Here is a 57,230-nt window from a genome sequence, read left to right on the forward strand (position 1 = left end):
GCTTAAGACCATCGAGGCGCAAGGCTCGGTAGGCGTCGACATCTCTGGCTTCGAGGCGGCGGAGTTGAAAGGAAGACATTCAGCGGTTCCGAAATCCGGTTCTGGGCGCACGATACTCTCCGCGTCGACTCAGCCCTGTCAACGCCAATCCGCACTATCAGAGCCGCACGAAGAACATTAGATTATCCTTCTAAACACCTGAATCAATTTTTAAATGCCCTGCTCGTCACTCGACCGTCGAGACCCGTTGTGCGATCCGTTCCAGCGCCGCGCGCAACCCTGCCTCCGGGCTCGTCAAAGGGGGCGGTCCTCGATGCACAAAGTCCGCCGCTCCCGCCATGGAGGCTTGAGCAAGGGCTACGATCGAAGCGCCATCGGCATAGGCGACGTCGCAAGCGCCAGCGATCGCAGCAAGATAGCCGTCGCGGTCACCCGCCTTGAACGAACTCCAGGCGCCGGCGACGAGGCGCACCTCGAGCGCCACCCCCCTGCGCTTCGCCGCCTCGGAAAACAATGCGGTGGTCGGAGCCACCGTCGTCTCGACGGCGCAGAGCGCCACGACCTTGCCACCGACAGCCGTCGCCCCTTCGGCAAGCGCCGCATCGATCCGCAACACCGGCACCGGCGTCGGACCAACAATCGCCGTACTGGGCCCGAGTGTCGAGCAGGTGAGGAGCACGGCATCGGCCCGCGCTGCCAGCGCGCTCAGCGCTGCGGCCGTCTCGCGGGCGATTTCGTCTGTGAGACCCCCAGCCCGTTCCGCGGCCTCAAGCAGGTCCGGCCGCACCGTGTGATGAAGCACGTCGCTTGCAAGCCCGAGTTTGCGCGCGGCGGCTTCAAAAACGGCGCAGTTGCTGTCGGCCGTATGCAGGCAGGCGATGATCAAGGTGTTTCCCTTCGTCGTGAGTTTCAGGCCACGCGCACGCGCCGCCAGCGTATCGGGATACCTTGCACGTTCCGCTGCCGGGCGAAACCGCGTTCGGGCGAGCCCACAACGCAAACTCTTCGTCGCCCCCAGCGCGCAATCCACGAGTGAAGGCCGTCTTGGCCCGCAAATGGCCTCAAAATCGGCGCAGCAATCGTTGGTTAGAGACGATCATGGCGTTTTCGCACTTCTAGATACACCTAATTTACGATACCCTTAATTTCCTCTAGCCATACGCCGCAGGAGGGGCTCGCCCCCTTGGAACGGAAGCTCGCAGTCATCCTCGCTGCCGATGTCGCTGGCTATAGTCGCCTCGTCGCGACCGACGAGGAAGGTACGCTTGCGACGCTAGGCACCTATTGCGCCACGATCGGCGATCTCGTCGCCGAGCATGGCGGGCGAATTTTCAGCACTGCCGGCGACAGCGTCGTTGCCGAATTCCACAGCGCCGTCCAGGCCGTGCGCGCCGCCGTTGCCATCCAGCGCGCCCTGCAACGCCGCAATGCCGATCTGGCGCCGGAGAAACGCATGGAGTTCCGCATCGGTATCAATCTCGGTGATGTCGTGGTCGAGGGCGCCAATCTGCTCGGCGACGGCGTCAATGTCGCAGCACGGTTGCAGCAGGTGGCTCGCCCCGCGGGCGTGTGTATCTCGGGTACACTGCATGACCAGATCGAGGGCAAGCTCGACTTCCCGATGGTCAAGCTCGGCGAGCAGACGCTGAAGAACATGCCGCGGCCGGTGCTCGTGCACAGTGTCGACTGGCGCGAGGATCCGACGGGCCCCGATTTGCCCGGAATGCCGCTCCGGCTGCCGGACAAGCCGTCGATCGCCGTGCTTCCCTTCGTCAACATGTCAGACGATCCCGGCCAGGACTACTTTGCCGATGGGCTGACGGAAGACATCATTACCGGGCTCTCCCTCTGCCGCTGGTTCTTCGTCATCGCCCGCAACTCCTCCTTTGCCTACAAGGGGCGCGCGGTCGACGTGAAGCAGATCGGCCGTGATCTCGGCGTGCGCTATATCGTCGAGGGCAGCGTGCGCCGGTCGGGGAGCCGAGTTCGCGTCACCGGGCAGTTGATCGAGGCCGAGACCGGCGTGCATCTCTGGGCGCAGCGCTTCGATCGAGAGGTGGCCGACATCTTCGCCATCCAGGACGAACTGACACAGCATGTCGTCGCCGCGATCGAACCGGAAATCCTGATCGGCGAAAATCGCCGTGCGCTCCTGCGCGGCACCGAAAATCTCGATGCCTACGAATGCCACATGCGCGGCACGCTGCTGCACAACGCCCAGGACACGGCCGCGCATTTTGCCGAGGCGATCGACTGGCATCGCCGCGCGATCGCGCTCGACCCGGACTTCGGCCGCGCCCATATGATGCTGGCACGCTCGCTCTACGCCCGATGTTTCTTCGGCTTCAGCGACGATATCGATCGCGACAGAGCCGAACTGCTTGTCGCAGCCGAGCGGGCCATCGCGCTCGAAGACAGGGATTCCTATTCGCACTACGTCATGTGCCTTGCCAATTTCGCAGCCCGCCGCCCGCATGCGGCCGTTGCCGAGGCCCAGCAGGCTATCGATCTCAACCCCAATCTCGCGCTGGCCCATATGGCGCTCGGCTGGGCCCGCATTTTCGTCGGCCGTTTCGCCGACGCGCTCGATCCGCTGCACAAGGCACTGCGGCTGAGCCCGCACGATCCGCTGACCTACCTCTTCCTCAACCGGATCGCGCTTGCCCATTACCATCTCGGCAATTACGAGGAGGCGCAGCACCACGCCGAACGCGGGATTCTATTGCGGCGCACCTATTTCAACCTGGTCGTGCTGCTCGCCTGCCTCGGCCAGCTCGGACGCACCGAGGATGCCTGCAAGCTCGTCGACGAGGCCGTCGCCAACGCGCCCCTCGATCTTCCGGGCTACTGGCAGATCTTTACCGCCTATGTCGACCCCGCCGATTACGCGCATTTCACCGACGGGCTGCGCAAGGCGGGCCTGCCAGCCGTTCCGTGAGGCGCCATGACCCGTGCGCAACAGCTCGGCGTCGTGATCGGTCTGGCGGTCGTTGCAGTGCTGACATTGCTGCGCGCCAGCGACCCGCAGCTTCTGAAGCAAGGGCGCGACGTCACCTTCGATGAGTATCAACGGCTGTCCCCGCGCGCCTACGAGACCATGCCGGTCAAGGTCGTCGATATCGACGAAGCGTCGCTGCGCGCCTTTGGACAATGGCCCTGGCCGCGCGACAGGCTGGCGAAGCTGACCGACAGGCTGGTGGAGATGGGAGCGTCGGCGATTGCCTTCGACATCCTGTTTGCCGAACCGGACCGGCTGTCGCCGCGCAACGTGCTGCGCGACGTGCCCGAAATCGATCCATCGCTGCTTAAGCGCCTGCCCGACAATGACGAGGTCTTTGCCAGGTCGATCGCGGAAAGGCCTGTCGTCCTCGGCTTCGGGCTGACCAATGAAGGAAGCTACCTGCCGCCGGTCAAGGCCGGTTTCGCCTTTACCGGCGAAAGCCCCGTTGGTGCGCCGCCGCGCATCCGCGCCGCCACCCCGCTGCGGCCGCAACTGGAGAGCAACGCCGCCGGGCTCGGCCATATCAGCCTCAACCCCGGTGGCTCCTCGGCCGTCGTGCGTGCAGTGCCGTTGTTCCTGAGCGACGGCCAGCAACTCTACCCCAGTCTGGCACTGGAGGCGCTGCGCGTGGCACAAGGCGGCTCGACCTATGTGCTGGCCGGGGCGCCCGATGTGCCGGATACGCTGACGGCCGCCAAGATCGGGGATTTCGTCGTGCCGGTGACCGCTTCCGGCGAACTCTGGCTCTACGTCAGTCCTGATACGACCGAGCGCTATGTCTCCGCGCGGCGCGTTCTCGAGGATGCCGATGTATCCCCCGATATCGCTGCGGCGATCGAAGGCAGCATCGTCTTCATCGGCACCTCCGCCGCCGGGCTGCAGGACGTGCGCACGACGGCACTCGGCCAGAACGTTCCCGGCGTCTCGCTGCACGCCCAGATCGTCGAGCAGATCCTCTCCGGCCGCTATCTCTCGCGTCCGGACTGGGCCAACGGGCTGGAAATCCTGTCGATCGCGATTGCCGGCTGCCTTCTCGTGCTGCTGACGACCTTCGTCAGTCCCATCGTTGCGCTTGCCTGCGGCCTGGCAATCACGGCGCTGGCGCTCGTCACGTCCTGGGTTGCATTCTCCTATGCCGGCCTGCTGTTCGATCCGCTGGCGCCGATCCTGGCTGCATCCATCACCCATTTCTCGGCGACGGCATTCCGTTTCCTGGTCACTGATCGCGAGCGCCGCGAGGTCCGCCAAGCCTTCGGCCGCTATCTCTCTCCCTCGCTGCTCTATCGGATAGAACACAACCGCAACGCCCTCAGGCTCGGCGGTGACGATCGCGAGCTTACCGTCATGTTCGTCGATGTGCGCAGCTTCACCGAGATGAGCGAGCGCATGGCACCAACCGATGTCGTTGCCTTTCTCAACACGTTGCTCGACGCGCTCAGCCGACATGTGATTGCCAACGAGGGTACGCTCGACAAGTTCATCGGCGATTCGATCATGGCCTTCTGGAACGCGCCGGTCGATGTAACCAACCATCCACGCAAGGCGCTGCGCGCTGCACTCGGCATGCGCCAGACCTTGGCGCGGCTCAATGCGGACGACGCCTTCGGCTTCGGTGCGGCGCAGGAGGTCGGCATCGGCATCGGCATCCACACCGGGATTGCCTGCGTCGGCAACATGGGCGCCGAGACGCGTTTCAACTATTCGGCCGTCGGCGACACCGTCAACATCGCCGCCCGTATCGAGGCGGCGTGCAAGGATGTGAGCTTCGACATCCTGGTGTCGGAGGCGACAGCGCAGGCCCTGCCCGGCTGCGCATTGCTGGAAGCCGGCGCCCTGGGGCTGAAAGGAAAGACGACGCGGACCCGGCTGTTTGCCGTCGCCGGCGACGAAGACGTCGCCGCATCGCCCGATTTCGATGAACTGCAACGCCTGCATTCAAGACTGGTCGAAAACCTGCGTGTGCGCGCCTCGGCCAGCCGCAGCCTTGCCAACGCCGCCAAGCTCAAGGCAGCAGCCATCACGCCCGGCCTGGTGGCGTTCTACGGCAGGATCACCCGTCGCTCCGACCATTTCACAGAAACCCCAGCCGATCAGGCCAGCCGCATCGCCGAATAGCGATCAATCGTCGTCGTCGTTGTCGCTTCGATCGCGGTCGCGGTCGCGGCCACCATGGCGATCATTGTTGCCATTGCCATGATCGCGGTCGGCACGCTCGCCGCTGTCGCCATCGTCGCTGCCGCCAGCGTGGCCGTCGTTGTCGGAGCCAGACGAGCCATGGTCGTCTTGCTTGCCTCCGCCGCCACCCTGCCCGTGATCCCCGTGATCGTCGTCATGATCCTTGTCGTGATGGCCGTGATCCTTGTCCCGGTCCGGCTTGTCGCGATCCGGTTTCTCATGATGGGGCTTTTCGTGATGCGGCTTTTCAGGTCTGGGTTTCTCCGGCTTGGGCTCTTCGCGCTCGATCGGCGCCTGCTGTTGCTCGATCTGCGCCGGCGGACGGGCGACATCATCGCGACGCGCGGCCTGCAATCCGCAGCCGGCACCGACGGCGCCGATCGTGCCGGAAAGCCTCTGGCCGCCGGAAAGGAAAGGCAGGGCCTGCGCATTGCCGAGGCTGCGCAATGTGCGCTGGCTGACGCGCGCCGCCTGGCTGACCCCACCACCGGGTGTGGCAACCACACAATCGCAGCGCCGCGTCAGTTGCCGGCACCCACCGGCGCCGCAAAAGCTGGCCGCACCATTCAGCAGCACGACCGCAGTCGTGCCGTCGCGCCCCACATAGAAATCGAACGCCGTGCCACGCACGCCGATGGTGCCGGCCGGCGTGACGATCTCATAGGCGGAATGTTTGGATTTGCCGCTGACCCAGCGAAAGGTGCCTTTGGCGGCCGTGATCGTCAGCTTCTTCACCGACCTGGTGCCGTCGTAGACGAATTGGTCGATGACCACGGAAGACCCCCAGCCGACGGCGAGCTTGGTCCCGTCCTGGAAAACGAACTGGCCAAGACCGGACTTTGACGTCCGGATCCGTTCGTCCCGGTAGACCGGGTCCCTGACCGCCAGCGGACCGCTCGCGCCGGACACTTCGGTCCTGATCGATACCGCTTGACCGACGGGTTCGGCCGCAAAGCTCGTGGCAGGGCAAAGAAGCATTGCACGAAAAGCGATAAGGGCGGCACCACTCAAACGCGACATGGCCCCCTCCAAACCACAATTGATATCATGCGTCAGGCTTGGGTGTCTTCTCGCCCATTCGGGGTAAGCTTCCAGCAACCAGAACTCGTATGGGCTATCCAGCGCCACCCTGGGCATCGGCCATGGCAATGCAGCCGCTCAAACGTGCCACTCGCAGCGGGCCGTTGGCTCAGAAATCGAGCCAATGCGTGATCCCCGATTGCGCGGCCGGGAGAAGGCCCATCCTTTCCCAAAACGCCCCGGCTTCGGCCGTGCCGGCATTCACGGTGACACGTGGGGCATGGTTGCGGGCATGCCCGAGCAGCCTGATCGCCAGCTCACGCCCCAGACCGAGGCCGCGGAACTGCGGGCGGACATAGAAGCGGCGGAGCCGCAGAGCGTCTGGCGCGCAGGGATCGGCGGTCAGACCGCCCAGTCCCGCGCAGGTCCCGGCCACGGCTGCCATCAGCAGGACCTCGCCGCGCCCATCGAAGCGCATGGCGCCTGAACCCCAATCCTCATGCAGCCGCTCGACAAATCGGTATTGCTCGGAGACGGCGTCACGCCGCAGATCGTCGAAATCCTGAGGCAGGGACGATGTCGGCAAACAACGATCGATGACAAACATGCTTACCTCCTGCCATCCGCCGACAGACGAGTTCGACGGCAATGACCTCCTATTTGCAAAGCGAACGCATTGGTAGCCGCGATCATCTGTCCTGTGATCCACTGGCTCCCGAAACGCTGAAAACGAGCCTCGGAAAATCCGGAAATTTCGTTTCCCTTTTGTACTCATTCCCCCTTTATTTTCGGCATGACTCTGTCCATATTCCCGCCATGGCCCAGGATCCGAAGAAGTCTGCAAAAAATCCCCCGAAAAAATCGACAGTGCCCGGCGGCTTCGAGGAAGCCCCGCAGGCACCGCTGTCGGGAACCCCGCTCTCCGGCAATGTTTCCGATTGGGTGAAACAACTCGAGGCGGATGCCGAGGCCTCGGCCTTCGAGAGCCAGCGCGAGGTCGCCTCCATGGCCGGCAAGCACCGCAAGAAGGTGGAAATCGCCGCGAAATCGGCCGCAGGCCGCAAGCCCGAAGGGGCGTCCGAGCCGATGCGAGGCCCCCGCGGAGCGAAGGCGCAAGGCGCCGACAGCGTGAGCGGAAGGACGTCTCGGGGCACCTCGATGGGCGGGACAACCGACCCGAAGACGCGCGCCGCGGCGGGCCTCAATCCGGTCGCCGGCCTCGACGTGTCGCTTGAGGATGCCGACAAGCTGTCCAACTCGGGCGTCACCGCCACGGTGGAGGCGCTGTCGGCGCTGATCGAGAGCGGCAATCCGCTGTTCAAGGACGGCAAGCTGTGGACGCCGCACCGCCCTGCCCGGCCGCCGAAATCCGAAGGCGGCATCGAGATCCGCATGGTCTCCGATTACGAGCCGGCCGGCGACCAGCCGACGGCGATCGCCGATCTCGTCGAAGGCCTTGCCTCCGGCGAGCGCAGCCAGGTGCTGCTCGGCGTCACCGGTTCGGGCAAGACCTTCACCATGGCCAAGGTGATCGAGGCGACGCAGCGCCCCGCCGTCATTCTCGCGCCCAACAAGACACTGGCGGCCCAGCTCTATTCCGAGTTCAAGAACTTCTTCCCGGATAATGCGGTCGAGTATTTCGTTTCCTACTACGATTACTACCAGCCGGAAGCATACGTGCCGCGCTCGGATACCTTCATCGAGAAGGAATCCTCGATCAACGAGCAGATCGACCGCATGCGCCACTCCGCCACCCGCTCACTGCTGGAGCGCGACGACTGCATCATCGTCGCCTCGGTCTCCTGCATCTACGGTATCGGCTCGGTCGAAACCTATACCGCCATGACCTTCCAGATGAGCGTCGGCGACCGGCTCGACCAGCGCCAGCTGCTGGCCGACCTCGTGGCGCAGCAATACAAGCGCCGCGACATGGATTTCCAGCGCGGCTCTTTTCGCGTGCGCGGCGATACCATTGAAATCTTCCCGGCCCACTTGGAAGACGCGGCGTGGCGCATCTCCATGTTCGGCGACGAGATCGACGCCATCACCGAGTTCGACCCGCTGACCGGCCAGAAGACCGGCGACCTGAAATCGGTCAAAATCTACGCCAACTCGCACTATGTCACCCCGCGCCCGACGCTGAACGGAGCGATCAAGGCGATCAAGGAAGAGCTGAAGCACCGACTGGCCGAACTGGAAAAGGGCGGCCGCCTGCTGGAAGCCCAGCGGCTGGAGCAGCGCACCCGCTACGACATCGAGATGCTGGAGGCCACCGGCGCCTGTGCCGGCATCGAAAACTATTCGCGCTATCTCACCGGCCGCAATCCCGGCGAACCGCCGCCGACTCTGTTCGAATACATCCCCGACAACGCGCTGCTGTTCATCGACGAAAGCCACGTCTCCGTCAGCCAGATCGGCGGCATGTATCGCGGCGACTTCCGCCGCAAGGCGACGCTGGCCGAATACGGCTTCCGCCTGCCCTCGTGCATGGACAACCGTCCCTTGCGCTTCGAGGAATGGGACGCCATGCGCCCCGATACCATCGCGGTTTCGGCCACCCCCGCCGCCTGGGAACTGGAACAGTCCGGCGGCGTCTTTGCCGAACAGGTCATCCGCCCGACTGGCCTGATCGACCCGCCGGTGGAAGTGCGCTCGGCCAAAACCCAGGTCGATGACGTGCTTGGCGAAATCCGCGAAACGGCCGCTGCCGGCTATCGCACGCTCGTCACCGTGCTGACCAAGCGCATGGCCGAGGATCTCACCGAATATCTGCACGAACAGGGCATTCGCGTCCGCTACATGCACTCCGACATCGACACGCTGGAGCGCATCGAGATCATCCGCGACCTGCGCCTCGGCGCGTTCGACGTGCTCGTCGGCATCAACCTTTTGCGCGAAGGCCTCGACATTCCCGAATGCGGCTTCGTCGCCATCCTGGATGCCGACAAGGAAGGCTTTCTGCGCTCGGAAACCTCGTTGGTGCAGACCATCGGCCGCGCCGCGCGTAACGTCGACGGCAAGGTCATCCTCTATGCCGACCAGATCACCGGCTCAATGCAGCGCGCCATGGACGAAACCAGCCGCCGCCGCGAAAAACAGATGGCTTACAACCAGGCCAACGGCATCACGCCGGAATCGGTGAAGGCGAAGATTTCCGACATCCTCGACTCGGTCTACGAGAAGGACCACGTGCGCGCCGACATCTCCGGCGTCGCCGGCAAGGGTTTTGCGGACGGCGGCCATCTCGTCGGCAACAATTTGCAGGCGCACCTCAACGCGCTGGAAAAGCAGATGCGCGACGCCGCCGCCGACCTCGACTTCGAGAAGGCCGCCCGCCTGCGCGACGAGATCAAACGCCTCAAGGCCGCCGAACTCGCCGCCATGGACGACCCGATGGCACGGGAAGAGGCCAAAGCGATCGAGGGCCGCTCGAAGAGCAGCAAGTCTAGCGCGCGGTCACCGGCAGCCGACGTTGGCATCGGCGACGCCAGAGGCGACCGAAGCGGCGGCGTTGCTCGCCCTGCGCGCGACATCACCGCGATCAGCCGAACAACCGGCCCAACGGACGACGAAAAATCGCTGTTCCAGAAACCATCGCTCGACGACATGGGCCCGGGCACCGACACTGAACGCCCGCTGTTCCGCAAGCCCGACCTCGATGAAATGGGCCGCGACGTCGCGACGCCGGCCGGCCGGAAGGATGCCGAGGGCCAAAGCCTCTTTCGCAAGAACAGCCTCGACGAAATGACCGTCGGCCGCACCGAAAAGCCTGTGATCGGCAAGGTGCCGGACAAGCCGATCATCCGTGCCAAGCCGGGTGTCGGCTCCTATGAGGATCCCGTGGATGAGAAGCGGCAGAAGGGTCGGACGAAGGGGAAGACCGGGCGGCCGGGCAAATAAACCAGCGCTGCAATGTCAGCTGTGGGCAACCGCCGAGGCCCAAGCCTCTACACCTTCATCTCCGCCAGCGCCCGATGCAACGGCGCATCCGAAATCTGGATCGCACCGGTAAACGGGATGTCCATGTCGAGCACGATGAAGACCGAGCCGGCGATGAACAGGGCTGAGACCAGGAACATGGCGACAACCGCGGCATTTTGCGGGGCGCGGTAGCCGAAGCTCGCGAAGACCAGCGTCATCCATGCGATCAGCATGCCGATGACAGGCATCGGGATCGCGCCTTCCGATTGCTCGACGATCGTCCAGCGTTGATCGACGATGCGGTTATACTGCTCGCGTGCTTCTGCCAGCATGGATTCATGCAGGCTGTCGGCCGGCTGGATGGATGCAAGGCTGTTGCCGACCGTGTCCAGCCGCTGCTGGCCGGCATTGCGCGCTTCATGCAGCGCATCGTTAACGCGTTCGGGATTGGCGATCGCCGCCTCCACATAGGCGATCAGATATTGCCGGGCATCGTTGCCGGCGAGGCCATAGCTCCGGAGCGTGCGGTCGAGCAGGATCAGGTTGGTGGCAAAGGAGTGCACATTGTTGTCGATGCCCTCGAAGGTGTTCTTGGCCGAATTGATCATCAGGCCGAAAACCAGCGACGCCATGACGACAAAAATGTTGGCGACGAGCCGCACCACAGTATTCGTATCGTCGTCACGATGCCGCGCGTGCAGCTTGGGGTAGACATGCATCATGCCGAGCGCAGCGACACTCAGGCAGAGGAAGGCGGCAACGGCAATCAAGATCGCACTCATTCCAGCCCGGCTCCTGCTGCGCCGCCGCCCGCTGGGCCGGGGCAAATCAACGTCCCCTGCTGCATGTTTCTATCCCTAAATGCTATTCGATTTACGGATAGAAACATGCAGCAGTTCAAAGTGCTACAGCGTCTCGCGCGTCCAACAAGACGCGCGGCGCTGCAGGATAGGACCTTTCGCCATGCGCGCAACGCACTCGCGCGCCGAACCTTCGCAATGTCGGACCCAGCGGCCGCTCGACATTCAGGGCAAGACATTGCCGCCGGGGCAGGATCATCGCCTGGCGATCGCCGGCCTCACCTTAGTTGCCGCCGCTGGCCGTCGCCTGCCCCAGCACCCCTACCAACGTCTTGCCATCGGTGAAGTAGGGATCGCCGCCGCCGTTACGGCCGGTCTTGGTCGCACCGATGCCGGGGATCTCGTAGGTCGATGCGATCTGCCCGGCCTTCTGCAGGTCTGACATCACCAGGTTTCGCTCCGCGTCCAGATCCGGGCCGATATGGTGGGTGATCTGGCCCGTGTCGTGGCTTAAGCCGACGCCGCGGTCGAAGCTGGCCGAACCGAGCCAGAGCGACCCGCCGCCCTCGGCGGGCTGGTTGCTCAACCAGAAGCGCACATGGTTGCGCTCGTCGGCGCTTTTGCCGACCGGCTTTTCGAACGCCAGATCCTGTTTCCGCCCCTCGAAGAACAACGGGCTGACCGGCGCATCGAGGTCGGGCCGATCCAGCACCACGCTCAAGCCGATATCGACAGATGAGCGGAGCGTGACCTTGTCGGCCGGATCCCAACCCGCGGCCGCGAAGGCGCGGATCACCTGCTCCTTCGAACCGACGAGGCCGACATTGATGGGGTCGCCGGGGATATCCTGTTCCGTGGTGGTCACCATAGGGCTGAGACTGTCAATCCGGCTGCGGTCGCGGAAAAGCCAGAGGTCCGGCAGCAGGAAGTAGCTGATCAGCAGATAGGCTACGAGCCCGGCGGAAAGGGCGCTCAACACTGCACGAAGTTTGCTGTGGCGGGTCATCTGCGTTCACCTCGATCCCGGTGCGGCGATATCAGCTAAACCCGATACGGCCCGGAAAGCAACGGGGCGGCAACAGTGCAATCCGGCCCGCACGAAGCGGGAACGACGGGCTTTCAATCGCGGGGTCGATCGGCTGCAGCGCCGCGCATCAAGTGTGACATGCAGACGCCACCTTAACACTTTCTATTTACTGAATAATTCTTTCATTTAATCGATCAAGACCCAAGGAATTATGCAGGATCGGCAGATCGGCGACCGGTGTCAGGTCGCGAACGGCCGACAGCTCGATCAGGAACGCGCAGCGCATCTGCCGCAAGTTGCTGCCGCGCCGCTTGTCGCCAGGATGCGCGCTGCCTCTACTCCGCCGCGTGCGCCTTGGCCTCCAGCGCCTCCAGTTCGTAGGAGTAGCCTTCCAGCATTTCATAGGCCTGCTCGATGGTCTTGATCTGCTCCTCGGTGGTCTTGATCGCCTCGGCGATCGAGCGGGAGCGCGCGCGCAGCATCGAGCCGAGCACGTCTGTCTCCGGCCGTCGGCCGAGACGGTCGAGGTGTTTTCGCACCCGGGCGCGGTGACGCTCCAGTTCGAGGATATGGAAGCGGCTCTTGACGATATCGTCGGAGAGTTTGCGGCGCATGGCGGCAACGGGATCGAAGCTGCCGGGCTCGCGCTCGTCGAGGATGAAGTCGTTGACCAGCGTCTCAAGCATCATCAGGCCCTTGAGGTCGCGCGGCTCGGCGAGCTGCGGATCGTATCCTGTGTCGTCAAAGACCTTCCGGCGCACCGGGTCCTTCAGGAGTTCATAGACCGCCTGCAGCCGGGCAAATTGCTCCGCATCGCCGCCAGAGTCGGGATGGGCCGCCTTGGCCGCCTTGCGATAGGCCGTGCGGATGGTCTGGTCGTTCGCGTCGCGGTCTACGCCAAGCATCTCGTAGGGATCGATCACGCTGCCCCCTGTTCGTCTTGCATTCCGATTTCTCCGCTTGACCTAACGCACGTACCGGAAGACCGGAACCAATCACCGGTAAAGCCTGCGCGTTATCCCAAACATGTTCAAGTGCTGATGCGATGTGAAAGGGATCAGCGTCGCACACCGCCGCCGCTCATCGGGCAATGCCCGTCCGTCGCGGCGGCGCGCACGTTCGATCGTGGTCGGGACGAAATTGTGGTGAGAAACAGGCCTTCCCCGATTTTTACGCGCCACGCGCGCTCCGAGCGGGAGCCGAAGGGGCGCTCGGCCGCTCGCGGGATCGCAACCGGTGGCAGCCACCCGGGCGGCAATGATGGACTCTTCAGTCACATTCGGCATCGTCACTCGATATCCCCCGGACGTTGGACCATGTTGCCGACGCTCGAGAAGAAAGGATATTGCGTGGCGGATACCGCAGCTCGCCACGCCTGCTCAGGCCAGTGCTCGCGCCGCGTGCGCCCGTCCGTCCAAAACCCCTGAGAATGCTGTGGTTGACGGCTCATTTTCCCGAAATATGCCGCGCGAATGGCTCTTGCCTTTTTTTGCAAATACTGTCACTGCTGCTACCGTTCGGGCGTTTTCAATCCCGGAGACTGGACTTTCTCTTTTGTGCCCGGCTTGCCGGGCCGGCCGGAAGCGGCAAATGGACGTTCTTTCCCCGTTATCGTGACTACTCGACGCCTATCCGCTTGCATGCGGAAGACGACACACCCACATCCTCACGGGGGCGCGGGTATAGCTTTAAGACTGAAGGAAAAGGACTTCTTCCATGGCCACTAAGGGCACCGTAAAATTCTTCAACCAGGACAAGGGTTTTGGTTTCATCACGCCGGACGGCGGCGCTAAGGACGTATTCGTCCACATCTCCGCTGTACAGGCCGCTGGCCTTGCTACGCTGAAGGACGGCCAGGTTGTCACGTTCGACACCGAAGCTGACCGCATGGGCAAGGGCCCGAAGGCCGTGAACATCCAGGCTTCGTAAGCCGGATCGTCCGACTGGACTTTTGGAAGCGGCGCTCCCTCGGGGGCGCCGTTTTCGTTTTGGGCTGATCGTTTTCTGCTGCCGCTGCGCAGATATCACCGGCGACGCAAGCCTCGACGGCTCAACCGATGCGACGCTCACGCCTGCAGTCGATCAAGCTGCGTGCAGCCTCGATCAAAAGGCCTACTCCGCCGCCTGCTTGGTTGCGGCCGCTTCGAACACCGCGTCGAATGCCGCGTGAATGACTTCCGGTCCAGCGCCTTGCCGCGTCGCGTCGGACGACAGGATCTGGCGATAGCGCCGCGCGCCCGGCCAGCCCTGGAACAGCCCGACCATATGCCGGGTGACATGGGCGAGCCGCCCGCCATTGGCAATGTGGCCGCTCGCATAGTCGGCCATGACATCGCGTATCTCTGCCCAGAACGACAGGTCCAGCCGATGGCCGCGCTCGGAGAAGTCCACGCCCTTGTGGTCGAGCGCCGCCGCGCCGGTGAGCGGATGCGGGAAGAAACCATCGACCGCCGTCAGCATGGCGCTGTCGTGATAGGCGGCGCGGCCAAGCATCACGCCATCAAGCCCTTTCATTTCCCCAAGCGACTGACTCAAAGTCTGAAGTCCGCCGTTGAGACCAATGAAAAGATTAGGATTTTCGAGTTTCAATTGATGAACGAGAGCGTAGTCGAGCGGTGGGATGTCGCGGTTCTCCTTGGGCGACAGTCCCTGCAGCCACGCCTTGCGCGCATGCACCCAGACAGCGTCGGTTCCCGCGTCCGCGACACGCGACACCAGATCGCGAAGGGCCACTTCCGGATCCTGCTCGTCGACGCCGATGCGGCACTTCACCGTCACCGGGACGCGGACCACCGCCTTCATCGCCGCCACGCATTCCGCCACCATGCCGGGCTCCTGCATCAGACAGGCGCCAAAGGTCCCGGATTGCACGCGGTCGGAGGGGCAGCCGACATTCATGTTGATCTCGTCATAACCGAACTCTTCGGCAATGCGCGCAGCCTCGGCCATCTTGCGCGGATCGTTACCGCCAAGCTGCAGCACCAGCGGATGCTCCGAGGCATCGTAGCCGAGCAGCTTGTCGCGATCCCCCCGCAGAATCGCGTCCGCGACGATCATCTCGGTATAGAGCAGCGCATGTTGCGAAAGCCGGCGCGCGAAAAAGCGATAGTGCCGGTCGGTCCAATCCACCATGGGGGCCACGGCGAAGACCGGAGTGTTAAAATAGCGGCTGTTGCGCGACGTTTCGGCCATATCAGGCAAGTCTCTCATAAACGATCGGTGCGCGGCGAGCGCGCGACTTCGACCTTCGTGCGGCAGTCCCTGTCAAATAGGTGCAAGGCGGCCGGTTTTGTAGCAATCCAGGAGGACGACATTGAAACGAATGCGCCAAACTGGCGTCGGATCCGGCATCGCCCGGGAGCCCCATAGCACGAGATGTCCGCACTGGCCACCCGGAGCCGGCGGCCGACGGCATCCGGAACACCGGCAACCGCAAACGTCCTTGCGCTGATTGGAAATCACCCTTCGATCGCCACCGAGAAGCGACGTCATGCGAACGGTAACCGCGCTGCAACCATCTGCCCCTGCCCCAACCTTATCTTTCGATCACGGCAACACCAAAATTGGCGCAGTTGCGCAGCGCCATTCCTTGATAAGAAAGGCTCCTGGATTCGATGAAAGGCCTTTCCATGCCAAGATTCATAGTCGTTGCGGCACTCAGCCTTGCCGCCGTGAGCGCCTCAACTGCCGTCGCCCAGCCTTTTGAAACGCCGGCGGCGTTGATCGAGGCGCTCTATGCACCCTATCTCGGCAATGGCGACACATCCGAGCGCGACGCGTTTTTCTCCGACGGGCTAACCGGGCTTTATGCGGATGACGCACAGAAGAACCAGGGCGAGGTCGGTGCCATCGGCTTCGACCCCGTCATCAACGGTCAGGACTGGGACATCGCCGACCTGCATGTAGGCAAGGCAGAAATCAGCGGCCAGGCCGCTGTTGTCACCGTCCGCTTCGAAAACTTCTCCACCCCCATGACCCTGCGATACAGCCTGATCGATGAAGGCGGCAACTGGCAGGTCGACGACATCGAAAGCATCGAGGGCGACACCCGCTGGAGATTGAGCGAGATTTTCGCCAACGCGCAGGACTGAAACCACGCAGCGCGGAGGCGAATTCGCGCTCGGCCAGGTCGCGCAGAAAGATGGACGCAACTATCATCGGCTTGACAGGCAGTGTCACAGGCGATTAGGGCAGCGTCCCTGTATCGATACAGACGCCAGGAACAAGGGAAGACGGCATGAAACGTGCGATCGTGGCACTCCTCACTCTCCAGCTCGCAGCTTGCCAGTCGATGGCGCTTGAAGACCAGGAGATCGCAACGCCGAAGCCCCCATCCGTGCCGACGCTTTCCGGCGCCGATCTTCAGGCCCTCATCGTCGGCAAGTCGTTGCGCTACACGATCAACGGCGTTGTCTCTTCCTACTTTGCCGACGGCCGATATGGCTACCGCGACTACGAAGTACGCGACGGCGGAACCTACACGATCGCCGGCGACGAGGTCTGCATCACGTTCGAGGATGGCGGCCGACGCTGCGACCAGTTCGCCCGGATTGGTCCTGATTACGTCAGGATCGAAGAAGGCGGCCGCCAGACCAAGGTGGCAGGTGTCGGGCCGGCCTGAACCGGCAACAGCCTCGTGGGCGCGAACAATCCGACAGCAATTGCCGGGGGCCAGTCTTGAGCGCGCATGAAATCCGCCCGGCCCGGCCGGACGAACGTCTGGCGCTGATCGAGATTCAGCGGCGCGCCTCGCTCACGCATGAAGCCTATCGCGCGCTTCTTCTTCAAAATCCCGAGGCCATCGATCTTCCGATCGAGCACATCTCCCAGGGCGGCACGCTGGTCGCGACCGTCGAAGCAGTCCTTGCAGGCTTTGCGGTCGTCATCACCCACCCGGATGGCACCGTCGAGCTCGACGGCCTGTTCGTCGAACCCCGATGGTCACGCATGGGGATCGGCCGCCACCTCGTTCGCGAAGCCTGCAGCAAAGCACGCCAATGGGGTGCTGAGACGCTGATCGTCGTCGCGTCGCCCGAAACCCAAGGCTTTTACGCCGGCTGCGGCTTTGTCGTCGTCGGCGAAGCGAACACACGCTTCGGCACGGCCGTCACCATGCGTCGGCACATCGCCGAAGAATAAGGGCGTCCGGCACGGGTGCCGCTCGCACCGTCAGCCATTGGGCTCGTCCGGCGACAGGCCGTTTCTTCCAGGCTCCACTTCCTAACAATTTATTAAGAAGAATCGCCGATCGTCCCAAAATGGCATGATTGTCATCGGAGCGAAAACATGAGCTACGATTGGAGTGGCGCAAGACGGCGCCGAACATTAGCGGTCACGGTCAGTGCCGCTCTTATGCTGGCCGCACTGGCGGCAACCATAGCGGTATCCGTTGCGGGAACGATCTTCTAGCCGCGCAATGCGATCCTGACGGGCGCGGAGGTCACCTTCGGGCAACGGCTGCTCGGCAAATGATCTGCGTTGTCGGCGGTCTGACCGACGCGAGCGACACGTCCTCTTCTGCCTCCCAGTACGTGGACTGCGGCGAACTCCGTCAGATCCACCTCGAGAACCCCTGATTCCCGAGGGGTTCAATTATCAGGGGTTGTGGCATAGTTCGCCGGGCACTGCGGCTTTAGTGCCCTGGGGGAGTAAGACGTGAACCCTTTGCGCTCGACACAATGTATCGCGCTGTCGCAGCCTGATATCGACACGCTACAGCGGGTCTTCGATGACATCTGCGCCGAACATTGCTGGCCGCGCGACAGCGCCCGCGCCCGCCGGCATGCACGCATGCTGATCGACGAATATCTGGCGGGTACGACAAACGAGCAATTGCTGCTCGTCGTCGGCCGCTGGTTCGCCTCCCGCCTCGCGGAGACATCGACCTCGGCTTAGAGGTTGCATGGCGGCGAAACGCACCCGGAAAGGCTGCTTACAAAAGCGTTATCCTGCGCTACATTAGAGCGATTGACTGTTTGCCGCGTGGGAGGAGCCCTGCCGCAAGCCGTCCCGATGCCGACATTCATTGAGATGATCTCGAGGAGGAGACGCATGTATCAAATCATCTGGAACCAGCCGATCGAACTCGACCTCGTGACGGGCGATGTCCGCACCGTCAAGGGCCCTTCTGACGCGCTTGCCTGCCTTGCCGACCATTGGCCGCGCCGCGGACCGAGCTACGTCGCCGCCCGCAGCGCCTGCCGCGCCGCCATCGACGGCCGTCGGACTGTCGAGGAAGCGCGATCGCTGTTTATTTCGGCCGCGCGAGAAGCTGAATTGAAAGCGCACTGAGAGGCGTTTTCCGCTTGCCTTGAGTGCCCTGCACTCACCCTTTGTCGTTGGCATGCGAAGAGCATGCGGGATAACGATTTGTTTGGCGCCTGACGCCGTTTCTGAGAAATGACACGTGGCGGCGCGACCGCGCCCCGGAACCGAGCCTGCGCATGGGATGAGGTGATTGCGGTTGCGTGCCGATTTGGCGCACCATCTTCAAAACGCACACAAATATCCCGGAAATGGCCCGATTTCTGTCGTGAAGCGTTCATTTCTCTCCGGTATATCATGAGGTGCCTCATAAAAACCAATTTCGAAGCGCCTCAGTCCCATTCAAGGGAAAAGCATAATGTCCCGGCAAAGGGACAACGAAAACGGGAGAGATATCATGACTGAACAGAATCTCTATCGCATCGTTGAAGTCACGGTAACACGCGGCGGTGACCGTCGCGATGTTGGCATCATGACCGTGCGCCAGGCCCTGGAACTGCAAGTCCCGAGCCTTGAATACAGCCATCCGGAGCTGAACTCTCGCTCCGACGGCCGGTTTCTCACACGCGACCAGTTGCAGGCTTACGCCGGCTGCGCCTGAGATAAACCCTTGCAGCACCCGGAGAGGGTGCTAACGTCCGGCTGGGATTCTAAACAGCCGGACAATCATGCAAACAGTCATTCCACTTTCGCCACCCGTCCTGTTGCCGATCACCGGCAGCCTCGTGGGTTTTCCGGTGCGCCGGGTCTATTGCGTCGGTCGCAACTATGCGGCCCACGCCATCGAGATGGGGCACGACCCGGATCGCGAGCCGCCGTTCTTCTTCCAGAAAAACCCGGACAATCTGCTGGTGGCTGACAAAGCCTTCCCCTACCCGCAGCGCACGAGCGATGTGCACCATGAGGTCGAACTGGTTGTCGCCCTGAAAAGCGGTGGTGCCGACATCCCGGTCGAACAGGCGCTCGACTGCGTCTATGGCTATGGCGTCGGCATCGACTTTACCCGCCGCGACCTGCAGGCGGAGGCCAAGAAGGCCGGCAAGCCCTGGGCCGCGGCGAAGGCCTTCGAGCATTCTGCGCCGGTTTCCGAAATCGTACCGGTCGAGGCGATCGGCCACCCCGCCAACGGCAATATCTGGCTGAAGGTCAATGGCGAACTGCGCCAGCAGGGCGACCTCGACCAGATGATCTGGAAGATACCCGAGGTCATCTCGGAGCTTTCGCGGCTCTTCACGCTGGCGCCTGGCGACATCATCATGACCGGGACACCTTCAGGCGTCGGTCCCGTGGTGCGCGGCGACACGGTAACCTGTGGCGTCGACGGCGTGGCCGCCCTCGCCGTCACCGTTCGCTAGGATCAGGGCGCTTCCGCAATCGCTCTGCACGGAGCCACGGAAGCGCTTGATCGTTTCATGCCGTAACCACCTTTGAGCCATTTCCTGACGGAAAACCGCTATGCACTTTTCCTGGAAATGCTCCTGACCGCAAGGATCACGCGATGCCGCTCTATGCCCTTGGACCGCTGCGCCCGCAAACGCCTGCCCAGGGCAGCTACTGGGTGGCGCCGGATGCCAACATCATCGGCCAGGTGGAAATTGGCGAGGATGTCGGGATCTGGTTCGGCGCGACGCTACGCGCCGACAACGAACCGATCCGTCTCGGCGCCGGCACCAATATCCAGGAAAACACCGTGATCCATGTCGACCCTGGCTTTCCCGTGACGATCGGCGAAGGCTGCACCATCGGCCACGGCGCGATCATCCACGGCTGCACCATCGGCGACAATTCGCTGATCGGCATGGGCGCAACGGTGCTGAACGGCGCCAAGATCGGCCGCAACTGCCTGGTGGGCGCCAATGCGCTGGTCACCGAAGGCAAGGAGTTTCCGGACAATTCGCTGATCGTCGGATCACCGGCCAAGGCGATCCGCGTGCTGGACGATGAGACAGTCAAGGGGCTGAAGCGCTCGGCGAGCCACTACGTCAAGAACTGGCAACGCTACGCGATGCAGCTGACCAGGCTCGACTGAACGCTACGCTGGAAACAGCGATGCACGCGCCGTCAGGCGCAGCTCTGGCAATGGCCGCGGATCTCGATCGTGGTCTTTTCCGTCTTGAAGTTCTGCGCCCGCGTCAGTGCCGACAGCCGCTGCTCGATCGCGATGTCGTGGAACTCGGTTACCTGCCCGCATCCCTCGCAGATCGTGAACGCCGTTACGCCATGGTCGTGCTCATGCTCGTGCGGGCATGTGCAGGCAACAAAGGCATTGAGGCTTTCGAGCCGATGCACCAGGCCGTATTCGAGCAGCTTGTCGAGCGCGCGATAGACCTGCAGCGGCGCACGAAACCCCTGGTCGCGCAGCTTGTCGAGAATGGTATAGGCGCTCAAGGGGCCTTCGGAATGGCTGAGCGCATCCATCACCATTGTCTGGTTCTTGGTCAGTTGCGGGGTCGCCATCAATGATGCCCTCCAGGCGTGGAATGAGACGCTGTCTCCAACCGGCGCCGCCCGATCGGCAGCAGACTCAGTACGAAAAGCGCAAGTGCGGCAACGACGATAGACGGTCCCGAAGGCGTATCCCAGTGCAGCGAGCCGAAAAGTCCGCCGGTCACGGCAAGCGCGCCGATGACCGAGGCGAGAACAGCCATGATTTCAGGCGATGTCGCAAAGCGTCGTGCCGTCGCCGCCGGGATGATCAGCAGCGACGTGATCAGGAGGATGCCGACGATCTTCATGGCAATGGCGATCACCAATGCCATCAGTAGCATGAAGAACAGCCGCGCCCGCTCCGGCTTCATGCCCTCGGCTTCCGCAAGCTCCGGATTGACGGTGGACGCCAGCAGCGGCCGCCAGAGATAGACGATGGCAAAAATCACCAGGATGCCGCCGCCCCAGATGATGTCGATGTCGGATTCCGATACCGCCAGGATGTCGCCGAAGAGAAATCCGACGAGATCGATGCGCACCCAGGTCATGAAGGCGACGATAACGAGCCCGATCGACAGTGCCGAATGCGAGAGAATGCCGAGCAGCGCGTCGGTCGACAGCGCCCCGCGCCGCTGCAGGAAGAGCAACAGTATGGAGACGGCAGCCGCGACGATGAACACCGCCACCATCAGGTTGAGATCGAGGAGCAAAGACAAGGCCACACCCAGCAGCGCCGAATGCGCCATGGTGTCGCCGAAATAGGCCATGCGCCGCCAGATAACGAAGCAGCCGAGCGGGCCCGCCATGACGGCGATGCCGATGCCGGCGATCAGCGCCCGGACGAAGAAATCGTCAAGCATCGCGCTTCTCCTTCAATTCGAAGCCATGCAGGCGGCTATGGTGACCGCAGCCGCAATCGTCGCCATGGTCATGCACGTTGTCGTCCTCGTCGTGGTGATGGCCGTCGCCGGGATAACAGTGCTCGGTGATCGAACCATCCGCATGCAGCACGCGCCCGTCGGGCAGATGGGTGTGGTCGTGGTTGTGGCTATAAACCGCAAGCGTGCTGGCGGCACGGCGGCCGAAGAGCTTCTGGTATTCAGGACTCTGGCTGACGGCCTGCGGCGTGCCGGTGCAGCAGACATGGCCGTTGAGGCAGACGACCGTGTCGGTCTCGGCCATGACGATATGCAGGTCGTGCGAGATCAGGAGGATGCCGCAGCCGGTGCGGTTGCGGATCTGCTTGATCAGTTCATAGAGCGCAATCTCGCCGCTGAAATCGACCCCCTGCACCGGTTCGTCAAGCACCAGCAGGTCCGGTTTGCGGGCAATCGCGCGCGCGAGCAGCGCCCGCTGGAATTCGCCGCCTGACAGATGTTGCACCTCGGCCTTCGCCAGGTGCAGCACGCCGGTCGCCGACAGCGCCTCCTCGATTTCCCGGCCTTTCAGCGGCCCGGTCAAGGTCATCAGCCGCTCGACCGTCAAGGGCAGCGTCCAGTCGACGGAAAGCTTCTGCGGGACATAGCCCACCTTCAGACCCGGCTTGCGCTCGACGTAGCCTTCGTCGGCCTTCAGCACGCCGATCGCGGTCTTTGCCGTCGTCGACTTGCCGGAGCCATTGGGCCCGATCAAGGTGACGATCTCACCGGGGCTGATCGAAAACTCGACGCCGCGCACCAGCCAGCGGCCGTTGCGGCGAACACCGGCATTGTTCAACCGCACCAGCGGTGTCGTTTCTGGGGATCGGAAATTCAGCATCAAAAAATTCCGGATTGGCGGTTGCCACTGGCTATCGCACACGTTATAGCATAACGCAATTGATGTAATAACATTACATTGAAACATCGACACGTTCAACCTGATGTGTGCGTGGTGTTTCAAGTGTCCGAACTGCGCCTGCCTCTGACAAAAAACTGAACAAGTTCAGGGACTTGCGTGACATTCAAGCCCGGAGAAACCGATGAAATCGTCTTCCGCCCTGCTGTTTGCCTCCACCATCCTGTTGTCGTCGCCCGTTGCGGCTGCGGGACCTAATGTGGTGGCTTCGATCAAGCCTGTCCACTCGCTCGTCGCATCGATCATGCAGGGCGTTGGTGAACCCGCGCTGATCGTCGAGGGCGCAGCCTCCCCTCATACCTATAACATGAAGCCGTCGAACGCTGCTGCACTTCAGGCAGCCAAGGTGGTGTTCTGGGTGGGCCCGGGGCTCGAAGCCTTCCTCGACAAGCCGCTCGATGCGCTGAGTGGCGGCGCGAAGGTGGTGGAACTCAGCGAAGCGCCGGGTCTCGAGAAGCTGAAATTCCGTGAAGGCGGCGCCTTCGAAGCGCATGATCATGGCCACGAAGGTCATGAGGGCGAAGCTGGTCATGGCGAAGAAGGCCATAAACACACCGAGGGCGAGGCGGAGCACGACCATGCCGCAGCCCCCGAGGCCGCTGCCGCCCATGATCACGACCACGCGCATGAGGGGCATGATCACGATCACGACGGTTTCGACATGCACCTGTGGCTCGATCCGCAGAATGCCAGGGCGATGGCGGCCGAAATCGAAAAGACGCTCACGGAGGCCGATCCGGACAATGCGGCCGCCTACAAGGCCAATCTCGAAAAGCTCAACCTTCGCCTCGACGCGCTCGACAAGAGCCTGGTTGAAACGGTAGCACCGGTAAAGGACAAGCCCTTCATCGTCTTCCATGATGCCTACCAGTATTTCGAGCACCGCTACCAGGTGCGGGTGGCCGGCTCGATCACCGTGAGCCCCGAGGTTCTGCCGGGCGCCGAGCGGCTGTCGCAGATCCATGCCAAGATCAAGGAACTGGGCGCGACCTGCGTTTTCGCCGAACCGCAGTTCGAGCCGAAGCTGATCAATGTGGTGATCGAGGGCACGCCGGCGAAATCCGGAACGCTAGACCCGGAAGCCGCCACGCTTGATGCCGGCCCGGATCTCTATTTCCAGCTGATGGAAGGTATCGGCACCTCGCTCAAGACCTGCCTCACGTCGGCAAGCTGAACCGTCCTCCCAAGGCGGCAAGCCCGTCTGTCAAGGCGGAGAAATCCGCCTTGAGGCGGCAGGGGTGGGCGTCCGCGCCCGCCCTTTTCTTTCCTCAATTTACGTAATGGTATAACATATAGGAATTGATATGGAAAAACTTCCTGTGACCGTGCTGTCCGGCTTTCTCGGCGCCGGCAAGACGACGTTGCTCAACCATGTGCTGACCAACCGCGACGGCTTGCGTGTTGCCGTGATCGTCAACGACATGAGCGAGATCAACATCGACGCCGCACTGATCCGCGAAGGCGGCGCCAACCTGTCGCGCACCGAGGAGCAACTGGTCGAAATGACCAATGGCTGCATCTGTTGCACGCTGCGCGACGATCTCTTGCGTGAGGTGCGCCACCTCGCCGAACAGAACCGGTTCGACTACCTGCTGATCGAATCGAGCGGCATTTCGGAGCCCCTGCCCGTCGCCACAACCTTCGACTTTCGTGATGAGAACGGCGAGAGCCTTGCCGACGTCGCCCGCCTCGACACGATGGTGACCGTCGTCGACGCCGCCAATCTGCTTGCAGATTATTCCTCGCTCGATTTCCTCGCCGATCGCGGCGAAACCGCCGGCGAAGGCGATACCCGCACCCTGGTCGATCTGCTGGTGGAGCAGATCGAATTTGCCGATGTCGTCGTGCTCAACAAGATCGGCACGGCCACACCTGAGCAGGGCGATGCCGCACGCAAGATCATTGTCGGCCTGAACCCGGACGCACGGCTGGTGGAAGTGGATTTCGGCAAGGTGGAACTGCGCGACGTGCTCGGCACCGGCCGCTTCGATCTTGCCAAGGCCGAACAACACCCGCTCTGGTACAAGGAACTGCACGGCTTCAAGGATCATATCCCCGAAACCGAGGAATACGGTATCCGCTCCTTCGTCTACAAGGCCCGCCGTCCGTTCGATCCCACGCGCTTTCAGGCGTTTCTCGATCGATCCTGGCCGGGCGTGGTGCGCGCCAAGGGCTTCTTCTGGCTGGCGACACGGCCCTATCATGTCGGCGAACTGAGCCAGGCTGGCGCGCTGGTCAGAACGTCGAAGATGGGCCTGTGGTGGGCAGCCGTGCCGAGGGAGCAATGGCCGCGCGACCCCGGCTTCCTCAGGGCTGTCGGCCCCTATATCGATCCCGTCTGGGGCGACCGTCGTCAGGAGATCGTCTTCATCGGCGCAGACCCGATGGACCAGGCCGCACTGAGCGCCGAACTCGATGCGTGCCTCGTCAAAGACACCAGCTTTCAGCCGGACCGTTGGCGGGATCTGCCGGATCCCTTCGCAAGCTGGTCGCAGCGGGCGGCCTGATGCAGGCAACGGGACAGAGGCCGCGTCGGCTGCGCTTCATCTGCATGGGTCTCAGTGCCGCCGGCAGGCCGGTGCCTATGTTCGATCCGTTCTTCGACGGGCGAGATGAGGTAGAGGAAGGTCCTGTGCCGATGGGACCGCTGGAGCTTCTGCTGTTCGGAAAGCGGGAACGGACCGAGCCTGAAGATCTCCCGTCGATGCGTCGAATGACAACGTAGCCCCCGGGAGGAGGAGGAAGGGGTCGGCGTTTCGTCAGACAGGCATTTGGGGATCTGCCAAAAGTCGAAGGGGCAGCCCGAAGGCTGCCCCGATCGCTTGGCTTAACGCGTCGATGCCAGGCCGACGATGACGCCGGTCGCCAGGCTGATCAGCAGGAAGTCGTTGTCGACGCGCACCCACTGCTGGCCGCGCGGCGGCTGGCGCAGCTTGTAGCGGCGGTAGTCACGCACCTGCGCCATATGGCGGCGCTCGGCCGGGCTCAGGCGATGGCCGCGGGACCAGCGTTCCCTCTTTTCGATGGTGACCCGCTTTTCGATGGTCACGTGCCTGTCACCACGGCGCTCCACGTTGCGGTCCATGTGGCGATCAACCTGGTGGCGCTGGTAGCGGTCATGGTTCTGGGCGACTTCGAAGGAACCTGCCGGTTGCGCAAAGGCGGCGACCGGCGTGATCAGGAAGGAGCTGGCGACCAGGGCGGTCAGGAGACGTTTCATCGGGGTATTCCTTTCGTTATTTGCACCCCGAAAATAGGCCCGACTTCCTGAACCGAATATGAAACACTACATTACAAATACGTAATGATATTCTATGCTTATGAGCGTTTCCTTACAAACGTGCACTTCACTCGGACAAGCTGACGTAACGGAACCGATCGAAATCCGCCGCCAGCCCCGAGCCCGACGTATCGAACGCGAACATGCCGGCGAAGGCCCCGGTGAAGGATCCGTGCTCGCCGCGGCCACCCTCGTCCGACACCACACCGGCATCGAGAACCGGGCCGATCGCCTGCCACTCCATCCCGCCGTCGGCCCGCCAGAAAAACTGCAGGTCGTTGTCACGCACCTCCATGGCAAGCTCGATCGGTCCCGTCGGAACGGCGATGCCGCTTCCGACGGGAAACTGCAGCCGGCCATGCGGGAAGTCGCCCGGACAGGACAGGATCGTCAACGCCCGCCCGAGTGTCTCATGCCAGGTCAGGCCGAGCGCATGGAACTTGTGGCGGTTGTAGTAGTGCGCGAGCCCGGCCACCTGCTGGTAGGTCCCGGGCGCGAATTCGACCGAGGTTTCGGCGCGGAAGGAGTGATGCTCCTGCCGGCGGGCGACGAGGGCCTGCTCGAACCAGCTGCCGATGCTCTCGCGGCCAAAGAGCCGCAAATGCCCTGCCCGTCTTTCCAGCGAAAAGATCCGCTCGGGCAGCGGCGTTCGCAGCCATTGGAATTCGGACGGCAACGCCGTTTCATCGAAATCGGTCTCGACCACACGCGGCGACGACAGGGCCCGGGCGGCACCCGGGGCTGCGATTGTGATCTCGGGAACCGGCCCACTGTTTTCCAGATAGAGCCAGCCATCGTCGCGCCAGACACATTTCTGCAGCGCCGTCTCGCGGCCAAGCGTGCAGCGGCGCTGGGGCGGCAGCGGCCGGCCGCAGAGATGCGTGTGATAGGCCTGCCCATCCGGCGTCTCGACATATTGCCCGTGCCCGGCGCGCTGCAGCGGCGCGTCGGGGTGGTCCTTCGAGGTGATCAGGTAAGTATCCGGGTGCATCTCGTAAGGTCCGTCGATCGTGCGCGACCGCGCCATGGTCACGGCATGATCGTATCCGGTGCCGCCCTCCGCCGTCGTCAGATAGTACCAGCCGTTCCGCTTGAAGAGATGCGGTCCCTCGACCAGACCGAGTGGCGACCCGGCAAAGATATTCTTCACCGGCCCGGTAAGCCTGCGCTTTCGCTCGTCCCATTGCTGCAGCAGAATGCCGTCGAAGGCCGGATGCTTGGGCGAGCCGCCAAAGCTCTCGCTGCGGTGGTTCCACTGCATGTTGAGAAACCACTTGCGGCCGTCGTCGTCATGGAACAGCGACGGGTCGAAGCCGGAGGAATTCACGTAAACCGGATCGGACCAGACCGCCTCGATCGCCTCCGCCGTGACGATGTAATTGTGCGCGTCCTTGAAGTTGCCGTCGAAGCGCTTGACGTCGGTATAGACGAGAAAGAACAGCCCATCGTCATAGGAGAGGCACGGCGCCCAGACGCCGCAGCTATCGGGATTGCCGCGCATGTCGAGCTGGCTTGCCCGCTCCAGCGGCCGGCGCACCAGCCGCCAATTTACCAGATCGCGCGAATGATGGATCTGGACACCCGGATACCACTCGAACGTGGACGTGGCGATGTAGTAGTCCTCGCCGACGCGGCAGATCGACGGATCCGGGTTGAAGCCGGGCAGGATCGGGTTGCGAATCAGGGCAGTCATACCGGGCACTTCCTCCGTTTATCGACCACATCCAGCCCCAAACCATCACGATTTTCAAGACTGCAACGTTGCAGTTAGCTATGCGACATAGGGCGACGCCTACGGGAATCCGGCAGTATCGTCATTCCCCGCCTTCAGATTTCCAAGTGGAACCCCCTGACGATACTGGGTCATGCCCTGTTGTGCCCAATGATTGGGCAATCGCCTGATAGCTCTATTCGACTTTAGTCTGGGGTGGCGGAACTAACAGGGAAAATCGAGCCTCGGACTTGAACGCGGGCTTGAAATCGGCACTCTGCCTGTGCTTGGCACAAAAACCAAAACAGCCACTGCGGGGAGGAAATCGATGAAAGCGTTACTCGGCTTCAGCCGACTCATAGACACGATTACCGAGTTCATCGGCAAATCGGTCTCCTGGCTCATTCTGGTTGCTGTGCTCGTCAGCGCCGGCAATGCCGTCATCCGGAAAATCTTCAACATGTCGTCGAACGCCTGGCTCGAGGCGCAGTGGTATCTGTTCGGTGCCGCCTTCATGTTTGCAGCCGCCTACACGCTGAGCCAGAACGAGCATATCCGCATCGACGTGGTCTACGGCCAGTTCTCGCGCCGCGTACAGCACTGGATCGATCTCTTCGGCCATGTCTTCTTCCTGATGCCTTTCGTGCTCCTGGTGCTGTATTACCTCTTTCCCTATGTGAAGATGTCCTTCGTCTCGGGCGAAGTGTCGTCCAGTGCGGGCGGCCTGATCATCTGGCCGGCAAAGGCTATCTTGCTCTTCGGCTTCCTTTTGCTCGCCTTCCAGGGCGTGTCGGAAATCATCAAGAAGGTCGCGATCATGACCGGCAACATGGACGACCCGACACCTTACGTGCCGACCCATGCGCCGCTTGACGACGTCGTCGCCCCGGAGGCCCGTCCATGATCGAATTCATTGCTGAAAACCTGGCACCGATCATGTTCGTTTCGCTGATCGTGTTCCTGCTGCTGGGCTATCCTGTCGCCTTCTCGCTTGCCGCCAACGGTCTCCTGTTCTTCATCATCGGCGTGGAGCTCGCTCCCATGTCGGATTCGATCAACCTCTCCTGGCCATTGCTCAACGCTTTGCCCGACAGGTTCTGGGGGGTGATGTCGAACGATACATTGCTCGCCATCCCCTTCTTTACCTTCATGGGGATCGTGCTCGAGAAATCGGGCATGGCGGAAGACCTGCTTGATACCATTGGCCAGCTCTTCGGCCCGATCCGCGGCGGTCTTGCCTATGCGGTCATCTTCGTCGGCGCGCTGCTTGCAGCCACCACCGGCGTGGTTGCCGCGTCCGTCATCGCGATGGGCCTGATCTCGCTGCCGATCATGCTGCGCTACGGCTATGACCGGAAGGTTGCCTCGGGCGTCATTGCCGCTTCAGGCACGCTCGCGCAGATCATTCCGCCGTCGTTGGTGCTGATCGTCCTTGCCGACCAGCTCGGCCGCTCGGTCGGCGACATGTATGCCGGCGCCCTCATTCCGGGCCTGGTTCTGACCGGCCTCTACATGGTCTACATCCTGATCATGACCTTCGTCCGGCGCGACTCGATGCCCGCACTGCCGCTGGCAGCCCGCACCCTCGGCTCCGGCGTCACGTCGCTGATCATCGCCCTCCTCGTCGCCGGCGCCTTTGCCTATGCGGCCCATATCTATCTCTATCCGACCCATGGCGAAAACGCCGACATTCTCGGCGCAACCGTCGGCGTCGGCTTCATCTACGTCGTCGCACTGCTCGATCGCGGCCTGAAGTTTAACGCGATGTCGCGGCTTGCCCAGCAGGTCATCATCGTGCTGATCCCGCCGCTGGCGCTGATCTTCCTGGTGCTCGGCACCATCTTCCTCGGCATCGCCACGCCGACCGAAGGTGGCGCCATGGGTGCCGTCGGTGCCCTGATCATGGCCGCGGCCAAGGGGCGCCTCACCATGGACGTGGTGCGCGGCGCGTTGACGGCAACGACAAGGCTTTCGGCCTTCGTGCTGTTCATCCTGATCGGTGCCCGCGTGTTCTCGCTGACCTTCTACGGGGTCAACGGGCACATCTGGGTCGAACATCTGCTGACGGCAATGCCGGGTGGCGAAACGGGCTTCCTGATCGCGGTCAACCTGCTCGTCTTCTTCCTGGCGTTCTTCCTCGACTTCTTCGAGCTTGCCTTCATCATCGTGCCGCTCCTGGCTCCGGCTGCCGACAAGCTCGGCATCGACCTGATCTGGTTCGGCGTGCTGCTCGGCATCAACATGCAGACCAGCTTCATGCATCCGCCCTTCGGCTTCGCGCTCTTCTATCTGCGCTCGGTTGCGGCCAAGGTGCCCTATCTCGACAAGATCACCGGCAAGACGATCCAGCCGGTGACGACAGGCCAGATCTACTGGGGTGCAGTGCCCTTTGTCGGCATCCAGCTCTTGATGGTGGCGCTGACGATCATGTTCCCGCAGATGGTCATGCACTACAAGGGAACAGGGACTGTCGTCGATCCGAACACGATCAAGATCGAGGTGCCTGGTTTCGGCGCCGGCGGTGGCGGCCTCGGTCTTCCCGGCGGCCTGCAGCTTCCAGGCGGCAGCCCGCTCGACCAGAAGCCGGCCGACCAGGGCGGCGCCCAGCCGCAGACAGCACCATCGAACGACCTCAGCCAGCCGCCGTCGTTTGGCAGCCCAGGTGCTCAGCCGCAGACGGCACCGTCAAACGACCTCAGCCAGCCGCCGTCGTTCAAGTAGAGCGGACTGGCAGATGGAAATACGAAGGGCGGCCCATCGGCCGCCCTTTTCATTTCAGCAAGGATTTATCCAGTCACTGGAAGCTTGCAGCAAGGCGTTTGCGCCGACCACCCCACCCTCATTCCTGTGCTCGTCACAGGAATCCAGTCAGCCCAAGTTATTGGGCTAAAACAGTCTTTTGACCCCACGGACGTGGGGTCGCTGGATCTCCGCCACAAGGGCGAAGATGAGGGGAAGAGGCATACGCCTCTCGCCAGGAGACCATCTTCCGGCCTTGACCTCAGCCAATGGGCAGGACGATTGCGGCATGCGGCGAGCGACCCCGCTCAGTCCAGTCGTTTTGCCGGATTGTCGCGGTACCAGTCGACGATCATGGGCATCATCTCCTCGAACGGCCCACCCACAAACACGTTGAGAAGCCCCATGCGCGCGGTGCTCTCGTTGCGGAAGTCGTGCAGGGTGCCGCGTGGGATGACGCAGATCGATCCCTTCTCCATCCGGTACCAGGTGTCGCCGACGAGGATGCTGGCCGTTCCTTCGATCACGTAGAAGATTTCGTCATTGTCGTCATGGCTGTGCGCGCCCGGCCCTTCGTGCCGCGCCTCCACCCACCATTCGGAAATTGAGAACCGGCCTTGCGTTTCCGGGCCGTCGGCTTTGAACACCGCCTGTATCGCGCCCATGTCGTAGCGCCGGCCGCCATCCGGTCCGTGCACGATCGATTGGCTTTCGCTCGGCATGACATCCTCCTCGTCAGGAATTGACGCCGCAACCCTACCACGAAATCAGGCGGCGATGCCGATCGTGAGAAGGAATGAAAAAGCCACCCGCAACCGAAGTTGCGGGTGGCCTCTGGCAATCGGGTGCAGGGGAAAGCTTAGAGCTTGCCGCCGCGCTGCTGGATCATCATGAAGGTATCGTAGTTGTATTCGGCGATCTGGGCATTCAGGTAGTATTCGCCGCGGAATGCCTTGATCGAGTCCCAGATCTTCTTGAAGGTCGGGTTCGTGGCTTCCATTTCGGCATAGACTTCGTTTGCCTTGTCGAAGCAGGCCGACAGGATTTCCGCGCTGAACGGGCTGAGCTTGGCGCCGGCGGCAACCAGGCGCTTGATCGCCGAAGGGTTCAGGTAGTCGTACTTCTGCAGCATGTTCGCGTCGGTTGCCTGGCAAGCGGTGCGCAGCAGCGACTGGTAGTTCTTCGGCAGGCCGTCGAAGGCCGCCTTGTTGAACATGGCGTGAACCGTCGGGCCACCTTCCCACCAGCCGGGATAGTAGTAGTAAGGCGCGACCTTGTAGAAGCCGAGCTTCTCGTCGTCATAGGGGCCGACCCATTCGGCAGCGTCGATGGTGCCCTTTTCGAGCGCGGGATAGATGTCGCCGCCGGCGATCTGCTGCGGCACGACGCCGAGCTTTTCGACCACCTTGCCGGCAAAGCCGCCGATGCGCATCTTCAAGCCTTGCATGTCGGCAACGGTCTTGATTTCCTTGCGGAACCAGCCGCCCATCTGCACGCCGGTGTTGCCGCCGGGGTAACCGACGAGGCCTTGGGTCGCCAGGAATTCGTTGAAGAGGTCGATACCGCCGCCATGGTAGTGCCAGGCGTTCATGCCGCGCGCGTTGAGAGCGAAAGGAACGGCCGCGCCAAGCGCCCAGGTCGGGTCCTTGCCCCAGTAATAGTATGCGACCGTGTGGCAGGCTTCGACCGTACCGGCAGCAGCCGCGTCAGCCGCCTGCAGACCGGGCACGATTTCACCGGCTGCGAACACCTGGATCTGGAAATTGCCGTCAGTGGCTTCGGAGACGTATTTGGACAGGACTTCGCCGCCGCCATAAATCGTGTCCAGCGACTTGGGGAACGACGAGGCAAGGCGCCAGTTGATCTTGGGGTTTGCCTGCGCGATGGCCGGCGATGCGAGCGCAGATGCGCCGGCCGCGGCCAAGCCACCGAGGCTTGCGTTTTTAATGAATGAACGGCGATCCATGGTTCCTCCCTATTTCCGCCAAGGCAGAATCCGGCGCGACCTTAGCCGCGCCTCCGCCCAATGGAACCTCACCGCCCTTGCGGCACGTGCGAGGCCCCGCTCCTCCTCCTCAAGCGCATCGCGATCTCTGACGATCGCTCCCTGCGCTTTCCTTTTTTATTGCTGCGCATGCCGTCATCACAAAACCGCTTCGCACTCTCGCGCGACATGCCTCAGAGCCATCCGTATCGCAACGCGAACCGGCGGCATCGACGCACCTTACACGCTCACTTATGCATGTCCAGCGGACGCTTTCCGGCGCATATTCGACTTTTGTCTAATGCGCCGGAAGGCAGCGTTCATTGCCCAAAATCGAGGCAAATCAATATTTTCGGCTAACTAGAGCTCCGCCGAAGTCGCCCAGAGATTGACGTCCGCTTCGCGGGCGTAAAGATCGATCTCGGCCAGTTCTTCCGCCGTGAACGTGTCGTTTTCGAGCGCCTTGACGCAATCGACGATCTGCTCGGAACGGCTGGCGCCGATCAGCGCCGAGGTGATGCGTCCGCCGCGCAGCACCCAGGCAAGCGCCATCTGCGCCAGCGTCTGCCCGCGCTTTTCGGCAATGCCGTTGAGCTTGCGGATGTTGTCGATGATCTCGGGCCGGATGAAGTCCTTCTTGAGGAAGTGGTTCTGTGCGGCACGGCTGTCCTGCGGAATGCCGCCGAGATACTTCGTCGTCAGCATGCCCTGGGCGAGCGGCGAAAAGACGATCGAGCCGATGCCGAGATCTTCCAACGTGTGCACGAGACCGTCATCCTCGATCCAGCGGTTGAGCATGGAATAGCTCGGCTGGTGGATCAGGCAGGGCGTACCAAGCTCCTTCAGGATCGCGGCCGCCTCGCGGGTGCGCTGCGAGTTGTAGGAGGAGATGCCGACGTAGAGCGCACGGCCCGAGCGCACAATGTGGTCGAGCGCGCCGCAGGTTTCTTCCAGCGGCGTGTCCGGATCGAAGCGGTGCGAATAGAAGATGTCGACATAGTCGAGACCCATGCGCTTCAGGCTCTGGTCGCAAGACGCGATCAGATACTTGCGGCTGCCCCACTCGCCATAGGGACCCGCCCACATGTCGTAGCCGGCCTTGGACGAGATGATCAGCTCGTCGCGCAGATGCGCGAAATCGGTGCGCATGATTTCGCCGAAGGCAGTTTCAGCCGAGCCAGGAGGCGGGCCATAATTGTTGGCGAGATCGAAATGGGTGATACCGAGGTCGAAGGCGGTGCGGCACATGTCGACCTTGCGGTCATGCGGGGTGTCGCCGCCGAAATTGTGCCAGAGCCCCAGCGAGATCGCCGGCAGCTTCAGGCCGGAGCGGCCGACGCGGTTGTACTTCATGGTGTCGTAGCGGTTTTCCGCCGGTAGCCAGGTCATCGCAATTCCTCCGCGATATCGATGGCGGCAAACACCCGCCATCCTGCAAACGAGAAGGGTTTCCGCGATTGCGGAAACCCCTGTTCAGCAACGTCTAGACTGGTCCGGTGCGGCTATGAAGCGGCAGCGGCACGATTTCCCGATATTTCTTCTTCCGTCTCGATCAGCAGCGCCTGCGCCTCCTCGATCCCAAGCGCCGCCGGCTGGGTGCAGGTGGTCGTCAGTTCGATGAACCGCCCTTCCTCGCCGGATTTCAGGATCGACACCATCACATCGACGCCGTGCAGCGCGCGCTCGAGCGAGCAGCGGGCATCACGCCCCTCGAGAATGGCGATCGCCATGTCGGCGAGACCGGCGGTGCGGTAGTTCGCCATCGGCCCCTGCGGATGCTCCTGGTTTTCGACCGCAAAGGGATGATCCCACATTTCGAGCGGCTGGATGTTCTTGTCGCGGCCGCTTGCTTCCACCTTGCCGCCGAAGAAATTGGGATCGGGCACGAAGATGGAGCCTTCTGTGCCGTAGAGTTCCATGTTGGCGTGGCGGTGCGACCAGACATCCCAGCTCGCCGACAGCGTGATCGTCGCGCCGTTCACAAATTCCAGCAGCGCGTGGATGTTGGTCGGCGTCTTCACCGGGATTTCTTCGCCGTTGCGCGGTTCGCTGGTGATCGTGCGCGTCGGATTGGCCATCGACGACAGGGCCGCCACGCGCTTCACCGGACCGATCAGGTTGATCAGGTTGGCAATGTAGTAAGGCCCGAGATCGAGGATCGGCCCGCCGCCTGGCAGGAAGAAGAAGTCGGGGTTCGGATGCCACATCTCCATGCCCGGGCTGAGCACGTGGCACGTGCCCGACGTGACGCGACCGATCTTGCCGGCGTCGATAAAGCTGCGGGCAAGTTGATGCGCACCGCCGAGGAAGGTATCGGGCGCGCAGCCGACCGTCAGGCCCTTCGCCTTGGCAAGAGCGCGCAGTTCCTCGCCCTGCTCCAGCGACAGCACCAGCGGCTTTTCCGAGTAGACGTGCTTGCCGGCTTCCAGAATGCTCTTCGACACCGGGAAATGCGCGTCAGGGATCGTCAGGTTGACGACGATGTCGACATCCGGGTTGGCAAGCAGCGCCTCGATGCTCTCAGCCTTGACGCCGTATTCGGCGGCGCGCGCTTCGGCTGCCGCCGGGTTGATATCCGCGCAGGCAACGACCTTGATGCCCCTGAAAAGCGGCGCAAGCTTGAAATAGGTGGTGGAGATGTTGCCGCATCCGATGATGCCGACGCCAAGTTCCTTGGTCATGGAATGAACCTGTTTCTCAATAGGATTGGATGGAGGCGAGCGAGCGCTTGGCAAAACGCTGGAAGTCGCTCGGATTGTCGTGCTCGGCGATGAAGTAGCGCGCCTTGGTGCCGGAAAGCGCCTGGAACAGACCCTTCCAGTCGACCGTACCTTCGCCGACGTCGGCCCAACCGTCCTCGTCCTTCTTCTCACCCGTCGGCGCGATGTCCTTCACGTGCACGGCCGTGATCCGGTCGGCGTATTTCTTGATCCAGGCGATCGGATCGGCACCGCCGCGGATGATCCAGGCGATGTCGGCTTCCCAGGAGAGATCCGGCCCGCCCGCAAAGATCAGGTCCTGCGGAATGCTGCCATCGGGCAAGGCGAAGAATTCGAAGTCATGGTTGTGCCAACCGAAGATCAGGCCGGCGTCGCGGTAAGGCTTGCCGGCCGCCTGCAGGCGCTCGCCGAATGCGCGCCAGCCGCCGGCATCCGTCGGGCGGTGTTCCGGCAGGAGATAGGGGCAGTAGATTGCGCGGATCCCGAGTGCCTTTGCGATTTCGAGCACCCGCGCCGGGTCGCTCTCCAGCATGTCCAGGCCGAAATGCGCGGTCGGCATTTCAAGGCCATTCTCGTCGAGACCGTCCTTGAAACTGGCGATCTCGGCATCGCTGAGCGCCGCATAGAGCGCACCGTAGCCTTCGACCTGGCTGTAGCCTGCTTCGCCAATCGCCTTCAGCACATTGGCAAAGGGCGGGAAGTTGCGGGCGCTATAGAGCTGGAAACTGACGTCTTTCATCAAAGATCCTCCTCGGGAAATCATCGTGATCGGTCTGATCGGTGGGAGCGGGACAGGGACTTCCCGCCCTTGTTGTCATCTCGCCCTGAGCCAGGCGTCATAGTCAGACACCAGCAGATGGACGGGGGATGCGTCTTCCTCGATCGCCGAGAAGCGACCGACGGGTTCGCGGAAGTAATTGTCCGTGAGGTCGTCGTTGACGGTCGAAACCTCGCCCATCAACACGTCTCCGTCCTCCGCCCAGAAGGCGTGCCAGTTGCCGGGCAGAAGCGTCACGCTCTCGCCGGGAAGCAGCTTCAGGAGATCGCCGGCTTTCAGCCGCCGCAGCCGCGCATCGGTCGCGACCTCGACATCGCTTTCCTCGTCGACGGTGCCGTCAGGGCGCGAATTGTACATCTGCAGCACCAGCGTGCCGCCGCCGCGGTTGATGATGTCCTCGGTCTTGATGGCGTGGCGATGCAGCGGATTGACCTGGCCGTTCAGGGTGATCATCAGCTTTTCGGCATAGACCATGCCCTGCCCCGTTCTCAGGTTCGAGGCGTCGCCATTGCGCAGTGTGAAGAGCACGAGGCCGAACTCGTCGAAACGGCCCTTGCCGTAGTCGGTAATGTCCCAGCCAAGACGGGCATCGTAGATGGCAGGGCAATCGGACGCGACGCGCGCCTTCAACTCCTCCGGCTTCCAGTAGGCAAAGGGTGGAAGCGTGAAGCCGAAGCTGCGCATGAAGGCATCGCTGCGGGCGATAATGTCATTGACGTGGCTGCGTTTCATAACGGCTCACCCCTTTCCCTGGCAGGATTCGAGATCGAAGACGGCAAAGCGCGGCAGAGTGCCGGCGCCAAGCGATGTCTTCGGCGTGAAGCGGATGACCTTCGTCTCGCCGGCGATGAGATCGAAGGCATTGTCGGAATAGCGCCCGGCGACATCGGCCTCGATCATCACGTGCAGGGCCAAGCCGCTTGCCGTGACTGAAACGTCGAAGGCACCGCCATCCGCCGGCGCAACGGCAAGCGTCAGCCCGGAAGGCTGAAGATCGAGCGCCTTGTAGGTTCCGTTTACGTGATGCCCCTCGCCGCGCATACCGTTCGACGCCTCGAAGGACCAGAACAACAGTGCGTTTGCGGGAATGTCGCGCGCCGCAATGCTCACCAGGGTCGCCGCCCGGTCCGGTGGGCAGCTGCCGGCCGCCGCCATCAGCGGCTCGCGCTTGCCGTCAAGCGTGACGACGAAGGCCTGCAGTTCCACAGTCACCGGCTCGGCCGTATCGTTGACCATCGAGAAGGCGATTTCCTTGCCGTCCTTGGAAGGAATGGCGGCGACGGCTACCGGCTGGAAGAAGCGGCGCACCATATAGTGCATCGCCTTCCAGCTGCCGCCGTAGTCGAGGCTTGACCAGGAGGCGACCGGCCAGGTGTCGTTGAGCTGCCAGTAAAGCGTGCCCATGCAATGGGGCTTCAGCGAGCGCCAGTAATCGACGGCCGTGCGGATCGCCAGGCCCTGCTGGATCTGGCTCAAATAGACGAAAGCCGGGAAATCCTTGGGGAAGCGAAAATAGCGGAACATCGTGCCGGCGATGCGTTCGTTGCCGCCCACATTCTTCTGGTGGCTTTCGATGACCGGCGACGCGATGTTGAGATCCTTCTCGGCCGCGAACTGGCGAATGACCGGCATCGACGTATAGGACTGGAATCCGAACTCCGAGCAGAAGCGCGGCCGCACCGAGCGGTAATTGTCGAACGACTTGTTCTCGTGCCAGACCGACCAGTAGTGCATGTCGCCGGAGCCGTCCGAGTGCCAGGCATCGCCGAAATCGAGATAGCCGGATGCTGGGCTTGAGGGCCACCAGATCGCCTCCGGCAGCGCGCCCTTCAACGCCACTTCCACCGTGCGGTTCAGGCGGTCATAGGAGACCAGATAACGGTCGCGATCCTTTCGCGGCTCGTCGAACCAGGTGAGCGCGCCGACCAGCTCGTTGTCGCCGCACCAGAGTGCGATCGACGGATGGGACGACAGTCGTTTGACCTGGTAGTCGACTTCGGCGGCGACATTGTCGAGAAAATCCGGCGTCGAGGGATAGAGGTTGCAGGCGAACATGAAGTCCTGCCAGACCATCAGGCCCAGCCGGTCGCAGAGATCATAGAACCAATCCGGCTCGTAGAAGCCGCCGCCCCAGACGCGGATCATGTTCATGTTGGCTTCGACCGCCGAGGTCAAAAGGTCCTCGACACCATCAGGTGTCACCCGCGACATCAGCGCATCGGCGGGGATCCAGTTGGCGCCACGGCAGAAGATCTCGCGGCCGTTGACGCGGAAGGCAAAGCGACTGCCCGCCTCGTCCTTGTCGGTCAGGAGCTCGATGGTGCGGAAACCGATCTGACGGCTCACCTGCTCCTGCGGCACCTCGACAGTCAGCAGCGAAAGGGCCTGCTCGCCGCTGCCGGCCGGCCACCAGCGCTTCGGCTCCGTGACGGTGAAGACATGGGTGACGCGGGTCTCACCAGTGCCAACGGCACAGTCGAGCCGCTCCCTCTGGTCGTCGAGCGAGAAATGAACGGGCAGGATTCCCGGGCCGTCGGCAAAAAGCGTGACGGTCACGAGCAGATCGACCGAACCGTCGTCGAGCCAGATCTGTTTTGTCGTCACATGCTCGATGCGGGCGATCTCCAGACGCCGCAGCGCCAGCGTGCCGTAGATGCCGAGCGGCGCGATCGCGATGTTCCAGTCCCAGCCGAAGTGGCACTGGGGCTTGCGCAGCATGTTGCCGTTGGCGATCGGCGAATTGCCAGGGTGGTAGGGCACGTAGAAGGGCTGGGCCGCCTGCCGTCTCGCCCCCTCAGCTATCGAGGACGGAAGCACGATGCGGATGCGGTTTTCACCTGGCACAAGCGCGCGCGACACATCCGGTCGATGGCGGCGGAAGCAATTGTCGGCTTCGAGCACCATCAGGTCGTTGACGAAGACGGAGGCAACCGTGTCGATGCAGTCGAGGTCGAGATACCAGTAGCCGCCGAGATCGCCGGCATCGATCGACACCGATCGCTCGATCACCCAGTCCTTGTGCGCCACCCACTGCACGTCGTCTTCGTTGCGGCCGACATAGGGGTCGTCGATGATGCCGGCCTTCTGCAACGACGTGTGCACGTCGCCCGGCAACACCATCGGGACGACATGGCTTCGGTCGCTGGCAGTGAGCAGCCAGTCGCCTGAAAGGTCGAGGTGGACGGCGGTTCGGTTCAGGTCCTCTGAGAGCATTTCCATATTCCGTTGATCACCGGCGACGGTGCCGGCATGCCAGTGTGTCGAAACGCGCCGGGTGATGGAAGCCGGCGCGCTTCCTCGTTGTTTACAAACGGTTTTCGTTGCCCGCGTCGAAGAGCGAGGCGACCGCCATGTCGAAGGACAGCGTGACCGCCGTTCCCGGCTTGTAGCGCCGCTGGCCGGCGATGCGCACCGACATCGACTGGCCGGCAAGCTTCAGCCAGAGCAGATTGTCGGCGCCCATCGGCTCCTCGATATCGACGACGGCCTGATGCGACGGCTGGCCGCTCGATGCCTCGTCGACGCGCACATGCTCGGGCCTGACGCCGAGAACGACCTTCTGCCCTGCCTTGAAGGGCCCACGCGACGGATAGGCAGAGACGTCGAAATCGACGCCATTGGCATGCACGAAGGCCCGCCCATCCCTCAACTGAAGTTCGCCGCGGAAGAAGTTCATCGAAGGCGAACCGATGAAGCCGGCGACGAACAGGTTTTCCGGAGCGTTGTAGATCGTCATCGGATCTGCGAGCTGCTGGATGACACCGCTCTTCATGACGGCGATGCGGTCGGCAAGCGTCAGGGCCTCGATCTGGTCGTGGGTGACGTAGATCATCGTGTTCTTCAGCGACTGGTGCAGCCGCTTGATTTCCACACGCAGTTCCGAACGCAGCTTGGCGTCGAGGTTGGAGAGCGGCTCGTCGAACAGGAACACGTCGACATCGCGGACCAGCGCCCGGCCGATCGCCACGCGCTGGCGCTGGCCGCCGGAAAGTTCCGCGGGCTTGCGCTTCAACAGCGGCTGGATCTGCAGGATCTCCGCGGCGCGGCTGATCCGCCGGTCGATCTCGGTCTTTTCCACCTTGGCGACCTGGAGACCGAAGGAGAGGTTCTTCTCCACCGACATCTGCGGATAGAGCGCATAGGACTGGAACACCATGCCGATGCCGCGGTCCTTCGGCTCCTCCCAGGTGACGTTCTTGTTCTTGATGAAGATCTGGCCGTCGCTGACATCGAGCAGGCCGGCGATGCAGTTGAGCAAGGTCGACTTGCCGCAGCCCGACGAACCGAGCAGCACCAGGAATTCGCCGTCCTTGATGTCGAGGTTAAGCGTGTCGAGCACTGTGACGGCACCGAAGCTCAACGACAGATCCTTGACCGATACGCTGACGTTTTCCATGCCCTTACCCTTTCACTGCGCCGGCGGCGATGCCGCGGACAAAAAGCCGCCCGGAGACGAAGTAGACGAAAAGCGGAACGGCGCCGGTCAGGATCGTTGCCGCCATGTTGACGTTGTATTCCTTCACGCCCTGCACCGAGTTGACGATGTTGTTGAGCTGCACGGTCATCGGGTAGTATTCCGGCCGCGTGAACACGACGCCGAACAGGAAGTCGTTCCAGATACCGGTCACTTGCAGGATCATGGCGACGACGAAGATCGGCATCGACATCGGCAGCATGATGCGGAAATAGATGGTCCAGAAGCCCGCACCGTCGACGCGCGCCGCCTTGAACAGTTCCTCGGGCAGCCCAGCGAAATAGTTGCGGAACAGAAGCGTCAGGATCGGCATGCCGAAGATCGTGTGCACGATGATCAACCCGGTCAGGGAACCGTAAACGCCAAGCTCGCGCAGCACGATGACGATCGGATAGATCATCACCTGATAGGGGATGAAGGCGCCGACGATCAGGATGGTGAAGAACAGGTCGGCACCCTTGAAGCGCCAGTTCGCCAGCGCGTAACCGTTGATCGAGGCGATCGCGATCGACACGATGGTCGAGGGAACGGTGATGCGGACGGAATTCCAGAAGCCGCGCGAGAGCCCGTCGCAGTTAAGCCCGGTGCAGGCGCTTGACCAGGCTTTGACCCAGGGCTCGAAGGTGATCTCGAGCGGCGGGGCAAAGATGTTGCCAAGGCGGATTTCCGGCATGCCCTTCAGCGACGTCATGACCATGACGTAGAGCGGCAGCAGATAGTAGAGCGCCACGACGATCAGGGTGCCGTAGATCATGATGTTGCGGCCCGAAAGCGCCCGGCGCGGCTTTCTGCCCCGAGGACCGGCCTGGGTCGCACGTGCCTGGACTTTTTCCGCTTCGGGCTCGATGCCCGCGTCGATGGTGTTGAAAGCGACGATCTCAGGCACGCTTGCGCCCTCCCCCAAATTCGAGATAGGCCCAGGGCACGATGATGATGGCGACAGTCACGAGCATCATGGTCGAGGCGGCAAAGCCCTGGCCGAGATTCTGCGCCTGGAACATGTAGTCGTAGACGTATTTGGCCGGCACTTCCGAGGCGATGCCCGGGCCGCCGCTCGTCTGCGCCACCACGAGATCGTAGACCTTGACGATGCCGCTCGCGATGATCACCAGCGTGGTGATGAAGACACCGCGCATCATCGGGATGATAACCAGCAGATAGGTCTTCCACATCGGGATCCCGTCGACGCGGGTCGCCTTCCAGATATCCTCGTCGATACCACGCAAGCCGGCCAGCATCAGGCACATGACGAGCCCGGTACCCTGCCAGAGTGCGGCAATCAGGATGCCGTAGATGACGATGTTGGAATTGTAGAGCGGATCGAAGGCAAAGGTCGTCCAACCGAGTGAACGCACCACCGACTGGATGCCGAATTCCGGGTTGAGCAGCCACTGCCACACGAGGCCTGTCACGATGAAGGACAGCGCGAAGGGATAGAGCATGATCGTGCGGAAGGTGTTTTCAAAACGGATCTTCTGATCCATTAGCGCCGCGAGCACGAAGCCGATGACGAGGCTGAAAACCAGCGAGAAGAACCCATAGATAACCAGGTTCTGGACCGACATGAGCCAGCGCGGTGCCGCCCAGAGCCGCTCGTACTGATCGAGGCCGACGAACGACAGCCGCGGCAAGAGCTTGGAATTGGTGAAGGAATAGACGACCGTCCAGATCGTGCCGCCGAGGAAGATGACCACGGCCGTCAGGATCATGGGGACGGAGGCAAATTTCGCATTCAGGTTCCGCGTCCACTGGTTCGGTCGCCCCGAACCGCGTGTGTGACCCGCCATGTTTCGTTCCTCCGGAACTGCAATCTGCATCGGATGACGGGCAGCCGGTAGCGCGAGGGCAAAGCCCCCTCGGATAGCCGCCTCGTCACGTTGACAGCCCCTCCCGGTCCGTGTCGAAAACGGTCGACACGGACCGACGGCACGGCTTGCGCCACGCCGAACAGGAGATCTCGGCCGGCCCGCATCTGCGCGGGACCGGGAGGTCAGGGCTGATCCGTCACTCCGCCGAGGCGATGATGTCGGTGAAGCGCTTCTGCGCGTCTTCCGGCGTCATCGACGCATTGGCGAAGAACTCCGAGAACAGGTCTTCCTTCTGTTTCTGGCTGTCAGCCGACAGAAGCTGGTCCGTGCCCTGGATCACGTTGCCCTTGGCAAGAATGTCCAGTCCCTTCTTCATGCAGTCGTTGGCAGCAGTGAGGTCGACGTCGCCGCGCACCGGCAGCGAGCCCTTCTTCAGGTTGAACGCAACCTGCGTCGCCGGGTTCAGAAGCGTCGATGCCAGCACTTCCTGGGCCTTCGACTTTTCCTCGTCCTTCAGGAGCGGGAAGTAGAAGGCATCGCCACCGGTCGAGATGACTTCGTTGACGCCGAGACCCGGCAGGCAGGTGTAGTCCGTCCCGGCCTTCTGGCCGGCAAGCTGGAATTCGCCCTGCGCCCAGTCGCCCATGATCTGGCCGCCGGCCTTGCCGGTGATGACCATGTTCGTCGCCTGGTTCCAATCCTGGACATTGGTGCCCTTCGACATCCGGCGCGCATCGTCAGCAGCCTTGAAGACCTTGGCGATTTCGGGACCGGCGGCCACTTCCTCGTCCTTGTCGCCAAAGACCTTCTGGAACGTATCCTTGCCGGCGATCGCGACCATCAGCACGTCGAAGGCACCGGCTGCCTGCCACGCCTGTCCGCCAACGGCGAGTGGCACGATGCCGGCCTTTTCGAGTGCCGGTGCTGCTGCGACGAACTCGTCCCAGTTCTTCGGCACATCGACACCGGCCTGCTTGAATGCGGCGTTCGACAACCAGAGCCACTGCCAGGAGTGGATGTTGACCGGAGCGCAATAGATCTTGCCATCGATGGTGCAGGAATCGAGCAGGCTTGCCGGCTTGATGATGTCCTTCCATTTCTCCCTGGTCGCGACATCGGTAAGGTCGCGCATCAGCCCGGCCTCGACAAGCTCCTCGGCCTGGCGACCATGGTTGAACTGCGTGGCTGCCATCGGGTCGCCACCGGTAATGCGGCTGACCATGATCGGCCGCGCCGTGCTGCCGGCGCCGGCAATCGCACCATCAACCCAATGATTGCCGGTCGCGTCGAAAGCCTTTGCGAGCTCGGCTACCGCAGCCGCCTCGCCGCCCGATGTCCACCAATGGGTTACTTCAAGATCGGCAGCACTTGCCGCACCGAGCGGCAGCGCCACCGTCACCGCCAAAGCGGCCGCGAAAGAACGTAAATTCATGAGTCTCCTCCCTCACTGTAACGTTACCGTAAAAAACTTAGAGGAAACGTTCCCCGTCCGCAACTCCCACCCCAATGAATTTAAACAGAAACTTTATATGCAACCCAAAGAGGCAATTCGAGAGGCCCGACGATGGTGAGATTCGGCACTCAGGCGAGCGAATAACCGATAAAATCGACCGCTATCCGGCTGATATTCTTGATATTTGCGTTGATCTTCAGTCATCATGCTACAAGCAACGTCTCGCAAGCGCGAAATGCTCGATCTCGCAGACGCAACTCAACCAGAGTGTTTCATCTGCCGCAGCGCAGCAACAAAATTGCTCGACAGATCTACTGTATCGTTACAGATTTATGAGAAGGTCGCCTTCCCGAAGCAGGATAGCTCCGCGTCACAATTCGTATATAAGGCGATGAAGTGACGCGGAACGGGACGGCGGGAGCAAACTGGCCGAACGGGTTTCGCACCGGCTGGGTGGAAGCCGACGGCAACGGCAAGGGCGGGCGTGGGTACGGCGATGGACAGCAAGACGAAGAACAGACCGCTGACGCCGCCGGATGGCAGCAGGCCGACGTTGAAGACGATCGCCTTCATGACCGGGCTCGGCATCACCACCGTTTCTCGCGCCCTGAAGGATGCACCCGATATCGGCGCGGAAACCAAGGAGCGTGTACGCCTCGTCGCCAAGCAGATCGGCTACCAGCCGAACCGCGCCGGCGTGAGGCTCAGAACCGGCAAGACGAATGTCATCAGCCTGGTGCTGACACTGGAAGAAGAGATCATGGGCATTACCAGCCCCATGGTCGTCGGCATCACCGAGGTGCTTGCCGGCACGCCCTATCATCTCGTCGTGACGCCCTATAGCGCCACCAAGGATGCGCTGGCGCCAATCCGCTATATCCTCGACACCGGGGCTGCCGATGGCGTCATCATCTCGCGCACGGAACCGCACGATCCGCGCGTCGCCCTTCTGACGGAACGCGGCCTGCCCTTCGTCACCCATGGCCGCACCGAGATGGGCGTCGTCCACCCCTATCACGACTTTGACAATGAGCGTTTTGCCTATGAGGCGGTGCGTGAGCTGGTAGAGCGCGGCAGAAAGCGCCTGGTGCTGCTGGAGCCGCCGCCGCACCTGACCTTCTATTCCCATATGCGTGCCGGCTTCGAGCGCGGACTTCGCGACTTCCATGCGGATGCGGTCAGTTTCCACCACATCAACATCGACCACACGCTGGTCGAGATCCGCGACGCCTTCGAAACGCTGATGCGCTCGGACGATGCGCCCGACGGTATCGTGTCGGGCAGTGGCTCGGGCGCGATCGCGCTGATCGCTGGGCTGGAAGCCGCCCAAAAGACGCTCGGCAAGGATGCCGACATGGTCTCCAAGGTGCCGAGCGACTTTCTGCGCTGGCTCCGGCCGGAAGTGGTGACCATGTACGAGGACATCCGCGTTGCCGGGCGCGAACTCGCCAAGGCGGTGATCGGCCATATCGACGGCCAGCCCTCCGAAACACTGCAGAGCCTCAGCCAGCCGGAGGTCCAATCCGCCGTTCCCGTATCGATCAAGCGGTAGCAGCTCGGTACCGGGCTTCGCGCCTGTGACATTTGCGGCACCATCGCCGGGCGGTTTCCGTCCGCAAACGGCAACCTGTAGACGCACCGACTTCCGGGCGCTAGACGACCCCTTGCTTGAAAATGAGGGTCCGCAAATATGAACATCGTCGTGAGAAAAGCCAGAGCCGAGGACGTGGAGCCGATCTTCGACATCCGCACCAGCGTCGTCCAGAACCACCTCTCGCGCGAACAACTGTCCGACATGGGCATCACGCCCGAGACACTGATCGAGATGCTGGCGGCCGATGCCGGCATCTGGATCGCCGAGGTTGACGGCATCCCCGCCGCATTCTCCTCGATCGACGACGAGGACGGCTCCGTCTTCGCGCTCTTCGTCAGCCCGGACTTCGAAGGGCTTGGACTTGGACGGTTGCTGTTGCAGGAGGCGGAAACCGCTCTCTTCCGCACTCATGAGACAATCTGGCTCGAGACCGACGGCCACGACGGTATCCGAGCCAACGGGTTCTACCAGAAGCACGGCTGGATCCACGTCGACACGATGGCGAACGGCGACGTGCGATACGAGAAGCGGCGCCCGGCCGAATAAGGTCTCGGCCCTAGAGGCCGGCCAAAAACCGCTCGACACGGCTCCAGGTCAGACGAGTTGCCTCGGCATCGTAATCCGGCAGCGATGCATCCGTGTAGAGATGTCCGGCCCCGGGATAGGTGAAATCTTCCAACGCGATCGCCGAACGCCCGGCCAGCGCCCGCCATTCGGCGACATCCTCGGCCGGCTCGTAGATATCCGGATCGGCCAGGTGCAACTGCACCGGCACACCGTCACGGGCGTTCTCGGGGATCCCGACGATGCTGTGCAGCAGCAGAACGCCCGATGTTTGCGGCCGCCTTTCCCAGAGATGCGAGGCAATGGCAGCGCCGAAGGAGAAACCGCCAAGCACCGCCGATACCGGCTGCCCGGCGACCGCCGCTTCTGCCCGCTCGCATAGTCCGCGCCAACCGATCGCATCCTTGAGCGCGAAGCCCTCGTCGACCGAGCCGACCACCTGGCCGCCGAAGAGATCGGGCGTGATGACAGAGTGGCCCAAGGCCCTTAGCCGCGCGGCAGCATCGCGCTCGAGCGCACGCAGCCCGCGGATGGAATGAAACAGGATCACTGTGGCCATCGATATGCTCCTCGTGCCCGTAGGGCTGCATGTCACCGGCACCCCGCACTTCGGCGCTGTGGGCAGCACCAGCCGAGCTCCACCACGGGCCCCTGCCCCCACTTGGAGTATTTCCTGACGGAAAAGTGCGAAGCGGTTTTCCGTCAGGAAATGTGTAAAAGCAAGCCGCTGGAGCGTTCTGCGTCTAAGTCCAAAGCGGCAACGCTCTAGAAGCTGACTGACAGATCGAGCTTGCAATCCCACACGTCGAGATTGGCCTGGCCAAAGCTCAGGTAACCGGCGCTCGCTTCCAGTTGCAGCGCATTGGTAATCAACATTCGAACGCCCGACCGCAGAGAGAAGGACCAGGGCGATGGCGTGGCAAGCGACAGGTCGCCGGTGAGAATCTGCCCATCATTCGGTCGCTCGTACTCGTATTTTGCGCCGACTTCGGCAAACGCCAGAAATGGCGTGCCGCCCGGCGCTTCGAAGAAACGACTGACCTCGGTCGTTGCTTCGATATAGCCGTAGTTGAAGCTTTCGCCCGGCAGCGCGACGTCGATCGGCAAGCTGAAGATATCGCCGGTCAGGCTATAGGCGTCATTGGCGATATGCGAGAAGGAAGCCGTCACCTTCGGGCGTACGAAGTATTCGTCCCATTTGTACTGACCGTGAAGGTTCAACTCGGCGGAATAACGTTCCGACGTGAAACTGCCATCCAGTATGCTCAGCTCCAGATCATTGTCGTAGCGGCCATAGGTGAGAGAGCTGTCCAGGGCCCACTGTGGCGAAAGCCGTGTCGCGATATATGGCCCGACGCTGAAGCCGTTCGTATTCACCTGCAGGTCATCGCCAAAGCCGTCGCTTTCGCTTGCCTCGATTGTGAACGTCATACCGACCACGACATCGTCATTCAGGCGCCGATCGAGTGCGAACGTCGCATTGCGAAGGGTCGTATCGATATCGAGGCCGAAACGCTCGTCGGAAATGCCCATGACACGGCCGCCCATACGGAAATTCCACAGCGTCTGCTGGCCAAAATCGCGGCCTTCGGTCAACGGCACCTGATTGAGGCGGGCCTCCTGTTGGCGCGCGGCTTCCGCCAGGACCTCCCGTGAGCAGATTGGCAATTGCATCCGCTCGTCGTCTCTCGTTTGCGGCTGAGATCGCGGATCAATGCAGTAATAGGCCGATTGCTGGGCCGACACCCGCGTGTCGGTCGCAATCTTCAGATTTCCGCCGTCGGACCGGACGATGACGATGGGCGGTTGCACGCCGCCGGGCAGCGTGCCACCGGGTGGCGCCACGCCGCCCGGCAGGGTTCCGATAGGGGGCTGGACACCGCCAGGGACCGAACCGATCGGTGGGCTGACTCCGCCCGGAAGCGATCCTATCGGCGGCGTCGCACCACCTGGGAGCGAACCAATCGGCGGTGCTACGCCGCCGGGCACCCTGCCGATCGGTGGCGTCACGCCACCGGGAAGTGAGCCGATCGGAGGCGCAACCACCCCCGGAAGCGACGCGATGGGTGGCGCCACCCCACCGGGAAGCGAGCCTATGGGTGGCGTCACTCCGCCTGGGAGTGAACCGATAGGCGGCGTCACGCCACCGGGAAGCGAGCCGATCGGTGGCGTCACCCCACCAGGGAGCGAGCCGATAGGCGGCGTCACCCCACCGGGAAGCGAGCCGATCGGCGGCGTCACCCCGCTGGGCAGATTGCCGATCGGTGGCGTGATGCTCGCCGGCGGTGCGAAATCAGGAAAGATGTTGCCGATTGGTGGCACGACGCGCCCAGGCATGACGATGGACGGCATGTTGATATTCGGCGGGAGGGTAAAATCGCGCTTCTGGTTCTGGGTGTCGATGAGACAGGGCTTGCCATCGCTGACATCATAAAGCTTGTGTGTACCGCCGTTTCCCTGGGAAACGAAGGGCGAGACGGAAAGGTGAAGACCACGCCGGGACTTTGACCACGTATCAACCGTCTGGTTGCCCTGAGCAGACTCCAGGCTGAACGAACCCGCCGGCGTACCCGAGAGCCATACCGAGTTCGACCCGTCCCGAATATTGCCGAGATAACTCAAACCGCCGCCGTTGCAGTTCTGTGCGGCCGCCGATAGCGGACAGCCAAAGACGCACAACAGGGTGAAAGCACTCCACTTCAACCTGGACAGCAGATGCATAGCGGTCGCTCCCCCGCACATGACAATCGCCGCAGAGTGCCCGCGTGTTTTAGCTTATGTCAATCTTCAGAAATACCGGGTCAATTCTGACATCGACGTCAAAGTGACCGTATATCCCAACGCGATACGCCGGGATGTACTGAAATGACGCGACAAATACGGGAGCAGGCACGACCAGCCTCGGGAAAAGACTAACCAACCTTTTAGAACGATGCGTGCTGCAAGGCCGCTCTGCGGATCAAAACGAAACGGGGCGGCCAAGGCCGCCCCGTTCGAAACGCAGGATCAAGACCTCGCTCGCCGATCAGGCGTTGAGGCCGCTGCCCCACGGACCATGATGGGCGTCGGCACCGTCGACGCGGTCGAAGCCGTGGGCGCCGAAGAAGTCGCGCTGGGCCTGGATCACGTTGGCCGTGCCGCGGCCGCGGCGGTAGCTGTCGAAATAGCCGAGAGCCGAAGCGAGCGCCGGTGCCGGCAGGCCGCCAAGCACTGCAGCCGAAACGACGCGGCGAAGCGCTCCATCTGTTTCCTTGACCATTGCGGCAAAAGCGGGCGTGACGATCAGATTGGCCGCATCCGGCGCCTTGGTGAAGGCGGTGGTGATTTCATCCAGGAACTGCGAACGGATGATGCAGCCGGCGCGCCAGATCTTGGCAATCGTCGGCATCGGCAGCGACCAGTTGAACTCCTTCGAGGCCGCGGACATAACAGCGAAGCCCTGCGCATAGGCGCCGATCTTGGCGGCCAGCAGCGCGTTCTCCAGGTCCTTGATGAAGGCGGCCTTGTCGGCAACCTTGAACTCGCCGACCGGAGGCAGGCCGAGGATTTTTTCGGCGGCTTCGCGCTCTTCCTTGGCGGACGAGATGCTGCGCGCGGCAACGGCCGCTTCGATCGCGGTCGCCGGAACGCCCATGTTCTGCGCTTCGATCACCGACCACTTGCCGGTGCCCTTCTGGCCGGCCTTGTCGAGGATCAGGTCGACGATCGGCTTGCCGGTCAAGGGATCGGCTGCCTTCAGCACCTTCTCGGTGATCTCGATCAGGTAGGAATTCAGGCGGCCCTTGTTCCAGGCGCCGAAGACGTCGCCGATTTCGCCGGCCGTCATCTTCAGGCCGTCACGCAGGATGCCGTAGATTTCGGCGATCATCTGCATGTCGGCATATTCGATGCCGTTGTGGATGGTCTTGACGAAGTGGCCGGCGCCGTTTTCGCCGAGCCAGGCAACGCACGGGTCGTTGTCGTACTTGGCCGCGATCGAGGTCAGCACCGTCTCGACGCGCTTGTAGGAGTCTTCCGTGCCGCCGACCATGATCGACGGGCCATGGCGCGCGCCCTCTTCACCGCCGGAAACGCCCATGCCGATAAAGGTCAGGCCCGAGTCCTTGAGCGCGTCGAAGCGGCGCATCGTGTCGCGGAAGTTGGCGTTGCCGGCGTCGATCATGATGTCGCCCTTGGCGAGATAGGGCTCAAGGATCTTCATCTGCTGGTCGACCGGCTCGCCGGCCTTGATCATGATGATGATCGGGCGCGGCGGGCGGATAGCGGCAACGAACTCTTCGATGGTGTCGCAGGGCACGATCTGGCCCTGAAGTTCGCCGGCTTCCGCGTAGAATTTATGCGTCGCCTCGACGGTGCGGTTGAAGACCGCGATCTTGTTGCCTTTTTCAGCGATGTTGAGCGCCAGGTTCGAGCCCATGACGCCGAGACCGATAAGGCCGATTTCCGCCTGTGACACGTGATTGCCTCCATTGGACAGCAGAGCCGGACGCGATCGGGATAAGCGCGTGGGAGCCGGCCCCTCGAATTGAACTTCGCGCGCTCGCATTGCCCCTCGGGAAAGGGGCGGACGCGAGATGCGACGGCGGAGGCTGTTTTGGCATTCAAATCGATTAACGACAAGCGATTCTTGAGAAAATCACTCCTTTTCGGGCTTTCCGTCGCCATCGTCGAGCACGCGCCAGGAGGCGCCTTCAAGGTCTTCGTACTGGCCGCTCTTCAACGCCCAGAGGAAGGCGACGAGACCGAGCCCCCCTAAGAACAATGCGATCGGAATGAGATAGATCAGCGTGTTCATGAGGCGGTCCCAATCGCGTCCAGCGGTGTCGGCGCCGACCTTTCGGCGGCCTCGGTCTTCTTGACGCTGGCTGCACGCAGCCGCAGCGCATTGGCAACCACGATCACCGACGAGGTCGACATGGCAACGGCGGCAATCAGCGGCGTCGCATAACCCATGATGGCGATCGGAACGGCGATGATGTTGTAACCGATCGCCAGCGCGAAGTTCTGGCGGATCAGTCGGCCGGCGCGGCGCGACGTGTCGATCGCCATCGGCACGGCGTCGAGACCCTGGTGCAGGAAGACGAAATCCGCGGCCTGACGGCCGACATCGGCAGCCGTTGCCGGCGCCATCGACACATGCGCGGCGCGCAGCGCCGGTGCATCGTTGATGCCGTCGCCGACCATCAGCACCCGGTGGCCGCCCTCGGCTGCAGCCGCGCATTCCTCGACCTTGCCGCGCGGCGACAGTTCCGAACGCCAGCTGATAATACCCAGCCTGCGGGCAAGTGCCGCGACAACAGGTTCACGGTCACCGGAGAGAACGCCGGTCGCAAACCCCAGGCGGGTCAGCTTGTCGACGCTTTCACGCGCCAGTGGCCGCAGCCGGTCTTCGAAGCGGAAGCAGGCAAGCTCGCGTCCGTCGAGCGACAGGATCACCTCCGACTGGCCGCTCGCCTCGCCGGCGTCGCCGCAGGCAAAGGCGCGACTGCCAAGGCGATAGAGGCCTTCGGACGTCTGCGCCTCGATGCCGGCACCCGGGATCTCGCGGATATCGCCGGAAAGAACCGGCGCGATCGGCGCCGCGTCATGGATGGCCATGGCCAGCGGGTGGCGCGAATGCACGGCAAGGCCGGCGGCAGTCGCAAGCACCGTCGGCTTGATCTCGGCGCCATTGGTCAGGCGCGGTTCGCCCGCCGTCAGCGTACCGGTCTTGTCGAACAGTACAGTGTCGATCTCCGCAAGCCGCTCCATGGCGGAGCCATCCTTGACCATGACGCCGTTCTGGAAGAGCCGGCCTGCGGCGATCACCTGCACCACAGGCACCGCCAGCCCGAGGGCGCAGGGGCAGGTGATGATCAGGACGGCGACGGCCACCAGCATGGCATGATGGAAATCGCCATCGATGAACATCCAGCCGGTAAAACTCAGGAACGCCAGCAGATGCACCGCCGGCGAATAGTATTGCGCAGCGCGATCGGCGATACGGCGGTAACGCGCCCTTCCCCCTTCGGCGGCCTCCATCAACCCCATGATCTCGGCCAGCAGCGAGTCGCGCGCAGCGGCCGTGGCCTCGATCGTCAGTGGCCCGGTCAGGTTGAGCGTACCGGCCTCGACGGTGTCGCCGATATGGACAGGCGCCGGTGCGCTTTCGCCGTTGACGATCGACCGGTCGAGGTCGCTCGAGCCGACGAGGATCCTTCCATCAACAGGGATGCGTTCGCCGGCCGCAATCGCCAGCCGTTCGCCCGGCTTGATCTCGTCGACCGGCCGATACTCGCGAGAGCCATCGGCATCGACAACCATCGCGCCACGGGGCGACAGGCGCGCCAGGCTGCTGATCGCCGAGCGGGCGCGGCCACGCATCATGTGGTCGAGCGTGCGGCCGATGAGCAGGAAGAACAGGAGCATCACCGTGCCGTCGAACCAGGCATGGGTACCGTGGGTGATCGTCTCGTAGAGCGAGATGCCGTAGGACAGCGTGATCGCCAGCGCGATCGGCACGTCCATGTTGGTGCGGCCGTGCTTCAGCGCGTTCCAGGCGGAGGAATAGAAGAACCGGCCGGCATAGATCAGGGTCGGCGCGGCGATCAGCGCCGAAATCCAATGAAAGAGATCGCGTGTTGCAGCCTCGGCACCGGACCAGACCGAGACCGAGAGCAGCATGATGTTGGTCGAGGCGAAACCGGCGACGGCCACGGCCCGCACCAGCTGTTTCAGATGCGTGTCGCCGTCTTCCTCACCGGGGGCAAACAGATGCGTCTCGTAACCGCGCTCGCGGATCGCGCGCGCCAGTACGCGCGGATCGGTACGCGTGCCGGCAACGTCTTCCTTCCAGACGACCGATACCCGGCGCGAGGAAAGGTTGACGCGAGCGCGCTCAACCTCCGGCCGGATCTTCAGCGCGGATTCGATCGTGGTGATGCAGGCGCCGCAGTGGATACCGGGCACGCTGAGGTCCGTCTGGCGCAGGCCACCGCCAAGCGCCCGGCTGGTCAGCCAAAGCTCTTCGGAGCTGGGCAGTCCCTGCCCTGATCTGTCGATCTCCAGCGCGGTTTCGGCGCCGGCAGCACAGCAGCTCATGGGCGCTCTCCCGGCGCGATGAAGCGAATGGCCTGGCGGTAGACGACTTTGTCGCCTGACGTCGCGGTGATGTCGGCGATCCACTGGCCGCGTTTCAGATCGGTCGCGGCGACGAAGACGCCCTCGCCTTGATGCGCCATCTCGACCCGCACGTCCTCGTGCTCCTCGACCGGACGCTTGAACACGGCGACCACTTTGTCAGCCGAGGTTTCGGCCTTGCCCTGGCGCGTCAGCGTGTAACGCACGGCGCCCGGCTCAAGGCTCAGCTTGCCGTCCAGGCCGCTTGCCGCAAAGGCGCGCGCCTCCTTGACCTTACCGTTGAACTGCTGGCTGGCGACATAGGTGTTCTGAACGACCAGCCCGCTCCAGCTATGGCTGGCATTCCAGGCCATGATCAGGTTGACGGTGATGATGGTGCCGAAGAACAGCACCATCACGCCGAGCATGTGCCATCCGGTGAAGACGCGGGGTTGCCTGCCTTGGTCAGCGGTCATTTCGCGGCTCCCGGTGTGTTGAAGTTGGCCTTGTAGACGTCGCGTTCATGGCTCGACGGATCCTCCACGATCAGGCTGAAGCCGTCTTCCGCTTCGCCGAGTTTTTCTTTCGGCACGGTTACGAACACCTTCAGCGCCGTCACCTTGTCCGGATCGACGCCGACGGCAAAGCTGCGGCCGTCGCCCGGAGCGTGGCCGGCGATGCGCATCATCGCCGAAGGCATGCCGTCGATGGTGAGCGTGATCGTGCGCTGTTCGGGGATCATGTTCAAGAGCTTGACCATGTAGCCATTGCGAACCGATCCATCCGATTCGAGCACGAATTGCGGGTTGCGATCGTGCAGGACGTTGAGTTCGAGTCGGTCACGCGCAAGCAGCGCATAGAGCAGGCCGATGCCGACAAGCGTCCACACACCGAGATAGACCAGCACGCGTGGCCGGAAGACGATCTTCCAGTTGAAATGCTTGACCTTGTCGACGAACGTGCCGTCGGCATCGCGCACCCGGGCAGGCTCGATTGCCGTCGTGCCACCATTGGTGGCAAGCGCCATGTTGGAGGCATAGTCGCTGAGCGTCGCATAAGCGATCAGCCCGCGCTCGCGACCGAGCTTGTCCATGACGTTGTCGCAGGCGTCGATGCAGAGCGCGCAGGTGATGCATTCGAGCTGCTGGCCGTCGCGGATGTCGATACCCATCGGACAGACGACCACACAGGCATTGCAATCGACGCAATCGCCGACGCTCTCGCCTGCGGCTGCCGCCTTCTTCTGGTGGCGCGACCGCGGTTCGCCGCGCCAGTCGTTATAGGTGACGACGAGCGAGTTTTCATCGAGCATGGCCGCCTGGATACGCGGCCATGGGCACATATAGGTGCAGACCTGCTCACGCATCAGCCCGCCGAAGACATAGGTCGTGGCCGTCAGGATGGCGACGGTCATATAGGCGACCGCAGGCGCTTCCAGCGAGACGAAGCTCTTCAGCAATGCAGGCGCATCGGCGAAGTAGAAGATCCACGCGCCGCCGGTGGCGATACCGATCAGGATCCAGATCGAATGTTTCGTCACCCGCTTGGTGATCTTGGCCATTGTCCACGGCCCTGCGTCGAGCTTCATGCGGGCGTTGCGGTCGCCCTCGATATAGCGCTCGACAACGAGGAACAGATCGACCCAGACCGTTTGCGGACAGGTATAGCCGCACCAGGCGCGCCCGACGGCCGATGTCACCAGGAAGAGGCCGAAGCCCGCCATGACAAGAAGTCCGGCGACGAAGAAGAATTCCTGCGGCCAGATCTCGATGAAGAAGAAGTAGAACCGGCGGGCAGCGATATCGACGAGCACCGCCTGGTCGGGGGCATGTTCGCCGCGGTCCCAGCGGATCCAGGGCGTCAGATAGTAGATACCGAGCGTTACCAGCATCACCAGCCATTTGAACTGGCGGAATCGTCCCTCGGCGCGCTTCGGGAAGATCTTCTTGCGCTTTTCGTAGAGTGGCTTGCGCACATGCGCCGCGTTGACCGCCTCGGCCTCGTGGCGTTCGACGATGGGGGCGTTTGTGGCGGATTGAGGCTGCATGGTGTGGGAAATCCCCGAATATATCGCGTATTGAACGCTGTTTTGCCCGATTTGCCCGCCCGAAACGTTGATCTGTGTCAAGTTTGCGGGCTAAAGCGACCGCATGCGTCGAAACGTCCGGCCCCGATGCCGCACGACCTGATGGCACTTGCCACACCACGACATCTAGCCAAACCAACGAGGACCGCATGGACACGATCATCGGCTTTCTGAACACGATCTTTTGGGGCTATGTCCTGATTTATGGCCTTCTCGCCGTCGGTATCTATTTCACCATCCGGCTCGGCTTTCCCCAGATCGTGCATTTCGGCGAGATGTTCCGTGTGCTCAGCAGCGGCGGCTCGAAGGATGCGGCCGGCATCAGTCCGTTCCAGGCGCTGACCGTCAGCCTCGCTTCGCGCGTCGGTACCGGCAATCTCGCCGGCGTTGCCGTCGCGCTCTATCTCGGCGGACCGGGCGCCACGTTCTGGATGTGGATGGTCGCCCTCGTCGGCATGGCGACCGCCTATGCGGAAAGCGCGCTTGCCCAGCTCTACAAGGTCAAGAACGAGAACGGCCAGTATCGCGGTGGTCCTGCCTTCTATATCGCCCGTGGCCTCAATGCCCCGTGGGCAGCGACGATCTTCTCCGTCTGCCTCATCCTGTCCTTCGGTCTCGTCTTCAATGCGGTCCAGGCGAATTCGATCGCCGATGCGGTCCAGGGCGCCTTCGGCATTCCGAAGATCGTGGTCGGCATCGCCGTTGCCGCACTCTCGGGCATCGTCATCTTCGGCGGCATCCGCCAGATTGCCCGCGTCGCCGAAATCGTCGTGCCGTTCATGGCCGGCGCCTATCTGCTGACGGCGGTCTACGTGCTGATCGTCAACGCCTCGCTGGTCCCGACAGTGCTGTGGACGATCGTCTCCAGCGCCTTCGGCCTGCAGGAAGCGGCAGGCGGCGTCGCCGGCGGGGTGACCGCCGCGATGATGAACGGCGTCAAGCGTGGCCTTTTCTCCAACGAAGCCGGCATGGGCTCGGCGCCTAACATCGCAGCCGTCGCCACCCCGGTTCCGCATCACCCCGCCTCGCAAGGCTTCGTGCAGTCGCTCGGCGTCTTTATCGACACCATCCTGATCTGCACCGCGACATCGGTGATGATCCTGCTCTCCGGCACGCTTGAGCCCGGCTCCGGCGTCACCGGTACGCAACTCACCCAGGCGGCGATGAACGCCCATATCGGCTGGGCGGGCAGCTATTTCATTGCAATCGCGATCTTCTTCTTCGCCTTCACCTCGATCATCGGCAACTATTCCTACGCGGAGAACGCGCTGACCTATCTCGGTGGCGCCAACCGGCTCGGCGTGACCCTCATGCGCTGCGCCGTTCTCGCCATGGTCGTCTGGGGCGCCTATGAGAGCATCGCCACAGTGTTCGACGCTGCCGACGCCTCCATGGGCCTGATGGCAACGATCAACCTCATTGCCATTCTGCTCCTGTCCGGTACCATTGCCAAGCTGACGAAGGACTATTTCGCCCAGCGCAGACAGGGTGTCGAACCGGTGTTCCACGCCGCAGACTACCCGGAACTGCAGGGGCAGATCGACAGCGAGATCTGGTCGCGCGACTAGGGCGGAACGAGACCGGCAACGGGACTTCGACGCTGACGGAGAGCAAGGCATGCACGGTACGCTTCAGCCCATGACGCTTGCCAAGCGCTGCGGCGTCTACCGCGAGCGCGCCGCACCTGCCTCGCTTGCCATCCATGTCGAATGCCTCTGGAGCCACGCCATACCGGAGGGGCCGCGCCAACCCATGGCTGTCGTTCCCGACGGTTGCGCCGATATCATCTGGTCGAGCCGGGGTCTCGTCGTCGCCGGGCCAGACCGGGTTGCGGCCTTTCCGGCCATCGACCCAGGCGAGACCGTGGTGGGCTTGCGCTTTCGCACCGGCATTGCAGCCGCCTTTCTGCGTGCGCCGCTCTCCGGGCTGACCGGCACTGTCGTACCGCTCGAAACCTTCTGGGGTGCCGCGGCCCGCGAACTCCATCTGAAAATGGTCGAAGCCGAAAGCGTGGCAGCGCGGACCATCATCCTTGCACAAGCGGCAGAACAAAGGCTGCCGATCATTGCTGCCCCGCCTGGTGACATCGCCGCCTGCCTCGCGCACCTGCGAAAGGGGCACCCTACGTCGTCGGATAACCCGATCCGGTTGCTGGCGCAGGCAACGGGAACCAGCGAGCGCACGCTGCGCCGCCGTTGTCACGAACACTTCGGCTACGGCGCCAAGACGCTCGACCGCATCCTCCGCCTTCAACGCTTTCTCTCGACGTGCCGAAGCAATACGCAGGCGAGCCTGTCCACACTTGCGCTTGATACCGGCTATGCCGACCAGGCCCACCTGACCCGCGAGAGCCGGGAGCTGACCTCGCTGTCGCCACGAGAAATCCGGCATCAACTCTCGAGCTGACTGGCCGTTTCGTTCAAGACGGCAACGCCGTGCAGTGCTATCCCCTTGATTGCAGCAGCAAACG

51 protein-coding genes (1 of these 51 running past the window's edge) are annotated in these 57,230 nt (G+C 62.7%); 20 read left to right on the forward strand and 31 right to left on the reverse strand.

What is annotated here, in order from left to right; genetic code table 11:
• Together AC1Q80_RS09000 and AC1Q80_RS09005 are read right to left on the reverse strand one after the other, a co-directional pair.
• A protein-coding gene (locus tag AC1Q80_RS09000) for a GNAT family N-acetyltransferase (protein WP_492360193.1) crosses the window boundary here: on the reverse strand, positions 1-79 show its 5' end (the start). Its footprint begins 422 nt before the window's first position; the window shows 79 of its 501 coding nt (coding positions 1-79); its start codon is at positions 77-79; its stop codon lies off the left edge, out of view.
• A 147-nt stretch (positions 80-226) separates the two neighbouring features.
• Positions 227-886: an aspartate/glutamate racemase family protein gene (locus AC1Q80_RS09005; protein ID WP_492360194.1), complete on the reverse strand. Its 660-nt coding sequence runs from the start codon at positions 884-886 to the stop codon at positions 227-229.
• A gap of 297 nt (positions 887-1,183) precedes the next feature.
• On the opposite strand from AC1Q80_RS09005, the gene AC1Q80_RS09010 reads away from it, so the two are divergent.
• Together AC1Q80_RS09010 and AC1Q80_RS09015 are read left to right on the forward strand one after the other, a co-directional pair.
• Entirely contained in the window at positions 1,184-2,938 is a 1,755-nt protein-coding gene (locus tag AC1Q80_RS09010) for an adenylate/guanylate cyclase domain-containing protein (protein ID WP_492360195.1), read from the forward strand.
• 6 nt (positions 2,939-2,944) lie between these two features.
• Positions 2,945-5,116, forward strand: coding sequence for a CHASE2 domain-containing protein (locus tag AC1Q80_RS09015; RefSeq protein ID WP_173420199.1), 2,172 nt, complete (start codon positions 2,945-2,947; stop codon positions 5,114-5,116).
• 3 nt (positions 5,117-5,119) lie between these two features.
• Here the strand turns inward: AC1Q80_RS09015 and AC1Q80_RS09020 are convergent, their stop codons facing one another.
• Both AC1Q80_RS09020 and AC1Q80_RS09025 read right to left on the reverse strand, forming a co-directional pair.
• On the reverse strand, positions 5,120-6,196 hold the full coding sequence (locus AC1Q80_RS09020; protein WP_492360196.1) for a FecR family protein: 1,077 nt from the start codon (positions 6,194-6,196) through the stop codon (positions 5,120-5,122).
• A 169-nt stretch (positions 6,197-6,365) separates the two neighbouring features.
• Positions 6,366-6,803, reverse strand: a complete 438-nt coding sequence (locus tag AC1Q80_RS09025; RefSeq protein ID WP_492360197.1) for a GNAT family N-acetyltransferase — start codon at positions 6,801-6,803, stop codon at positions 6,366-6,368.
• 209 nt (positions 6,804-7,012) lie between these two features.
• Between AC1Q80_RS09025 and uvrB the strand changes: the two genes are divergently transcribed.
• Positions 7,013-10,096: an excinuclease ABC subunit UvrB gene (gene uvrB, locus AC1Q80_RS09030; protein WP_492360198.1), complete on the forward strand. Its 3,084-nt coding sequence runs from the start codon at positions 7,013-7,015 to the stop codon at positions 10,094-10,096.
• A gap of 47 nt (positions 10,097-10,143) precedes the next feature.
• Here uvrB and AC1Q80_RS09035 read toward each other — a convergent pair whose 3' ends face one another.
• The 3 genes from AC1Q80_RS09035 to AC1Q80_RS09045 all read right to left on the reverse strand — a co-directional run bounded on the left by AC1Q80_RS09035 (position 10,144) and on the right by AC1Q80_RS09045 (position 12,849).
• Complete coding sequence (locus AC1Q80_RS09035) at positions 10,144-10,899, reverse strand: bestrophin-like domain (RefSeq protein ID WP_492360199.1); 756 nt, start codon at positions 10,897-10,899, stop codon at positions 10,144-10,146.
• Positions 10,900-11,200: 301 nt separating this feature from the next.
• Positions 11,201-11,923: an LssY C-terminal domain-containing protein gene (locus AC1Q80_RS09040; protein WP_492360200.1), complete on the reverse strand. Its 723-nt coding sequence runs from the start codon at positions 11,921-11,923 to the stop codon at positions 11,201-11,203.
• Between the two features lie 356 nt (positions 11,924-12,279).
• Positions 12,280-12,849, reverse strand: coding sequence for a J domain-containing protein (locus AC1Q80_RS09045; protein ID WP_173421027.1), 570 nt, complete (start codon positions 12,847-12,849; stop codon positions 12,280-12,282).
• A gap of 811 nt (positions 12,850-13,660) precedes the next feature.
• Between AC1Q80_RS09045 and AC1Q80_RS09050 the strand changes: the two genes are divergently transcribed.
• A complete protein-coding gene (locus AC1Q80_RS09050; protein WP_025427309.1) occupies positions 13,661-13,873 on the forward strand; it encodes a cold-shock protein in 213 nt (70 codons plus the stop codon).
• Between the two features lie 183 nt (positions 13,874-14,056).
• On the opposite strand, the gene dusA is transcribed toward AC1Q80_RS09050, so the two are convergent.
• Positions 14,057-15,154: a tRNA dihydrouridine(20/20a) synthase DusA gene (gene dusA, locus AC1Q80_RS09055; protein WP_492360201.1), complete on the reverse strand. Its 1,098-nt coding sequence runs from the start codon at positions 15,152-15,154 to the stop codon at positions 14,057-14,059.
• Positions 15,155-15,573: 419 nt separating this feature from the next.
• Here dusA and AC1Q80_RS09060 point away from each other — a divergent pair, with 419 nt between their 5' ends.
• The 8 genes from AC1Q80_RS09060 (at position 15,574) to AC1Q80_RS09095 (ending at position 20,237) form a co-directional block, all read left to right on the forward strand.
• Entirely contained in the window at positions 15,574-16,035 is a 462-nt protein-coding gene (locus AC1Q80_RS09060) for a DUF3828 domain-containing protein (RefSeq protein ID WP_492360202.1), read from the forward strand.
• 146 nt (positions 16,036-16,181) lie between these two features.
• A complete protein-coding gene (locus tag AC1Q80_RS09065; protein WP_077503774.1) occupies positions 16,182-16,565 on the forward strand; it encodes a hypothetical protein in 384 nt (127 codons plus the stop codon).
• Between the two features lie 56 nt (positions 16,566-16,621).
• The gene (locus AC1Q80_RS09070) at positions 16,622-17,083 is read left to right on the forward strand and encodes a GNAT family N-acetyltransferase (protein WP_492360203.1); all 462 of its coding nucleotides are present in this window, start codon (positions 16,622-16,624) and stop codon (positions 17,081-17,083) included.
• A 516-nt stretch (positions 17,084-17,599) separates the two neighbouring features.
• Positions 17,600-17,839, forward strand: coding sequence for a hypothetical protein (locus AC1Q80_RS09075; RefSeq protein ID WP_209791344.1), 240 nt, complete (start codon positions 17,600-17,602; stop codon positions 17,837-17,839).
• A 156-nt stretch (positions 17,840-17,995) separates the two neighbouring features.
• Positions 17,996-18,235 (forward strand): DUF982 domain-containing protein, encoded by a 240-nt coding sequence (locus AC1Q80_RS09080; protein WP_173420219.1) that lies wholly within the window; start codon positions 17,996-17,998, stop codon positions 18,233-18,235.
• A 370-nt stretch (positions 18,236-18,605) separates the two neighbouring features.
• On the forward strand, positions 18,606-18,809 hold the full coding sequence (locus tag AC1Q80_RS09085) for a hypothetical protein (RefSeq protein ID WP_210264383.1): 204 nt from the start codon (positions 18,606-18,608) through the stop codon (positions 18,807-18,809).
• A gap of 67 nt (positions 18,810-18,876) precedes the next feature.
• Complete coding sequence (locus tag AC1Q80_RS09090) at positions 18,877-19,563, forward strand: fumarylacetoacetate hydrolase family protein (protein ID WP_209791345.1); 687 nt, start codon at positions 18,877-18,879, stop codon at positions 19,561-19,563.
• 143 nt (positions 19,564-19,706) lie between these two features.
• Positions 19,707-20,237: a gamma carbonic anhydrase family protein gene (locus tag AC1Q80_RS09095; protein WP_492360204.1), complete on the forward strand. Its 531-nt coding sequence runs from the start codon at positions 19,707-19,709 to the stop codon at positions 20,235-20,237.
• Between the two features lie 32 nt (positions 20,238-20,269).
• Here AC1Q80_RS09095 and AC1Q80_RS09100 read toward each other — a convergent pair whose 3' ends face one another.
• From AC1Q80_RS09100 to AC1Q80_RS09110, 3 genes are read right to left on the reverse strand one after another with little or no spacing between them, the layout of a single operon-like run.
• Entirely contained in the window at positions 20,270-20,665 is a 396-nt protein-coding gene (locus tag AC1Q80_RS09100) for a Fur family transcriptional regulator (protein WP_077503781.1), read from the reverse strand.
• The gene (znuB, locus tag AC1Q80_RS09105) at positions 20,665-21,495 is read right to left on the reverse strand and encodes a zinc ABC transporter permease subunit ZnuB (RefSeq protein WP_025427319.1); all 831 of its coding nucleotides are present in this window, start codon (positions 21,493-21,495) and stop codon (positions 20,665-20,667) included. Before znuB ends, AC1Q80_RS09100 begins: the two co-directional genes overlap by 1 nt.
• On the reverse strand, positions 21,488-22,393 hold the full coding sequence (locus AC1Q80_RS09110; RefSeq protein ID WP_173420222.1) for an ATP-binding cassette domain-containing protein: 906 nt from the start codon (positions 22,391-22,393) through the stop codon (positions 21,488-21,490). Before AC1Q80_RS09110 ends, znuB begins: the two co-directional genes overlap by 8 nt.
• A 202-nt stretch (positions 22,394-22,595) precedes the next feature.
• Between AC1Q80_RS09110 and znuA the strand changes: the two genes are divergently transcribed.
• Positions 22,596-23,645, forward strand: coding sequence for a zinc ABC transporter substrate-binding protein ZnuA (gene znuA / locus AC1Q80_RS09115; protein WP_492360205.1), 1,050 nt, complete (start codon positions 22,596-22,598; stop codon positions 23,643-23,645).
• 130 nt (positions 23,646-23,775) lie between these two features.
• Complete coding sequence (gene zigA, locus AC1Q80_RS09120) at positions 23,776-24,978, forward strand: zinc metallochaperone GTPase ZigA (protein WP_492360206.1); 1,203 nt, start codon at positions 23,776-23,778, stop codon at positions 24,976-24,978.
• Between the two features lie 320 nt (positions 24,979-25,298).
• Here the strand turns inward: zigA and AC1Q80_RS09125 are convergent, their stop codons facing one another.
• Together AC1Q80_RS09125 and AC1Q80_RS09130 are read right to left on the reverse strand one after the other, a co-directional pair.
• Positions 25,299-25,691, reverse strand: coding sequence for an RcnB family protein (locus AC1Q80_RS09125; protein WP_173420225.1), 393 nt, complete (start codon positions 25,689-25,691; stop codon positions 25,299-25,301).
• Between the two features lie 127 nt (positions 25,692-25,818).
• Positions 25,819-27,435, reverse strand: a complete 1,617-nt coding sequence (locus AC1Q80_RS09130) for a glycoside hydrolase family 43 protein (protein ID WP_492360371.1) — start codon at positions 27,433-27,435, stop codon at positions 25,819-25,821.
• Positions 27,436-27,790: 355 nt separating this feature from the next.
• Here AC1Q80_RS09130 and AC1Q80_RS09135 point away from each other — a divergent pair, with 355 nt between their 5' ends.
• The gene (locus tag AC1Q80_RS09135) at positions 27,791-28,366 is read left to right on the forward strand and encodes a TRAP transporter small permease subunit (RefSeq protein ID WP_173420227.1); all 576 of its coding nucleotides are present in this window, start codon (positions 27,791-27,793) and stop codon (positions 28,364-28,366) included.
• A complete protein-coding gene (locus AC1Q80_RS09140) occupies positions 28,363-30,183 on the forward strand; it encodes a TRAP transporter large permease (protein WP_173420228.1) in 1,821 nt (606 codons plus the stop codon). Before AC1Q80_RS09135 ends, AC1Q80_RS09140 begins: the two co-directional genes overlap by 4 nt.
• Before the next feature lie 326 nt (positions 30,184-30,509).
• Here the strand turns inward: AC1Q80_RS09140 and AC1Q80_RS09145 are convergent, their stop codons facing one another.
• From AC1Q80_RS09145 to AC1Q80_RS09195, 11 genes are all read right to left on the reverse strand, one after another.
• Complete coding sequence (locus AC1Q80_RS09145) at positions 30,510-30,923, reverse strand: cupin domain-containing protein (RefSeq protein ID WP_173420229.1); 414 nt, start codon at positions 30,921-30,923, stop codon at positions 30,510-30,512.
• A 137-nt stretch (positions 30,924-31,060) separates the two neighbouring features.
• Positions 31,061-32,167, reverse strand: coding sequence for a TRAP transporter substrate-binding protein (locus AC1Q80_RS09150; RefSeq protein ID WP_173420230.1), 1,107 nt, complete (start codon positions 32,165-32,167; stop codon positions 31,061-31,063).
• Positions 32,168-32,545: 378 nt separating this feature from the next.
• Positions 32,546-33,574 (reverse strand): L-glyceraldehyde 3-phosphate reductase, encoded by a 1,029-nt coding sequence (gene mgrA / locus AC1Q80_RS09155; RefSeq protein WP_173420231.1) that lies wholly within the window; start codon positions 33,572-33,574, stop codon positions 32,546-32,548.
• Between the two features lie 113 nt (positions 33,575-33,687).
• Positions 33,688-34,866: a Gfo/Idh/MocA family protein gene (locus tag AC1Q80_RS09160; RefSeq protein WP_173420232.1), complete on the reverse strand. Its 1,179-nt coding sequence runs from the start codon at positions 34,864-34,866 to the stop codon at positions 33,688-33,690.
• 16 nt (positions 34,867-34,882) lie between these two features.
• Positions 34,883-35,644, reverse strand: coding sequence for a sugar phosphate isomerase/epimerase family protein (locus tag AC1Q80_RS09165; protein WP_492360207.1), 762 nt, complete (start codon positions 35,642-35,644; stop codon positions 34,883-34,885).
• Between the two features lie 75 nt (positions 35,645-35,719).
• Positions 35,720-36,415: a D-lyxose/D-mannose family sugar isomerase gene (locus tag AC1Q80_RS09170; RefSeq protein WP_173420234.1), complete on the reverse strand. Its 696-nt coding sequence runs from the start codon at positions 36,413-36,415 to the stop codon at positions 35,720-35,722.
• A gap of 6 nt (positions 36,416-36,421) precedes the next feature.
• Complete coding sequence (locus AC1Q80_RS09175; protein WP_492360208.1) at positions 36,422-38,896, reverse strand: glycoside hydrolase family 2 protein; 2,475 nt, start codon at positions 38,894-38,896, stop codon at positions 36,422-36,424.
• 91 nt (positions 38,897-38,987) lie between these two features.
• Positions 38,988-40,079: an ABC transporter ATP-binding protein gene (locus tag AC1Q80_RS09180; RefSeq protein WP_492360209.1), complete on the reverse strand. Its 1,092-nt coding sequence runs from the start codon at positions 40,077-40,079 to the stop codon at positions 38,988-38,990.
• Positions 40,080-40,083: 4 nt separating this feature from the next.
• Positions 40,084-40,911 (reverse strand): carbohydrate ABC transporter permease, encoded by an 828-nt coding sequence (locus AC1Q80_RS09185; RefSeq protein ID WP_234941964.1) that lies wholly within the window; start codon positions 40,909-40,911, stop codon positions 40,084-40,086.
• A gap of 124 nt (positions 40,912-41,035) precedes the next feature.
• On the reverse strand, positions 41,036-41,944 hold the full coding sequence (locus AC1Q80_RS09190; protein ID WP_492360210.1) for a carbohydrate ABC transporter permease: 909 nt from the start codon (positions 41,942-41,944) through the stop codon (positions 41,036-41,038).
• Between the two features lie 217 nt (positions 41,945-42,161).
• Complete coding sequence (locus AC1Q80_RS09195) at positions 42,162-43,397, reverse strand: ABC transporter substrate-binding protein (RefSeq protein ID WP_173420238.1); 1,236 nt, start codon at positions 43,395-43,397, stop codon at positions 42,162-42,164.
• Between the two features lie 517 nt (positions 43,398-43,914).
• Between AC1Q80_RS09195 and AC1Q80_RS09200 the strand changes: the two genes are divergently transcribed.
• Positions 43,915-44,970 (forward strand): LacI family transcriptional regulator, encoded by a 1,056-nt coding sequence (locus AC1Q80_RS09200; protein WP_173420239.1) that lies wholly within the window; start codon positions 43,915-43,917, stop codon positions 44,968-44,970.
• A 150-nt stretch (positions 44,971-45,120) separates the two neighbouring features.
• The gene (locus AC1Q80_RS09205; protein ID WP_492360211.1) at positions 45,121-45,558 is read left to right on the forward strand and encodes a GNAT family N-acetyltransferase; all 438 of its coding nucleotides are present in this window, start codon (positions 45,121-45,123) and stop codon (positions 45,556-45,558) included.
• 10 nt (positions 45,559-45,568) lie between these two features.
• Here AC1Q80_RS09205 and AC1Q80_RS09210 read toward each other — a convergent pair whose 3' ends face one another.
• From AC1Q80_RS09210 to ccoG, 7 genes are all read right to left on the reverse strand, one after another.
• Positions 45,569-46,135: a dienelactone hydrolase family protein gene (locus AC1Q80_RS09210; protein WP_492360212.1), complete on the reverse strand. Its 567-nt coding sequence runs from the start codon at positions 46,133-46,135 to the stop codon at positions 45,569-45,571.
• Between the two features lie 206 nt (positions 46,136-46,341).
• Entirely contained in the window at positions 46,342-48,297 is a 1,956-nt protein-coding gene (locus AC1Q80_RS09215) for an autotransporter outer membrane beta-barrel domain-containing protein (protein ID WP_492360213.1), read from the reverse strand.
• A gap of 304 nt (positions 48,298-48,601) precedes the next feature.
• Positions 48,602-50,032, reverse strand: a complete 1,431-nt coding sequence (gnd, locus tag AC1Q80_RS09220) for an NADP-dependent phosphogluconate dehydrogenase (RefSeq protein ID WP_492360214.1) — start codon at positions 50,030-50,032, stop codon at positions 48,602-48,604.
• 180 nt (positions 50,033-50,212) lie between these two features.
• On the reverse strand, positions 50,213-50,371 hold the full coding sequence (gene ccoS / locus AC1Q80_RS09225) for a cbb3-type cytochrome oxidase assembly protein CcoS (RefSeq protein ID WP_077503804.1): 159 nt from the start codon (positions 50,369-50,371) through the stop codon (positions 50,213-50,215).
• The gene (locus tag AC1Q80_RS09230; RefSeq protein ID WP_492360215.1) at positions 50,368-52,656 is read right to left on the reverse strand and encodes a cation-translocating P-type ATPase; all 2,289 of its coding nucleotides are present in this window, start codon (positions 52,654-52,656) and stop codon (positions 50,368-50,370) included. The genes ccoS and AC1Q80_RS09230 overlap by 4 nt, the downstream gene beginning before the upstream one ends.
• Positions 52,653-53,150 (reverse strand): FixH family protein, encoded by a 498-nt coding sequence (locus AC1Q80_RS09235; protein ID WP_492360216.1) that lies wholly within the window; start codon positions 53,148-53,150, stop codon positions 52,653-52,655. The genes AC1Q80_RS09230 and AC1Q80_RS09235 overlap by 4 nt, the downstream gene beginning before the upstream one ends.
• Positions 53,147-54,721, reverse strand: a complete 1,575-nt coding sequence (ccoG, locus tag AC1Q80_RS09240) for a cytochrome c oxidase accessory protein CcoG (protein WP_173420246.1) — start codon at positions 54,719-54,721, stop codon at positions 53,147-53,149. The genes AC1Q80_RS09235 and ccoG overlap by 4 nt, the downstream gene beginning before the upstream one ends.
• Before the next feature lie 188 nt (positions 54,722-54,909).
• Here ccoG and AC1Q80_RS09245 point away from each other — a divergent pair, with 188 nt between their 5' ends.
• Both AC1Q80_RS09245 and AC1Q80_RS09250 read left to right on the forward strand, forming a co-directional pair.
• Complete coding sequence (locus AC1Q80_RS09245; RefSeq protein WP_492360217.1) at positions 54,910-56,328, forward strand: alanine/glycine:cation symporter family protein; 1,419 nt, start codon at positions 54,910-54,912, stop codon at positions 56,326-56,328.
• A 49-nt stretch (positions 56,329-56,377) separates the two neighbouring features.
• Positions 56,378-57,166: a helix-turn-helix domain-containing protein gene (locus AC1Q80_RS09250; RefSeq protein ID WP_492360218.1), complete on the forward strand. Its 789-nt coding sequence runs from the start codon at positions 56,378-56,380 to the stop codon at positions 57,164-57,166.
• Positions 57,167-57,230: the final 64 nt, after the last annotated feature.

The sequence above is a fragment of the Ensifer sp. GW823-FHT05D09 genome (genome assembly GCF_058795755.1).

Excerpts from the sequence above, each read along its gene's own strand:
- AC1Q80_RS09015 (WP_173420199.1), top strand. The coding sequence starts at position 2,945 with ATGACCCGTGCGCAACAGCTCGGCGTCGTGATCGGTCTGGCGGTCGTT.
- AC1Q80_RS09020 (WP_492360196.1), bottom strand. The coding sequence starts at position 6,196 with ATGTCGCGTTTGAGTGGTGCCGCCCTTATCGCTTTTCGTGCAATGCTT.
- AC1Q80_RS09025 (WP_492360197.1), bottom strand. The coding sequence starts at position 6,803 with ATGTTTGTCATCGATCGTTGTTTGCCGACATCGTCCCTGCCTCAGGAT.
- uvrB (WP_492360198.1), top strand. The coding sequence starts at position 7,013 with ATGGCCCAGGATCCGAAGAAGTCTGCAAAAAATCCCCCGAAAAAATCG.
- AC1Q80_RS09035 (WP_492360199.1), bottom strand. The coding sequence starts at position 10,899 with ATGAGTGCGATCTTGATTGCCGTTGCCGCCTTCCTCTGCCTGAGTGTC.
- AC1Q80_RS09040 (WP_492360200.1), bottom strand. The coding sequence starts at position 11,923 with ATGACCCGCCACAGCAAACTTCGTGCAGTGTTGAGCGCCCTTTCCGCC.
- AC1Q80_RS09045 (WP_173421027.1), bottom strand. The coding sequence starts at position 12,849 with ATGCTTGGCGTAGACCGCGACGCGAACGACCAGACCATCCGCACGGCC.
- AC1Q80_RS09050 (WP_025427309.1), top strand. The coding sequence starts at position 13,661 with ATGGCCACTAAGGGCACCGTAAAATTCTTCAACCAGGACAAGGGTTTT.
- dusA (WP_492360201.1), bottom strand. The coding sequence starts at position 15,154 with ATGAGAGACTTGCCTGATATGGCCGAAACGTCGCGCAACAGCCGCTAT.
- AC1Q80_RS09060 (WP_492360202.1), top strand. The coding sequence starts at position 15,574 with ATGCCAAGATTCATAGTCGTTGCGGCACTCAGCCTTGCCGCCGTGAGC.
- AC1Q80_RS09065 (WP_077503774.1), top strand. The coding sequence starts at position 16,182 with ATGAAACGTGCGATCGTGGCACTCCTCACTCTCCAGCTCGCAGCTTGC.
- AC1Q80_RS09080 (WP_173420219.1), top strand. The coding sequence starts at position 17,996 with ATGTATCAAATCATCTGGAACCAGCCGATCGAACTCGACCTCGTGACG.
- AC1Q80_RS09085 (WP_210264383.1), top strand. The coding sequence starts at position 18,606 with ATGACTGAACAGAATCTCTATCGCATCGTTGAAGTCACGGTAACACGC.
- AC1Q80_RS09090 (WP_209791345.1), top strand. The coding sequence starts at position 18,877 with ATGCAAACAGTCATTCCACTTTCGCCACCCGTCCTGTTGCCGATCACC.
- AC1Q80_RS09095 (WP_492360204.1), top strand. The coding sequence starts at position 19,707 with ATGCCGCTCTATGCCCTTGGACCGCTGCGCCCGCAAACGCCTGCCCAG.
- AC1Q80_RS09100 (WP_077503781.1), bottom strand. The coding sequence starts at position 20,665 with ATGGCGACCCCGCAACTGACCAAGAACCAGACAATGGTGATGGATGCG.
- znuB (WP_025427319.1), bottom strand. The coding sequence starts at position 21,495 with ATGCTTGACGATTTCTTCGTCCGGGCGCTGATCGCCGGCATCGGCATC.
- AC1Q80_RS09110 (WP_173420222.1), bottom strand. The coding sequence starts at position 22,393 with ATGCTGAATTTCCGATCCCCAGAAACGACACCGCTGGTGCGGTTGAAC.
- znuA (WP_492360205.1), top strand. The coding sequence starts at position 22,596 with ATGAAATCGTCTTCCGCCCTGCTGTTTGCCTCCACCATCCTGTTGTCG.
- zigA (WP_492360206.1), top strand. The coding sequence starts at position 23,776 with ATGGAAAAACTTCCTGTGACCGTGCTGTCCGGCTTTCTCGGCGCCGGC.
- AC1Q80_RS09125 (WP_173420225.1), bottom strand. The coding sequence starts at position 25,691 with ATGAAACGTCTCCTGACCGCCCTGGTCGCCAGCTCCTTCCTGATCACG.
- AC1Q80_RS09135 (WP_173420227.1), top strand. The coding sequence starts at position 27,791 with ATGAAAGCGTTACTCGGCTTCAGCCGACTCATAGACACGATTACCGAG.
- AC1Q80_RS09140 (WP_173420228.1), top strand. The coding sequence starts at position 28,363 with ATGATCGAATTCATTGCTGAAAACCTGGCACCGATCATGTTCGTTTCG.
- AC1Q80_RS09145 (WP_173420229.1), bottom strand. The coding sequence starts at position 30,923 with ATGCCGAGCGAAAGCCAATCGATCGTGCACGGACCGGATGGCGGCCGG.
- AC1Q80_RS09150 (WP_173420230.1), bottom strand. The coding sequence starts at position 32,167 with ATGGATCGCCGTTCATTCATTAAAAACGCAAGCCTCGGTGGCTTGGCC.
- mgrA (WP_173420231.1), bottom strand. The coding sequence starts at position 33,574 with ATGACCTGGCTACCGGCGGAAAACCGCTACGACACCATGAAGTACAAC.
- AC1Q80_RS09160 (WP_173420232.1), bottom strand. The coding sequence starts at position 34,866 with ATGACCAAGGAACTTGGCGTCGGCATCATCGGATGCGGCAACATCTCC.
- AC1Q80_RS09165 (WP_492360207.1), bottom strand. The coding sequence starts at position 35,644 with ATGAAAGACGTCAGTTTCCAGCTCTATAGCGCCCGCAACTTCCCGCCC.
- AC1Q80_RS09170 (WP_173420234.1), bottom strand. The coding sequence starts at position 36,415 with ATGAAACGCAGCCACGTCAATGACATTATCGCCCGCAGCGATGCCTTC.
- AC1Q80_RS09175 (WP_492360208.1), bottom strand. The coding sequence starts at position 38,896 with ATGCTCTCAGAGGACCTGAACCGAACCGCCGTCCACCTCGACCTTTCA.
- AC1Q80_RS09180 (WP_492360209.1), bottom strand. The coding sequence starts at position 40,079 with ATGGAAAACGTCAGCGTATCGGTCAAGGATCTGTCGTTGAGCTTCGGT.
- AC1Q80_RS09185 (WP_234941964.1), bottom strand. The coding sequence starts at position 40,911 with ATGATCTACGGCACCCTGATCGTCGTGGCGCTCTACTATCTGCTGCCG.
- AC1Q80_RS09190 (WP_492360210.1), bottom strand. The coding sequence starts at position 41,944 with ATGGCGGGTCACACACGCGGTTCGGGGCGACCGAACCAGTGGACGCGG.
- AC1Q80_RS09195 (WP_173420238.1), bottom strand. The coding sequence starts at position 43,397 with ATGAATTTACGTTCTTTCGCGGCCGCTTTGGCGGTGACGGTGGCGCTG.
- AC1Q80_RS09200 (WP_173420239.1), top strand. The coding sequence starts at position 43,915 with ATGGACAGCAAGACGAAGAACAGACCGCTGACGCCGCCGGATGGCAGC.
- AC1Q80_RS09210 (WP_492360212.1), bottom strand. The coding sequence starts at position 46,135 with ATGGCCACAGTGATCCTGTTTCATTCCATCCGCGGGCTGCGTGCGCTC.
- AC1Q80_RS09215 (WP_492360213.1), bottom strand. The coding sequence starts at position 48,297 with ATGCATCTGCTGTCCAGGTTGAAGTGGAGTGCTTTCACCCTGTTGTGC.
- ccoS (WP_077503804.1), bottom strand. The coding sequence starts at position 50,371 with ATGAACACGCTGATCTATCTCATTCCGATCGCATTGTTCTTAGGGGGG.
- AC1Q80_RS09230 (WP_492360215.1), bottom strand. The coding sequence starts at position 52,656 with ATGAGCTGCTGTGCTGCCGGCGCCGAAACCGCGCTGGAGATCGACAGA.
- AC1Q80_RS09235 (WP_492360216.1), bottom strand. The coding sequence starts at position 53,150 with ATGACCGCTGACCAAGGCAGGCAACCCCGCGTCTTCACCGGATGGCAC.
- ccoG (WP_173420246.1), bottom strand. The coding sequence starts at position 54,721 with ATGCAGCCTCAATCCGCCACAAACGCCCCCATCGTCGAACGCCACGAG.
- AC1Q80_RS09245 (WP_492360217.1), top strand. The coding sequence starts at position 54,910 with ATGGACACGATCATCGGCTTTCTGAACACGATCTTTTGGGGCTATGTC.
- AC1Q80_RS09250 (WP_492360218.1), top strand. The coding sequence starts at position 56,378 with ATGCACGGTACGCTTCAGCCCATGACGCTTGCCAAGCGCTGCGGCGTC.